The sequence below is a fragment of the Janthinobacterium sp. BJB401 genome, from assembly GCF_013372745.1.
Classification (GTDB): Bacteria; Pseudomonadota; Gammaproteobacteria; order Burkholderiales; family Burkholderiaceae_D; genus Janthinobacterium; species Janthinobacterium rivuli.
Genome location: NZ_JABXFH010000045.1, coordinates 1 through 50,650, shown reverse-complemented (window position 1 = coordinate 50,650; position 50,650 = coordinate 1). Strand labels below are relative to the sequence as shown.

At 63.5% G+C, this 50,650-nt stretch carries 47 protein-coding genes and 2 pseudogenes; 31 read left to right on the top strand and 18 right to left on the bottom strand.

The genetic code is table 11. From position 1 onward, the window contains the following. Positions 1–315: glutathione S-transferase N-terminal domain-containing protein (locus HWE17_RS22995; RefSeq protein WP_176390368.1), on the bottom strand; the 315-nt coding region annotated here is incomplete at its 3' end. A 113-nt stretch (positions 316–428) separates the two neighbouring features. On the opposite strand from HWE17_RS22995, the gene HWE17_RS22990 reads away from it, so the two are divergent. From HWE17_RS22990 to HWE17_RS22975, 4 genes are all read left to right on the top strand, one after another. Then, positions 429–794: a helix-turn-helix domain-containing protein gene (locus tag HWE17_RS22990; RefSeq protein ID WP_051959517.1), complete on the top strand. Its 366-nt coding sequence runs from the start codon at positions 429–431 to the stop codon at positions 792–794. A gap of 61 nt (positions 795–855) precedes the next feature. Further along, entirely contained in the window at positions 856–1,452 is a 597-nt protein-coding gene (locus tag HWE17_RS22985) for a hypothetical protein (RefSeq protein ID WP_176390367.1), read from the top strand. A 377-nt stretch (positions 1,453–1,829) separates the two neighbouring features. Next, positions 1,830–3,056, top strand: coding sequence for an HD-GYP domain-containing protein (locus tag HWE17_RS22980; RefSeq protein WP_176390366.1), 1,227 nt, complete (start codon positions 1,830–1,832; stop codon positions 3,054–3,056). Between the two features lie 145 nt (positions 3,057–3,201). Beyond that, on the top strand, positions 3,202–4,845 hold the full coding sequence (locus HWE17_RS22975; RefSeq protein ID WP_176390365.1) for a methyl-accepting chemotaxis protein: 1,644 nt from the start codon (positions 3,202–3,204) through the stop codon (positions 4,843–4,845). Here the strand turns inward: HWE17_RS22975 and HWE17_RS22970 are convergent. The 3 genes from HWE17_RS22970 to HWE17_RS22960 all read right to left on the bottom strand — a co-directional run bounded on the left by HWE17_RS22970 (position 4,817) and on the right by HWE17_RS22960 (position 7,663). Next, the gene (locus tag HWE17_RS22970; protein ID WP_176390364.1) at positions 4,817–5,665 is read right to left on the bottom strand and encodes a DUF2071 domain-containing protein; all 849 of its coding nucleotides are present in this window, start codon (positions 5,663–5,665) and stop codon (positions 4,817–4,819) included. The genes HWE17_RS22975 and HWE17_RS22970 overlap by 29 nt on opposite strands. A gap of 61 nt (positions 5,666–5,726) precedes the next feature. Next, positions 5,727–6,509, bottom strand: a complete 783-nt coding sequence (locus tag HWE17_RS22965) for a 3-hydroxybutyrate dehydrogenase (RefSeq protein ID WP_099402688.1) — start codon at positions 6,507–6,509, stop codon at positions 5,727–5,729. Positions 6,510–6,601: 92 nt separating this feature from the next. After that, the gene (locus HWE17_RS22960; protein ID WP_176390363.1) at positions 6,602–7,663 is read right to left on the bottom strand and encodes an AraC family transcriptional regulator; all 1,062 of its coding nucleotides are present in this window, start codon (positions 7,661–7,663) and stop codon (positions 6,602–6,604) included. Positions 7,664–7,828: 165 nt separating this feature from the next. On the opposite strand from HWE17_RS22960, the gene HWE17_RS22955 reads away from it, so the two are divergent. The 5 genes from HWE17_RS22955 (at position 7,829) to HWE17_RS22935 (ending at position 15,457) form a co-directional block, all read left to right on the top strand. After that, entirely contained in the window at positions 7,829–9,439 is a 1,611-nt protein-coding gene (locus HWE17_RS22955) for an FAD-binding oxidoreductase (protein WP_176390362.1), read from the top strand. Beyond that, positions 9,436–11,004, top strand: a complete 1,569-nt coding sequence (locus tag HWE17_RS22950) for a glycerol-3-phosphate dehydrogenase/oxidase (protein ID WP_176390361.1) — start codon at positions 9,436–9,438, stop codon at positions 11,002–11,004. The genes HWE17_RS22955 and HWE17_RS22950 overlap by 4 nt, the downstream gene beginning before the upstream one ends. Positions 11,005–11,112: 108 nt before the next feature. After that, entirely contained in the window at positions 11,113–11,352 is a 240-nt protein-coding gene (locus HWE17_RS22945) for a hypothetical protein (protein ID WP_176390360.1), read from the top strand. Between the two features lie 4 nt (positions 11,353–11,356). Further along, positions 11,357–12,934, top strand: coding sequence for an FGGY-family carbohydrate kinase (locus HWE17_RS22940; protein WP_176390359.1), 1,578 nt, complete (start codon positions 11,357–11,359; stop codon positions 12,932–12,934). Between the two features lie 249 nt (positions 12,935–13,183). Beyond that, the gene (locus HWE17_RS22935; RefSeq protein ID WP_176390358.1) at positions 13,184–15,457 is read left to right on the top strand and encodes a TonB-dependent hemoglobin/transferrin/lactoferrin family receptor; all 2,274 of its coding nucleotides are present in this window, start codon (positions 13,184–13,186) and stop codon (positions 15,455–15,457) included. A gap of 209 nt (positions 15,458–15,666) precedes the next feature. Here HWE17_RS22935 and HWE17_RS22930 read toward each other — a convergent pair whose 3' ends face one another. The 3 genes from HWE17_RS22930 to HWE17_RS22920 form a co-directional block, all read right to left on the bottom strand. Continuing rightward, entirely contained in the window at positions 15,667–17,025 is a 1,359-nt protein-coding gene (locus HWE17_RS22930) for a diguanylate cyclase (RefSeq protein WP_035826545.1), read from the bottom strand. A 287-nt stretch (positions 17,026–17,312) separates the two neighbouring features. Further along, positions 17,313–18,506 carry a PLP-dependent aminotransferase family protein gene (locus HWE17_RS22925; protein ID WP_099402695.1) on the bottom strand — a complete coding sequence of 398 codons (1,194 nt, stop codon included), beginning with the start codon at positions 18,504–18,506 and terminating at the stop codon, positions 17,313–17,315. A gap of 176 nt (positions 18,507–18,682) precedes the next feature. Further along, positions 18,683–19,594, bottom strand: coding sequence for a DMT family transporter (locus HWE17_RS22920; RefSeq protein WP_176390357.1), 912 nt, complete (start codon positions 19,592–19,594; stop codon positions 18,683–18,685). Between the two features lie 136 nt (positions 19,595–19,730). Between HWE17_RS22920 and HWE17_RS22915 the strand changes: the two genes are divergently transcribed. The 3 genes from HWE17_RS22915 to HWE17_RS22905 all read left to right on the top strand — a co-directional run bounded on the left by HWE17_RS22915 (position 19,731) and on the right by HWE17_RS22905 (position 23,937). Continuing rightward, positions 19,731–21,164: a PLP-dependent aminotransferase family protein gene (locus HWE17_RS22915; protein ID WP_255206362.1), complete on the top strand. Its 1,434-nt coding sequence runs from the start codon at positions 19,731–19,733 to the stop codon at positions 21,162–21,164. Between the two features lie 88 nt (positions 21,165–21,252). Next, positions 21,253–23,172 carry a molecular chaperone HtpG gene (htpG, locus tag HWE17_RS22910; protein ID WP_035826554.1) on the top strand — a complete coding sequence of 640 codons (1,920 nt, stop codon included), beginning with the start codon at positions 21,253–21,255 and terminating at the stop codon, positions 23,170–23,172. A 201-nt stretch (positions 23,173–23,373) separates the two neighbouring features. Next, complete coding sequence (locus HWE17_RS22905; protein ID WP_099402699.1) at positions 23,374–23,937, top strand: TetR/AcrR family transcriptional regulator; 564 nt, start codon at positions 23,374–23,376, stop codon at positions 23,935–23,937. Positions 23,938–23,952: 15 nt separating this feature from the next. Here the strand turns inward: HWE17_RS22905 and HWE17_RS22900 are convergent, their stop codons facing one another. Further along, positions 23,953–24,369, bottom strand: coding sequence for a hypothetical protein (locus HWE17_RS22900; protein ID WP_176390356.1), 417 nt, complete (start codon positions 24,367–24,369; stop codon positions 23,953–23,955). An 80-nt stretch (positions 24,370–24,449) separates the two neighbouring features. On the opposite strand from HWE17_RS22900, the gene HWE17_RS22895 reads away from it, so the two are divergent. After that, positions 24,450–25,079, top strand: coding sequence for a TetR/AcrR family transcriptional regulator (locus HWE17_RS22895; RefSeq protein WP_176390355.1), 630 nt, complete (start codon positions 24,450–24,452; stop codon positions 25,077–25,079). Here HWE17_RS22895 and HWE17_RS22890 read toward each other — a convergent pair. The 4 genes and pseudogenes from HWE17_RS22890 to HWE17_RS22875 form a co-directional block, all read right to left on the bottom strand. Further along, positions 25,076–25,777, bottom strand: coding sequence for a DsbA family oxidoreductase (locus HWE17_RS22890; protein WP_176390354.1), 702 nt, complete (start codon positions 25,775–25,777; stop codon positions 25,076–25,078). The genes HWE17_RS22895 and HWE17_RS22890 overlap by 4 nt on opposite strands. 37 nt (positions 25,778–25,814) lie before the next feature. After that, positions 25,815–26,147 carry a carboxymuconolactone decarboxylase family protein gene (locus HWE17_RS22885; protein ID WP_176390353.1) on the bottom strand — a complete coding sequence of 111 codons (333 nt, stop codon included), beginning with the start codon at positions 26,145–26,147 and terminating at the stop codon, positions 25,815–25,817. A 63-nt stretch (positions 26,148–26,210) separates the two neighbouring features. Next, positions 26,211–26,756 carry an OsmC family protein gene (locus HWE17_RS28775; protein WP_176390370.1) on the bottom strand — a complete coding sequence of 182 codons (546 nt, stop codon included), beginning with the start codon at positions 26,754–26,756 and terminating at the stop codon, positions 26,211–26,213. Positions 26,757–26,777: 21 nt separating this feature from the next. Beyond that, positions 26,778–27,872 (bottom strand): annotated as a pseudogene (locus HWE17_RS22875) (alkene reductase); the annotation flags it as partial. 165 nt (positions 27,873–28,037) lie between these two features. Between HWE17_RS22875 and HWE17_RS22870 the strand changes: the two are divergent. Next, positions 28,038–28,403: a hypothetical protein gene (locus tag HWE17_RS22870; RefSeq protein ID WP_176390352.1), complete on the top strand. Its 366-nt coding sequence runs from the start codon at positions 28,038–28,040 to the stop codon at positions 28,401–28,403. Here HWE17_RS22870 and HWE17_RS22865 read toward each other — a convergent pair. Then, positions 28,380–29,111, bottom strand: coding sequence for an alpha/beta fold hydrolase (locus tag HWE17_RS22865; protein ID WP_176390351.1), 732 nt, complete (start codon positions 29,109–29,111; stop codon positions 28,380–28,382). The genes HWE17_RS22870 and HWE17_RS22865 overlap by 24 nt on opposite strands. 134 nt (positions 29,112–29,245) lie before the next feature. Between HWE17_RS22865 and HWE17_RS22860 the strand changes: the two genes are divergently transcribed. After that, positions 29,246–30,283, top strand: a complete 1,038-nt coding sequence (locus tag HWE17_RS22860; protein ID WP_176390350.1) for a hypothetical protein — start codon at positions 29,246–29,248, stop codon at positions 30,281–30,283. Positions 30,284–30,285: 2 nt separating this feature from the next. Here the strand turns inward: HWE17_RS22860 and HWE17_RS22855 are convergent, their stop codons facing one another. The 5 genes from HWE17_RS22855 to kynU form a co-directional block, all read right to left on the bottom strand. Next, on the bottom strand, positions 30,286–31,311 hold the full coding sequence (locus HWE17_RS22855) for a hypothetical protein (protein WP_176390349.1): 1,026 nt from the start codon (positions 31,309–31,311) through the stop codon (positions 30,286–30,288). 2 nt (positions 31,312–31,313) lie between these two features. Further along, the gene (locus HWE17_RS22850; protein WP_176390348.1) at positions 31,314–33,368 is read right to left on the bottom strand and encodes a toxin-antitoxin system YwqK family antitoxin; all 2,055 of its coding nucleotides are present in this window, start codon (positions 33,366–33,368) and stop codon (positions 31,314–31,316) included. Between the two features lie 102 nt (positions 33,369–33,470). After that, positions 33,471–34,016, bottom strand: coding sequence for an alpha/beta hydrolase (locus HWE17_RS22845; protein WP_176390347.1), 546 nt, complete (start codon positions 34,014–34,016; stop codon positions 33,471–33,473). 15 nt (positions 34,017–34,031) lie between these two features. Then, positions 34,032–34,919: a tryptophan 2,3-dioxygenase gene (gene kynA / locus HWE17_RS22840; protein ID WP_176390346.1), complete on the bottom strand. Its 888-nt coding sequence runs from the start codon at positions 34,917–34,919 to the stop codon at positions 34,032–34,034. Positions 34,920–34,927: 8 nt separating this feature from the next. Then, complete coding sequence (kynU, locus tag HWE17_RS22835; protein WP_176390345.1) at positions 34,928–36,178, bottom strand: kynureninase; 1,251 nt, start codon at positions 36,176–36,178, stop codon at positions 34,928–34,930. A gap of 606 nt (positions 36,179–36,784) precedes the next feature. Between kynU and flhD the strand changes: the two genes are divergently transcribed. The 16 genes and pseudogenes from flhD to HWE17_RS22755 all read left to right on the top strand — a co-directional run. Next, on the top strand, positions 36,785–37,102 hold the full coding sequence (flhD, locus tag HWE17_RS22830) for a flagellar transcriptional regulator FlhD (protein ID WP_034758381.1): 318 nt from the start codon (positions 36,785–36,787) through the stop codon (positions 37,100–37,102). Between the two features lie 59 nt (positions 37,103–37,161). Next, positions 37,162–37,725, top strand: coding sequence for a flagellar transcriptional regulator FlhC (gene flhC, locus HWE17_RS22825; protein ID WP_035826585.1), 564 nt, complete (start codon positions 37,162–37,164; stop codon positions 37,723–37,725). A 76-nt stretch (positions 37,726–37,801) separates the two neighbouring features. After that, a complete protein-coding gene (locus HWE17_RS22820) occupies positions 37,802–38,608 on the top strand; it encodes a class I SAM-dependent methyltransferase (protein ID WP_255206361.1) in 807 nt (268 codons plus the stop codon). 218 nt (positions 38,609–38,826) lie between these two features. Further along, positions 38,827–39,687: a flagellar motor stator protein MotA gene (motA, locus tag HWE17_RS22815; RefSeq protein ID WP_034758373.1), complete on the top strand. Its 861-nt coding sequence runs from the start codon at positions 38,827–38,829 to the stop codon at positions 39,685–39,687. Between the two features lie 58 nt (positions 39,688–39,745). Then, a complete protein-coding gene (gene motB, locus HWE17_RS22810; protein ID WP_034778017.1) occupies positions 39,746–40,723 on the top strand; it encodes a flagellar motor protein MotB in 978 nt (325 codons plus the stop codon). 46 nt (positions 40,724–40,769) lie between these two features. Further along, positions 40,770–41,318, top strand: coding sequence for a hypothetical protein (locus HWE17_RS22805; RefSeq protein WP_034758366.1), 549 nt, complete (start codon positions 40,770–40,772; stop codon positions 41,316–41,318). A gap of 83 nt (positions 41,319–41,401) precedes the next feature. Then, positions 41,402–41,767 carry a response regulator gene (locus tag HWE17_RS22800; RefSeq protein ID WP_034758362.1) on the top strand — a complete coding sequence of 122 codons (366 nt, stop codon included), beginning with the start codon at positions 41,402–41,404 and terminating at the stop codon, positions 41,765–41,767. A 43-nt stretch (positions 41,768–41,810) separates the two neighbouring features. Then, positions 41,811–44,003 (top strand): chemotaxis protein CheA, encoded by a 2,193-nt coding sequence (cheA, locus tag HWE17_RS22795; RefSeq protein WP_035826595.1) that lies wholly within the window; start codon positions 41,811–41,813, stop codon positions 44,001–44,003. 30 nt (positions 44,004–44,033) lie between these two features. Beyond that, positions 44,034–44,540, top strand: coding sequence for a chemotaxis protein CheW (locus tag HWE17_RS22790; protein ID WP_034758356.1), 507 nt, complete (start codon positions 44,034–44,036; stop codon positions 44,538–44,540). 188 nt (positions 44,541–44,728) lie between these two features. After that, complete coding sequence (locus HWE17_RS22785) at positions 44,729–46,450, top strand: methyl-accepting chemotaxis protein (protein WP_176390344.1); 1,722 nt, start codon at positions 44,729–44,731, stop codon at positions 46,448–46,450. Between the two features lie 71 nt (positions 46,451–46,521). Beyond that, the gene (locus HWE17_RS22780; protein WP_035826600.1) at positions 46,522–47,394 is read left to right on the top strand and encodes a CheR family methyltransferase; all 873 of its coding nucleotides are present in this window, start codon (positions 46,522–46,524) and stop codon (positions 47,392–47,394) included. 9 nt (positions 47,395–47,403) lie between these two features. Continuing rightward, positions 47,404–48,012, top strand: a complete 609-nt coding sequence (gene cheD / locus HWE17_RS22775; RefSeq protein WP_034758343.1) for a chemoreceptor glutamine deamidase CheD — start codon at positions 47,404–47,406, stop codon at positions 48,010–48,012. 171 nt (positions 48,013–48,183) lie between these two features. Next, complete coding sequence (locus HWE17_RS22770) at positions 48,184–49,254, top strand: chemotaxis response regulator protein-glutamate methylesterase (RefSeq protein WP_035826603.1); 1,071 nt, start codon at positions 48,184–48,186, stop codon at positions 49,252–49,254. Between the two features lie 147 nt (positions 49,255–49,401). Next, positions 49,402–49,800, top strand: a complete 399-nt coding sequence (gene cheY, locus HWE17_RS22765; RefSeq protein WP_026132837.1) for a chemotaxis response regulator CheY — start codon at positions 49,402–49,404, stop codon at positions 49,798–49,800. A gap of 257 nt (positions 49,801–50,057) precedes the next feature. Then, entirely contained in the window at positions 50,058–50,450 is a 393-nt protein-coding gene (locus HWE17_RS22760) for a hypothetical protein (protein WP_176390343.1), read from the top strand. A gap of 98 nt (positions 50,451–50,548) precedes the next feature. Next, positions 50,549–50,650: pseudogene (locus tag HWE17_RS22755) on the top strand (IS1595 family transposase); the annotation flags it as partial.

Below are 50,650 nucleotides of genomic sequence, written 5' to 3'. Positions count from 1 at the left end.
GTGCAAAAAGGACAGCACGCTGTTCAGGCGGTCGTATTGCGGCGTGCCTTGCGCAAAACCCAGCTTGCTGTTTGGTGCGCGGGCGGCCAGGTGCAGCAGGATCGCCATGCTTTCCAGCAGCGGCGCACCCGTGTGCGTGAGCAGGGCCGGCGTCTGGCCCAGCGGATTGATGGCGAGAAAGGCCGGATGCTGCTTGCTGGCCGGATCGCGCGCTTCCACGCGGGCCAAACGATACGGCAAGCCGCTCCATTCGAGGGCGGCAATGGCGGCAAACGAGCAGCCGAACGGGACGCTGTAGATCAGGGTGGTTTCCAAGTCGAACTCCAAGTTGGGTGGGGAAGGGCAGTCTAAGGGCAATGGTTACTATTTGGAAGAAGGCAGAATAATGTGGTATAGGTACATTTTTTATACCAGGAAGGAAGCAAACCATGAAAGACAATGTCTCCGGCTGCGCCGTGGAAGAAGCCATGCGCTTGCTGGGCGGGCGCTGGAGAACCGTGCTGCTCAGCTATCTGATGGCGGGGCCGAAGCGCTTCAGTGAAATCCGCCGCGCCGTGCCGAATATCTCGCAGCGCATGCTGACCCTGGACTTGCGCGCGCTGGAAGAGGCCGGTTTGCTGACGCGCACGATTTATGCGGAAGTGCCCGTCAAGGTGGAATACCGGCTGACGGACGAAGGTTTGCGCTTGCGCGAGCTGGTCGAGATGCTGCGCGCCATCGGCTTGCGCCTGCGCGGGCAGGCGGATGCGGGCGGCGCCTTTCTCGCCCCCGATGGCGAGGATCATTCTCAATAGAAACAGCTGTTGTTATGCAAAGTGCTAGACTGCCGGCCTTAGCTCACTACTCCCGATACCCATGCGCCTGACTTCCCTCGCCCTGACCGCCGCCGCCCTGTTCGCCACCCTGCCGGCCCATGCCGCCACCATGCCGACACTCGAACAAATCCACGCCGCCGTGCAGGCGGGCGTGGCCAAGACCCAAGCCAAGATGCAATCGGCTATGCCGGTACCGATCGCCGTCAAGGTCACCAGCCTGGTCGGCTGCCAGGAGTCGCAGGAAGTGCGGGGCGAAGTGGTGTGCCTGGTGGGCATGAGCGCCGGCATGCGCGATGCTTTTAATGTACTGCCCCTGCGTAACGAGGGCGGCACCTGGGTTGGCGTCGAACGCAAGAACGCCAAGTTCACGGGGCCGTCGCCGGCCGAGGCGCAAGCGATGATACGCGCGTGGGCCAAGGAAGAAGTGGCGCGCAATCCGGAAGCGGCCAAGGACGTGCAGATGCAGGAAGCGCAAAGCACCATGCAGGTCAAGGCCGTCAACGAGTGCGACGTCAAGCGCAAGACGGGCTACCTGGTATGCGAGACGGAATTGAGCGTGCCGAGCCGTCCGGAAGCCATCAAGACGGAACTGACCTTTATGCTGGAAAACGCCAGCTGGCGCTACGTGCCGCGCTAAGCCGCGCCGGCCGCGACGCCGTTCGCGCGTCCGCCTGATACTTCTTTCGCCATAGCGCCAGCCCCACGTCGGGGCGCCGGCGCTGGCGCACTTCCCTTCCGCACAGTATGCCCAAGCGGCGGCCCATGAGGCCGCTGGCAGGCATGCGCCGCCATCATCGGCAGAATGCATACAAAACTGTAAATTCCGCATGGCTTAATTGATATATTTATTGATTTAATATTTATTTCAACGAAAGCGATAGAATTGGTGATAATTGTTGTATTTATTGAGATTTTGCCATATAAAATAAATATTCGTTTTAATCATTATTTTTCAGCGTATGATATTGATAATGCGCAAGTAAATGCCGCGATCTGACTGTGTGGAGAACCGTCGTGCTGAAAAAAATAAGGAGTAGTGAACTGGTGCTGGGAATGTATGTAGAGCGCCTGGGCCGTTCCTGGCTCGATAACCCGTTCTGGGCGCGTTCCTTCCTGCTCGAGTTGCCGGCTGACCTGGACCGTATTCGTGCGGCACGCCTCTGCGAGGTATGGATCGATACGGCGCGGGGGCTGGCGCCGCCGGTTGCCGTGCCGCCTTCCGCGCCGCTGGCTGCAGCCGCGCCGGCAACAGGTAGCGGCCCCGTCCCGAATGCGGCGCCAGCCAGGTCGCGCGACGAGGAACTGGCGCACGCCCGGCGCCTGATCGAACACTCGCGCCAGGCCGTGCAGACCATGTTTGACGAGGTGCGCATGGGCAAGGCCTTGTCTGCGGCGCAGGCCTATACACTGGTCGACGATATCGCCGCGTCGGTGCTGCGCGGCGGTAACGTGCTGCTAGGCCTGGCGCGTCTGAAAACCGCCGACAATTACACGTATATGCATTCGGTGGCCGTGTGCGCGCTGATGACGGCGCTGGCCAGGGAGCTGGGCCTGGCGCCCGAGCAGGTGCGCTCGGTCGGCCTGGCGGGCTTGCTGCACGATATCGGCAAGATGGCCGTGCCGTCCGCCATCCTCAACAAGCCTGGCAGCCTCAGCGAAGCGGAATTTTCTTCCGTGCGCGCCCATCCGGCCGCCGGGCACCGCATGCTGCGGGAAGTGGGCGAGATCGATCCGGTGGCGCTCGACGTGTGCCTGCACCACCATGAAAAGCTCGATGGGAGCGGTTACCCGGAGGGATTGCGCGGCGAGGAAGTCAGCCTGTTTGCGCGCATGGGCGCCATTTGCGACGTGTACGATGCGATCACCTCGAACCGGCCGTACAAGCAGGGCTGGTGCCCGGCCGATTCGCTGCGCCGCATGGCCGCCTGGCGCGGCGGGCATCTCGACGCGCAACTGTTCGCCGCCTTCGTCAAATGCCTGGGCATCTATCCGCTGGGCACCCTGGTACGGCTGCAGTCGGAACGTCTGGCCGTCGTGGTGGGACAGGCGCCGGGCAAGCCGCTGACCGCGCCCACCGTGCGCGTCTTTTTTTCCATCCGCGCTGGCACGTGCATCGCGCCGGCCGTCGTCGACCTGGCCGCGCCGGGTTGCCAGGAGCGTATTGTTTCCACGGAAAGCGCAACCGATTGGCGCTTGCAGGACGTCGACCGTTACTGGGCCGGCGAAGCGGCCATGGCATGACCGCTGGCACAGCCGTAATAAAGTGCATTTTGTTAATAATAAAATATTAAAATAATGGTGCCAGTGCCGTGTCCGCTTTCCTGGCTGGCGACCGTTCCTTGTACGCATACCCGTCACCGTACGGGCTACTTCTGAGGATGTGACCATGCGACTCAATCTTCCCGTCAGCGATACCGAAATCAATCTGAGCGATACCGAGACCATCGTCTCGACTACCGACTTGCAAGGCAATATCACGTATGCCAACCCGTATTTCATCGCCGTCAGCGGTTACAGCGCGGAAGAATTGATCGGTGCGCCGCAAAACATCCTCCGGCATCCGGACATGCCGGTCGAAGCGTTCGCCGATTTCTGGGCCACCATCCGCTCGGGCCGTTCGTGGAGCGGCATGGTGAAAAACCGCTGCAAAAACGGCGATTGCTACTGGGTGCTGGCGAACGTGACGCCCGTGGTGGAAGACGGCGTGGCTGTCGGCTACATGTCCGTGCGCACCAAGCCCACGCGCCAGCAGGTGGCGCAGGCGTCCGCCCTGTACGCGCGCATCAAGGCGGGGCAGGCCGATGGCCTTGTCATCAGCCAGGGCGCGGCCGTGCGCACGGGCTGGCTGGCCAGGCTGGCGAGCTTGCGCGACCTGCCGCTGGGCAAGCGCATCGGCTGGAATCTGGGTTTGCTGAGCCTGGTGTTGCTGCTGCAGCTGGCGTGGAATGCGGGCGTGTTGCCCGATGCAAGCCACGGCTGGCTGACGGGCCTGTCCGTGCTGGCCGTGTGCGCCACCCTGTATTTCTGGCACAGCTTGCACCGCGCCGTGCTGCAACCGCTGCAGCAGGCGCGCCAGGCCTGCGACGTGATGGCGGGCGGCGACCTGACGGGCGAGCTCGACACGACACGGCGCGACGAGATGGGGCAGCTGCTGCGTTCCTTGCGCCAGCTGCGCGTGAATTTGCACTCCATCGTTGGCGACGTGCGCGGCAATTTCTTGCGCATCAGCATGGCCAGCCAGGAAATTGCCGCCGGCAATATGGATTTGTCGGGCCGCACGGAGGCGCAGGCGTCGGCCCTGCAGCAGACGGCGTCGAGCATGGAGCAACTGGCGGCCACGGTGCAGCAAAACAGCGGCAACGCCGTGCAGGCCAGCGACATGGCGGGCAAGGTCCATGGCCTGGCCGGGCGCGGCGGCGAACTCGTCGGCCAGATGGTGGCGATGATGGCGGACATTAACGCTTCATCGAAGAAGATCGGCGACATTACGGGCATTATCGAAGGCATTGCCTTCCAGACGAATATCCTCGCCCTGAACGCGGCCGTGGAAGCGGCGCGCGCGGGCGACCAGGGGCGGGGATTCGCCGTCGTGGCGGGCGAAGTGCGCAGCCTGGCCCATCGCAGCGCGTCGGCCGCCACGGAAATCAAGCAATTGATCACGGCATCGCTGGCGCAGGTGCAGGCGGGCGCGAAGCTGGCGCAGCAGGCGGGTGCCAGCAGCGCGGAAATGCTGGGCGCCGTGCAGGGCGTGCACGGCATCATGGAAGAGATCGCCTCGGCGTCGCGCGAGCAAAGCCACGGCATCGGTCAAGTCAACATGGCCGTCACGCAAATGGATGAAGTGACGCAGCAGAACGCGGCGCTGGTCGAGGAATCGGCGGCGGCGTCCGCGTCGCTGCAGGATCAGACCTTGCAGCTGGAGCAGGCGATGGCCCTGTTCAAGCTGGAACGGCGCAGGGGCGGCCAAGCTGTTCCCCTGCGCGCGCCCGAGCGACGCCGCGCTACAGCAGGCGCTCTGACAGCGCCTTGAAGGCAACCTCGGGCACGACAAAGGCAAACGGTGCTGACACGGGCGGCAGTTGTCCCAGCAAGCCGCAGTCGGCGCGCAAGGCCGTCAGCGCTTGCACCTGATCCACATCAACGGGCAAGTCGATTTCGCCAAAGACCAGCTTGCCGTTGCGCGGCACATGCGCGATGGCCGCATCCTGGCAGGCGAGGAAGGCGACGGCATCGCGCCAGTTGCCGAACAACTGCTGCCAGCCGGCATCGAGGCCATGCTCCGCAACGATGTCCGCCTGCACGTCGAGCAGCGGCGCGCTGCCGGCGCCGCTGGCTATGCTGCAGCGCGCTTGCGTGGCCGTGACTTCCAGCGTCATGTTGCCGGCCAGGTGGGTTGGCAGGATGTCGCTGAACAACCGCGTGCCCAACGCATGGGGCAGGCTGTCCATGATGTTTTTCAAGAAATACACACAGGGCACGTCCGGCGCGCCCGCTGGCGTGTGATCCAGGTACAAGCGCCAGTTGCTTTGCAGCGGAGACGGCAGCAGACGGCGCAAGGGACCGAGCAGTGCCGGGCCGAAATGCCCGTGGCGGTAGGTCAGCACGGTGAACGGCGTCTTGCCGTCGCGTTGCCACAGGGTCACGCCGGCGGGCAGCAGCCGCTGCGCGGCAGCGGCATCGACCAGCCAGCTCACGTAGACGACGTCGCGCACGTCGCTGTGCAGTGTCAGGAAGGGCAGGCGCGACATGACGGCTTGGCGCACACTGGCAAAACGCGTGCAATTGGCGAGCGCGGCAAACAATCGCCCCGGCCAGCCCGCGCGCGGGTGGCGGTAAGTGTTGTCTTGCAATTGGGAACTTTCAGATGCGGTGATGCAGGCGGACGGCGCCGCCTGCCGGAGACGCCATGTGTTATTGCATGTGCCAGCCGTGGCTGACTACGATGGACTGGCCGCTCAGTGCCGTCGACGGGAAGGCCGCCAGGAAAACGGCCGTTTGCGCCACGTCTTGCGTGGTGGTGAATTCGCCGTCGATGGTGTCTTTCAGCATGACTTTCTTGATCACGTCCTCTTCGCTGATGTTCAGCTGGGCCGCCTGTTCGGGGATTTGCTTGTCGACCAGTGGCGTGCGCACGAAGCCGGGGCAAATGACGTTGGCGCGGATGCCGTCTTTCGCACCTTCCTTGGCCACGACTTTGGCCAGGCCCAGCAAACCGTGCTTGGCGGCCACGTAGGCGCTCTTGAACGGCGAGCCTTCGTGCGAGTGCACGGAGCCCATGTAGATGATGGCGCCGCCGCGGCCCGCCTTGATCATTTCGCGCATGCAGGCGCGCGTGGTGAGGAAGGCGCCGTCCATGTGAATGGCCAGCATCTTTTTCCATTGCTCGAACGGGTAGTCGACGACGGGGCTGATGATCTGGATGCCCGCGTTGCTGATCAGGATATCGATGCCGCCGAAGTGGGCCGCGGCATCGGCCACGCCCTTGTCGACTTGCTCTTCGCTCGAGACATCCATGGCGACGGCAAACGCCTGGCCGCCCGACTGCTTGATTTCCTCGGCCGTCTTGCTGGCCGCTTCCAGGGCCAGGTCGGCGATGACGACCTTGGCGCCCTGTTTTGCGTATTCGATGGCCATTTCCTTGCCGATACCACTGGCGGCGCCGGTAATCAGTGCGACTTTGTCTTTGAGTTGCATATTAATCCTTTGCATTGCGGGTTGGAGTGATCGTGGAAAATCTGACTATGCCAGTATAGCGAGAAAACGGACTGCGCATGCCGCGCGCACGGCTAAACGGCTTGCTGCCTGTCAAGGATTTCCTGTAGCCGCCAGGCGCCGGGATTGGTGCCCGCCCAGGTGCGAAACGCGTGATTGAACGCGCTTTGTTCCTGGTAGCCGAGCAGGAAGGCGATGTCGACCAGTGACAAATGCGGCTCGCGCAGATAGTCGCGCGCCAGGCCGTACCTGGCCTGATCCAGCAGGGCCTGGAAACTGGTACCCGCGTCGGCCAGCTTGCGTTGCAAGGTGCGCGGCGTCACGGCCAGGCTGGCGGCAACGGTGGCCAGCCGCGCGGAACCGTGGCGCAAGCCCGCCACGATGGCCGCGTGCACTTGCGCGTCGATGGCGCCGCCGGTGTCTGTTTCAGCTTGACGCTGTGCCAGCAATTGTTCCGCATGCTGGCACAGCACGGGGTACAGGCTGACGTCGGCGTTCGGCACGGGCCAGTCCAGCAATTGCGCATCGAAGGTGGCCGTGTTGGCGGCGGCGTTGAAATCGGGCAGGCTGCCCAGCACGCGCACGTATTCGTCGCGGTGGGCCGCGTGGCGCAGCAGGTCGCCGCCGCCATCGTGGCTGAACGCCAGCCGGGCCGGCGGCAGCGGCATGCCGGCCAGCCAGTCGCCGCTGACTTTGACGCCGGCAAAGACGCTGTCGACCAAATGCCGGCTGGCGCCCGGGTAGTTGCTGGTCCAGCCGTAATGCGCGACCGCGCCATCGCGCTGCAGGGTCGAGCGGCCCAGGTCGTGCGCCAGCCGTTCATAGCGGGCCGTCTGTTCCAGCACCTGGCCCACGTTGCTGCAACTGAGCAGTATCAAGCCGTAGGCGCTGTATGTACCCATGCGCACCCGCTGGCCCACGTGCAGGCCGAAATGCGCATCGCCCGCCAGCTGCGCGCCCGCATCGAGCAGGCGCACGTAGTCGCGCGCGGCCAGGCCTGGCGCGGACGCTTCCAGATTGTGCGGCGCCACGCCGGCCGCTTGCGCCAGGGTGGCTGCCGCGATACCGTGTGCGCCGGCCGCTTCCAGCAGCGGCAGCAGATAGGCGCCGGCGACCCGGCCGTCAGTATTTGTCATGATGGAACAATGCGATTGTCATGAAAAACCAATACCCTTCGTCTGTGGCGGCATATGCTATCGATCAAGCAAGAAAATCAAGCAAGAAAATCAAGCAAGAAAATCAGGCAGGAACAGTATAGCAAGCCGCCGTGGCGCGCAACTGGCCGAACACAGGGGATGTCGATGCAACGCTGGAATGGCTGGGGAGATGAAAGCATCACGTATGCGCTGAGCGAGGACGCGCTGGCGTTTTTGCGCGAGCGCCTGGGGCCGGGCAGCGCCATTGCCGACGCCACCTTCGACGACGCTTGCGCCCAGGTGCCCGCCTCGCGCCTGGCGCCGCATCCGCTGATCGACACTAAGCCTGCCACGCGCGTGCGCCATGCGCTCGGTCAAAGCCTGCCCGACTGGTTCAAGCTGCGCCATGGCCGCATCGGCGCGGTGCCCGACGGCGTGGCCTTTCCCGACAGCGCGCTGCAGGTGCGCCAGCTGCTCGCGTACGCGCGCCAGGCGTGCGTGGCCGTCATTCCGCACGGTGGCGGCACTAGCGTGGCCGGGCATTTGACGGTAGCGGCAGGGCCGCGTCCCGTGCTGTCGCTCAGCCTCGCGCGCCTGTGCGCGCTGGGCCACCTCGACCGCGAAGCGCAACTGGCCACGTTCGGCGCGGGCGTGTATGGCCCCGACCTGGAAGCGCAGCTGCGCGCGCAGGGCTACACCCTCGGTCATTATCCGCAGTCGTTCGAATATTCGACACTGGGCGGCTGGATCGCCACGCGCTCGTCGGGCCAGCAATCGTTGCGCTATGGCCGCATCGAGCAGCTGTTCGCGGGCGGCGAAGTGGAAACGCCGGCCGGCACCTTGCGCATCCCCACGTTTCCCGCTTCGGCGGCCGGCATCGACCTGCGCGAAATGGTGCTCGGTTCCGAAGGGCGGCTGGGCATCCTGACGCAGGCGACGGTGCGCGTCTCGCCATTGCCGCCTTATGAGGCGTTCCACGCCGTGTTTTTCGCCGAATGGGGCCAGGCGCAGGCTGCCGTGCGGGCGCTGGCCCAGTCGCGCCTGCCCCTGTGCATGCTGCGTCTGTCGAACGCGGTTGAAACGCAAACCATGCTGACCCTGGCCGGGCACAAGAAACTGGTGGGACTGCTGGAACGTTATCTGTCGTTGCGCGGCTGCGGCGAAGGCAAGTGCATGCTGATGCTGGGTGTCAGCGGAGAGGCCGCGCTGGCGCGCGCGGCCCTGCGCGGCGCCCTGGCGCTGGCGCGGCGGCACAAGGGCGTGCACGTGGGACGCCACATGGGCGACAAATGGAAGCAGGGACGCTTTCGCAATGTGTATTTGCGCAACGGGGCCTGGGAACACGGCTATGTGATCGACACGGTGGAAACGGCCGTCGACTGGCCGCGCGTGGCCCCGATGATGGCGGCGCTGGAGCAGGCGGGTGTCAATGCTTTGGCGGCGCACGGCGAACAGGTGCACGCCTACACGCACTTGTCGCATGTGTACGCGCAGGGCGCCAGCGTCTACACCACGTATGTGTACCGGCTGGCGCCCACCTTTGAAGACAACATGGCGCGCTGGCGTGCCCTGAAAGACGCGGCCGGCGCCGCCATCGTCGCCAACGGCGGCACCATCAGCCACCAGCATGGCGTGGGCACGGATCACGCGCCATGGCTGGCGGCCGAAAAAGGTGAACTGGGCATCGCCGCCATGCGCGCGCTGCTGCGCCAGTTCGACCCGCAGGGCATGATGAACCCCGGCAAACTGCTGCCCGAAGCGGGAGGCGGCTTGTGAACAGGGTGCAGTTGCCTGGCATCCTGGCGCGCGAGTGGGACGTGCTGATCGTCGGCGGCGGCATCACGGGCGCCGGCATCTTGCTGGAAGCATCGCGGCGCGGTTTGAAGGCCTTGCTGGTGGAGCAGCGCGATTTCTCCTGGGGCACGTCGAGCCGCTCCTCGAAGCTGGTGCACGGCGGCTTGCGCTACCTGAAGCAGGGGCAGTTCGGCATGACGCGCGAATCGGTGCACGAGCGGGTAGCCTTGCTGACGGATGCGGCGGGGCTGGTCGAGCCGCAGGGCTTTGCCTTTGGCGATTACACGGGCAGGAAACCGGGGCGGCGCCAGTTCATGCTGGGACTGGCGATTTATGACGTGATGGCGGGCCGGCGTGCGCGCCGCTATGTCGACGCGGCGGACTTTGCCATGCTGGCGCCGCACATCCGGCGCGAAGATCTGCAGGGCGGCATGCTGTACCAGGACGCGAAGACGGACGATGCGCGCCTGGTGCTGCGCGTGCTGCAGGAGGCGCGCCGCCATGGCGGCGTGGCCGTCAATTACCTGGGCGTGGCGTCCTTGCTGCGCGACGGTGGCAAGGTCGCCGGCGCCACCTTGAACGATGCGCTCGATGGCGCGGTATTCACCGTGCGCGCGCGCCTGGTGATCAGCGCCACGGGCGCCTGGGCCGATGGCTTGCGCGGCCAGGTGGGAGAAAAGCCGAAACTGCGGCCCCTGCGCGGCAGCCATCTGCTGCTGCCGGCATGGCGTTTGCCGCTGGCGCAAGCCGTCAGCCTGATGCACCCGCACGATGGCCGCCCCGTGTTTGCGTATCCATGGGAGGGCGTGACCCTGGTGGGCACCACCGATGTCGACCATGGCGCCAGCCTGGACCTGGAGCCGGCCATCACCCGCGCGGAACTCGCATACCTGCTGGCCGCCTTGCGCTGGCAGTTCCCGCAGCTGGCGCTGGGCGAGGACGATGTGCTGGCCACGTTTGCCGGCGTGCGTCCCGTGATCGGCAGCGGCCAGCTTGACCCGTCGAAGGAAGCGCGCGAACATGCGCTATGGCTGGAAAACGGCTTGCTGACGGTGGCGGGCGGCAAGCTGACGACGTTTCGCGTGATCGCCCTCGACGCCTTGCGCCGCGCCGCGCCCCTTCTGCCGGGCTGGCAGGCGGATTTGCGCCCCTTGCCGATTTTCGACGCCACGCCACCGTTGTCGGGCAAGGCCCTGGTGCTCGACGGCGAGCAGCGCGAACGGCTGCTGGGCCGTCATGGCGCGGGGGCGCAAGCGCTGTGTGAGGCGGCGCAGGATGGCGAACTGGCGCCGATTCCCGGCACGCAGACCCTGTGGGCGCAGCTGCGCTGGGGCGCGCGCATGGAAGACGCGCAGCACCTGGACGACCTGCTGCTGCGGCGCACGCGCCTCGGTTTGCAGCTGGCCGGCGGTGGGCTTGCTATCATGCCGCGCCTGCGCGCCATCTGCCAGGCGGAGCTGGGCTGGGACGACGCGCGCTGGGAAGAAGAACAGCAGCGTTACCTGGCCCTGTGGCGCCGCCATTACAGCGTGCCGCAGGGCGATTGAAAAAGCATAAAAAAGAATAAGGAGAGCATCATCGAGACTACCCTGTTTGGCCAGCCCCTGGAACTGGGCGACGCGCGCATCACCTACGACAGCCTGTCGCCGCTGGACTTGCGCCAGAGTGTGGACGTCCTCGTCGACGACCTGGGCGAAGACCTGCTGCAAATCACGTGCGCGAATGGCGACATCGTCGACGTGGGCTGGTATCCGGCCTGGAATGCACAGGGACGCTTGCGCGTGGTGGCCGTGCGGGGACAGGACTGGGAAGCGCCTGTCTTCAGCGCGCTGCCGGAAAAAGATCCGCAGGCGCTGCTGGCCGCGCTGCGCGCCGCGCTGGCCAGCCTGGGCTGAGGCCATGGCCAGCGCAGCCGGCCAGGGGCCGTACATTCTCGCCATCGACAATGGCACGCAAAGCGTGCGCGCGCTGCTGTTCGACCGCGATGGCAATTTGGCGGCGAAGGCGCAAGTGTTCCTCGAAGCGTATTACTCGGAGCACCCCGGCTGGGCCGAGCACGACGCCGACGGCTACTGGCAAGCCGTGTGCGCAGCGTGCCAGCAGCTGTGGCGCGGCACGGACATCGCCAAATCGTCGGTGGCCGGCGTGGCCGTCACGACGCAGCGCGGCACGGTGGTCAACGTGGATGAAGAGGGACAGCCCTTGCGGCCCGCGATCACCTGGCTGGACCAGCGCAGCACGCGCGACATCCCCCAGTTGGCGCCATGGTGGCGCGCGCTGTTTCGCGCCACGCGCCTCGATGGCACGATCGCGTACTTCCGCCGCGAGGCCGAGATCAACTGGATCAGCGCGCACCAGCCCGACATCTGGCGCCGCACGCATAAATTCCTGCTGCTGTCGGGCTTTCTGAACCACCGCCTCTGCGGACGCTACGTCGACTCGACCGGCTCGCAGGTGGCGTATATTCCCTTCGACTACAAACGCCACGCCTGGGCCGGGCGCTTCGACTGGAAATGGCAGGCACTTGCCGTTAAACCATCGATGCTGCCGGAACTGGTGACGCCGGGCACGCGCATGGGCGCCATCACGGCAACCGCCGCTGCGGCGACGGGCATTTTGGAAGGCACGCCCCTGCTGGCGGCGGCCGCCGACAAGGCGTGCGAAGTGCTGGGCGCCGGCTGCGTCGAACCGCAGGTGGCGTGCCTGAGCTACGGTACCACGGCCACCATCAACACGACCAACCGCAAATACGTGGAAGTGACGCGCTTCATTCCGCCGTATCCGGCCGCCATGCCGGGCGCCTACAGCACGGAAGTGCAGATCTTCCGCGGCTACTGGATGGTCAACTGGTTCAAGGAGCAGTTCGGCGACCGCGAACGGGCGGCGGCCGCCGAGGATGGCACGGGCTTGTCCGCCGAAGCGCTGTTCGACCGCCTGGTCGACGCCGTGCCTCCCGGCTCCATGGGCCTGATGCTGCAGCCGTACTGGAGTCCCGGCATCAAGGTGCCGGGGCCGGAAGCGAAGGGCGCCATGATCGGCTTTGGCGACGTGCACACGCGCGCGCACATCTACCGCGCCATCCTCGAAGGTCTCGCGTATGCGCTGCGCGAAGGCAAGGAGCGCATCGAGCGGCGCAGCGGCATCGCCATCACGGAGCTGCGCATCGCGGGCGGCGGTTCGCAAAGCGACGCCGCCATGCAGCTGACGGCCGACATTTTCGGCTTGCCGGCCGCGCGCGCCCACGTGTATGAAAGTTCGGGTCTGGGCGCGGCCATCGCCGCCAGCGTGGGCCTGGGCTGGCATGCGGATTTCCCTGCCGCCGTGCAGGCGATGACGCGCAAGGGCAAGGTATTTCAGCCGCATCCCGAGCACCGCAAGATCTACGAGCAGCTGTACCGGCGCGTGTACCAGAAAATGTATGCGCGGCTGCAACCGCTGTACCGCGAGATAGCCGACATCACCGGCTATCCGGAATAGCTAGTCATTAAATCGTATTGCGAATCATTCGCATCCGATATATGATGTGTTCCGCATTTCACTAAGGCAACTTATCCCGGTGATTGCAGTGCGCCGCCCGCCATGCGCCGGCGGCGTGTCCGCGCGGGCAGAGTTCCGCCGCAACGCTTCCTTCAACGCCACCGCTTGATCGTGCACCGCTGTCCTCTGCCCCTGCATTTTTTCATTCCACAAGCATCGAGCAGCAAGCAAACCCAGGCAAGGATAGCGATGAAGAGCAGCAGCAAACATGGATTGACCCCGCTGGCCGCCGCGCTGGCGCTGGCATTGGGTGGCGCGCACGGCCACGTGTGGGCGGCGGCGATGGCCGACAAGACCGAGAAGGCCGACGCCGTGCAGATGCCCGCCATCAGCGTGTTCGGCGACGCCATCAGCGCCGGCACGGCCGGACGCTCGTACATCAACAGCGCCGACATCGAACGCCAGCAGGCCGACAATGTCGCGTCCCTGCTCGACACCTTGCCCGGCGTGGACCTGGCCGGTACGGCCCGTCCCAGCGGCCAGAGCCTCAATATATGGGGCTTCAATAAAGTGCAGGACGTGAAAGTCATCCTCGATGGCGTGCCGAAGGGCTTTGAAAAATACCGCCAGGGTTCCATCTTCATCGAGCCGGAACTGATCAAGCAGATCGAAGTGAACAAGGGCGCGCATACGAGTTTGTATGGCAATGGCGGCTTCGGCGGCGTCATCACGGTCGAGACCAAGGATGCGCAAGACTTGCTGGAAGGTGGCGAAAAGGCGGGCGCCATGCTCAAGTACTCGCGCCACTCGAACAATGCGGAAAACGACGCCACCGTGGCCGTCTACGGCCGTACGGGAGATGGCCGTTTCGATGCGATGGCCTTCACTACGCAGCGCAAGTCCGATGACCTGCGCAAACCCGATGGCAAGCCATTCCGCTTTTCCGCCATCGATGCGCCATCGAGCCTGGCCAAGCTCAATATCCGGCTGACGCCGGAGCAGCTCTTGACCCTGACGGCGATGAAGAGCGGCAGTTCGGGCTGGGGCCCGTTCGCCGCCATGGGCGAGGACGTGCCCACGCCGACCGAGGCGGAAATCAAAAAATACGGACTGGAAGAGGCGTGGCAGCGCAAGGCCGTGTACCGCGACCAGGACGACGACACCTATTCCGTGAAGTGGCAGTACGCGCCGCAGAACAATCCATGGATCAAGCTGACGGCCAGCGCCGGCTATTCGCACACGGACCAGCATGACAAGCGCCTGCCCTCCGCGTCGCTCGGTTCCTACCTGGGGTCACTGGGCAATGAGAGCTGGGCTTCGTATGTGGACCGTATCGCGGAGGTGCGCAACGAAAGCGTGTTTAGTACGGGCGCCGTGTCGCACGTGCTGCTGACGGGACTGCAATGGCACAAGAACGTGCGCGACACCTTGATGTACTACCCGTCGTCGACGGCGCTGAAGGACCCCAGCTACAACTATGGCTACTTCCAGCCCTACTACATGCCGGCCGGGCGCCAGGAAACCACGGGCCTGTATCTGCAGGATGCGATGACGTATGGCGACGTGACGGTAACGGCGGCACTGCGCCACGACAGAGTCGTTTCGGAGGGCGTGCCGAACAAGGCGCCGCGCTACAACAGCCCGCTGGCGGCAGCCGGCCACGACTTCAGCGAAAAGGCACACGAGGACTTGTCGCCGCGCCTGGGCCTGTTCTGGAAGGCATCCAGCACGCTGGCCTTGTTCGGCGACTTGAGCCGCACCTGGCGCGCGCCGACCATCGACGAGATGTATTCGAATGAATATTATGTGTCGCCGCGGCTCGGTTCATCGACGCCGGGCACCAGCCGCAACCTGGCCGTCGAGCGCGTGACGGCCGTGCGCGCGGGCGTCATGCTGCACCGCCAGAACGTCTTCATGGAGAGCGACGACGTGCAGCTGCGCCTGACCGCGTACCAGAACCGCGTCAGCGACAATATCGGCCCGCGCCTGGGCATCCTGATCGAAGGCTATGTGCCGGGATCGGGCAAGGTGCCGCCGGCGCTGTCCGACTACCGCAACCTGGCAGGTTTCCGCACGCAGGGCGTGGAGGTCGAATCCTACTACAGCGCGCCGCGCCTGTTTGCCAGCGCCTCGCTGTCAAGGCAGCGAGGCACGCGCAGCGGTTCCCAGCGCGACCCGTGGGGCCAGGACGAACCCGTGTCGACGATTGCGCCGGACAAACTGATGGCGGGCCTGGGCTGGCGCTTGCCTGACCTTGGGGCCAGCATGGGCTGGCAGGGCCGCTTCGTGGCAAAGCAGGAGCGCGTGCTGCCGGTGGGCAGCGTGTACCGCCTGCCGCCGTCGAAAGGCTATGCGCTGCATACCCTGTTCGCGTCGTGGAATGGCAAACAGGGCGTGTGGCGCGGCACGGAAGTGCGGTTGACGGTTGATAATGTCTTTAACCGCAATTACATGCCGTATCTGAGCGAAGCGGTTACCGGCGTGGGGCGCAATGCGAAGCTGAGTGTGTCGCGTAAGTTTTGATTAGTTTTAAGAATGGCGGGCCGGAGACGCGGGACTGAGAAAATGCCGATGGCAGCGTTGCAGCTTCCTTGCCGTACATGCGTACTGTCTGCGTCGCTGCGCCTTGCCCTCGACATTTTTCAGGCCCGCTTGGCCCGGGGTGCCTTTTTTTGTGACTTGGGCCTACTCCGGGTCCGATGCATTTTCCGTTGAACTCCCAACTTCAAACGTCAACGTAACACCAACGCCTTGACCGTTTCCCAGGCCGCGCTGCCCGACTGCGTGACGCGCACCTGGTTGCGGCCCCCTTCCTTGGCCACGTACAGGGCGCGGTCGGCGGCGACGAACAGCGCTTCGCGGTCGTCCAGCTGGTGCGGGCGAATGGTCGCCACGCCGATGCTGACGGTGATCCACGGCGAGGTGATCGATCTCGGGTGCGGCAGTTGCAGCGCCTCGATGTGCGTGCGAATGGTTTCGGCCAGGTGCAGGGCGCCTTCGGCATCCGTGTCGGCAAACAGCAGCACGAATTCCTCGCCGCCGTAGCGGGCCGCCAGGTCACCCGGGCGGGCGGCGTGCGAGGCGATCGCTTGCGCCACCTGCTGCAGGCAGCTGTCGCCGGCCGGGTGGCCCAGGCTGTCGTTGTATAGCTTGAAGTGGTCGACGTCGAGCACCACCAGCGACACGGCGCCGCCGCCGCGCACGGCGCGTTGCCACTCTTTTTCCAGGAAGCTGTCGAAATGCCGGCGGTTGGCGATCTGCGTCAGCGGATCAAGGTAGGCGGCGCGCTGCAAGGCGTCTTCCGACTGCTTGTGGTGCGTGATGTCGTGCAGCAGGCCGATATACAGGGGCTGGCGCAGGTACATCGGCGTGAGGGTCAGGTCCATGCTCAGCGCCTCGCCATTGCGGTGGCGGATCGCCACTTCGCGCGTGCCGTGGTTGTGCGCCTTTTCCGGATTGGCCGCGTGCATGGCGAAGTAATCGAGGTATTCCTGCGTCACCAGGGGGCTGAGCAGCTCGCCGATGAAGCGCCCGGACAGTTCATTTTCGCGGTAGCCCAGGTACTGGTCGCAGGCTGGATTGGTGTACTGGATGCGGCCGTCCGCCTCGATGATCAGCAAGCCCTCGGCCATGTTGTTGACGATGGTGCGCAGGCGCTCGGCCTGTTCCTGCTGGGTTTCATTGTTGCTGCGGATTTGCAGCTGCGCGCGCACGCGAGCGCACACTTCGGCCATGCGCAGCGGCTTGCTGATGTAATCGACGGCGCCGCAGTCGAAGCCGGCCACCACATCTTCCGTTTCCGTCCTGGCGCTCATGAAGATGACGGGGATGCCCTGCGTCAGCGGGTGCTGCTTGAGGCGGCGGCACGTTTCGATGCCGTCCATGTCCGGCATCAGCACATCGAGCAGGATCAGGTCGGGACGGGCGCGCTGGGCGATCGCCAGCGCCCGTTCGCCGGACGTGGCGACATAGGTTTGATAGCCTTGTTCGCTCATCAGTTTGCGCAGCACCTCAAGGCTGGCCGGCGCATCGTCGACAATCAAAATGGCGGCGTCGCGCCGCTGGTAATGTTCCACACTGCCTGAACTCATTGCTTCCGGCCTTCTCGATGTACTTTGCGCTGCCAGCGTTTGCCGCACTGTCGGTGATGCTGACCGGATTCAAATCGGATACAGCGGTCAAATCATACCGCCTTGCCAATTTTTTGGGTAAAAAATCGACGTTGCGCAAGGTGGAAAGTATTATTTTTATACTATTTTTAAAAATATATACACGCAGTTGCTGTCGTGAAGGCGGTTTTTAGGCGGAAAAGGCGCGTGCCCCCGGCGCCGGGGGCAGCTGGGACACGCCCCGCAGCTGCGGGGCGTGAAGAGGCGAGTTACATTTTTGCGGCGATCAGCTTGCCCAGGATGGCGATGCCTTCGCGGATGCGTTCCGGCGGCACCGTCACGAACGACAGGCGCAGGGTGTGCGTTTCCGGCGTGTTCGCGTAGAACGGCGCGCCCGGCACGAATGCCACTTTATTGGCGATGGCTTCATCGAGCAGTTTCATCGCGTCGATGTGCTTCGGCAGGGTGACCCAGATGAACATGCCGCCTTCCGGCTTGGTCCACGTGACGCCGGCCGGGAAGTGCTCTTCCAGCGCCGACAGCATGGCCTGGCACTGGTTGCCGTACAGGCTGCGGATGCTGGGGATATGGCGGTCCAGGAAGCCATCCTTGATCACTTCATGCACGACCATCTGCGTCAGCTGCGAGGTGTGCAGGTCGGCCGCCTGCTTGGCCAGTTCCAGGCGGCGTACCAGCGGCATCGGCGCCACCACGTAGCCGAGGCGGATGCCGGGCGTGAGCACTTTCGAGAACGAGCCCATATAGATCACGCCATCGGGATTCATGTTGATCATCTTCGGATACGGCTCGCCGCTGTAGCTCAGGGCGCCGTACGGATCATCCTCGATCAGCGGCAGGCCGTGGCGGGCGCAGGTTTCCACCAGTTCCACGCGGCGCGCCACGGACAGGCTGCGGCCCGTCGGGTTCTGGAAGTTCGGCAGCGCGTACAAGAGGCGCGCGCCATCGGCGACGGGGTTGATCGACGACGGCACCAGGCCTTCGTCATCGGTGTCGACGGAAACGAATTCGGGACGGTAGACGGAAAACGCCTGCAGGGCGCCCAGGTAGCTGGGGGTTTCCACCAATACCTTGCTGCCTTCGTCGATCAGAACCTTGCCCAGCAAGTCCAGCGCCTGTTGCGAGCCGGACGTCATCAGCACTTGTTCCGGCATGATGGTGCCGCCATTGCCCGAGAGCGAGTCGGCGATCCACTGGCGCAGCGGCAGGTAGCCGTCGGTCGGGCCGTATTGCAGGGCGACCTTGCCATTGTTCGACAGGACTTTGTCGAAGGCGGTCTTCATTTCTTCCACGGGGAAGGTGGCGGGCGAGGGCAGGCCGCCGGCAAACGAGATGATCTCGGGACGCTGCGTGATCTTCAGGATTTCGCGGATGAACGAGCTTTGCAGCTGTTCCGCGCGTTCGGCAAAGCGCCATTGGATCGGATTCGGATTTTCAATTTTCATACGAGTCTCACAGAAGATGCCGAGCTGCGCCGGCTGGATTTGTTGGCCCGCTTGTGGCGGTGCTTGCGCAAGCGGCGCCGGATAGGCGTCGCCATGGTGCTGCGGTATTGTACGGCCTGTACGCCGCCGTGCCCATCCGCACGCGCAAGGGCGTTGCAAATGGGCGTCAGGGAGCGTTACTTCAGCTTGCGCCCGATCCCCACCACGGCGATCACGGCGCCGGCAAACAGCAGGCTTTCACCCGTCAGTGGCTCATTCAGCAGCAGCGCCGCGCCCACCAGGGTGAGGAAGGGCTGCAGCAGCTGCGTCTGTCCCACGCGGGCCACGCCGCCCAGCGCCATGCCCCGGTACCAGAAAAAGAAAGCGATAAACATGGAAAACACGGAGATGTAGGCAAAGCCCAGCCAGGCCGCGCCGCTGGCCTGCGCCATCAGCGCGCGCTGCGGCCAGGCGTTCCACAGCACCACGGGCAGCACGAAAGGTACGGCCAGCAGCAGCGCCCAGGAAATCACATGCTGGCCTGGCATGGCTTGCGCCAGGCGTCCGCCTTCCGCATAGCCGAGTGCGGCCAGTAGCACGGCGGCAAAGATCAGCCAGTCGGCCAGGTGAAAACTGCCGCCGCCCTGGCGCAGCGCGAACGCCACCACCAGCGCCGTGCCGAGCAGGGCCATCAGCCAGAATCCCAGCGAGGGGCGTTCCTTGCCGCGCAGCACGGCAAACACGGCCGTGGCCAGCGGCAAAATGCCCACCAGTACGGCGCCGTGCGAAGCGGGCAGGCTGCGCATGGCGATCGACGTCAGCCACGGAAAGCCCAGTACGCAGCCCAGCGACACGAACGCCAGCGGCAGCCATTGTTCGCGCCGCGGCAGGGGCGCGCGCTGCTGCCACAGCCACAGGCCGGCCAGGCAGGCGGCCACCAGGGCGCGGCCCAGCGCGACAAAAGTGGGGTCGAGTTCGGCCACGGCCAGCCGCGTAAAGGGCAGGGTCAGGCTGAAGAGGGCGACGGCGATGAGGCCCAGCAACAGGCCTGTGCGGTCTGCGCCCAGGCGCAAAGGGTGACTGGAGGTGGTGGTGGTGTGCGATGGCATGGCTGTCCTGGTGCGGGTGTGTGAGATAAAGGCGGGCAGATGTGGATGAATGTGCCCGGTACTGCTATCCTAGGGCGCAATAGCAATACAGTACAAATACACTTCTACGCATAATTTCACATACTGTGATGGTCATATGAGCAATACACTCGCCTCTCCGTCTCTGCCCTTGCTGTCGCGCGCCTCGGGCGAAACCCTGATCGACCAGATCACGCGCTCGCTGGCGGCGCGCATCGACGACAAGCTGCTGCGCGGTGGCGCGCGCATGCCGTCGATCCGCCAGTGCGCCGCCAGCCTGAGCGTGTCGTGCGCCACGGTGGTGGCCAGCTACGACAAGCTGGTGGCGCGCGGCTACCTGGAATCGCGGCGCGGCGCCGGCTTTTTCGTGCGCGAGCGCTCGCCCCTGAACACGCTGGCGCCGCCCGCTGGCGCGCAGGACGCGGTGGCGCAGCCGATGGACGTGGTGTGGCTGATCCGTAACATGTTTCGCCAGACACCGTCCATCCCCGCGCCCGGCTCCGGCATGCTGCCCGCCGAGTGGCTCGATGGCGAGCTGGTGGCGCGCGCCTTGCGCGACGTCAGCCGCCAGCCCGGCAGTTTGCTGCTCGGTTACGGCGCGCCGCAGGGTTTTTTGCCGTTGCGCCAGCAGTTGCAGCTGAAGCTGGCGGAGCTGGAAATCGCCTGCCCGCCCGAGCAGATCGTCACCACGGTGGGCGTGATGCAGGCGCTGGACCTGGTGGCGCGCGAGTTTGCCCGCCCCGGCGAGACCATTTTCGTCGACGATCCCGCGTACTGGCTGATGTTCGGCGCCTTTGCCGCCATGGGCATGACCGTCATCGGCATCCCGCGCCTGGGTGATGGCCCCGATATCGCCGTGCTGGCCGAGCTGGCGGCCCTGCACCGTCCCAGGCTGTACGTGATCAACTCGGTGCTGCACAACCCCAGTTCGACGTCGCTGTCAGCGGCCAAGGCGTTTCAGGTGCTGCGTCTGGCCGAACAGCACGATTTCCTCATCGTCGAAGACGATATCTATTGCGACATGCATCCCGGTGGCGCGGTGCAGCCGGCCACGCGCCTGGCCGCGCTGGACCAGCTGCGCCGCGTGATTTACCTGGGCGGCTTTTCCAAGAGCCTGGCGGCGAACCTGCGCGTGGGCTTCATCGCCACATCAAATGAGCGGGCGCAGCGCCTGGCCGACCGCAAGATGCTGGCCACCCTGACCACCAGCGACATTGGCGAGCGCGTCGTCTATAAAATCCTCTCGCAGGGGCTGTACCGCAAGCATGCGGAGCGCCTGCGCGCGCGGCTCGACAAGGTGCGCGACGGTACCTACCGCAAGGTCGAGCGGGCGGGTTTACGTTTCGAGCCGGCATCGGCCGGCATGTTCGTGTGGGCCGATGCGGGCTGCGACACGAATGTCCTGGCCGAAAAGGCGCTGGCCGAGGGGCTGGTGCTGGCGCCGGGCAGCCTGTTTTCGCCGCGCCAGCTGCCGTCGACGCGCATGCGCCTGAACCTGGCCACGGTGCAGGACGAGCGCATCTGGGCGTTTTTCGACCGCGCACTGGGCTGAAACAGCACATTTTTCGGGAGCTCTTGAAATCGCTTGTACCATCCCCAACTCCGTAGAATCCGTCCATCCACAAGACTATGAGGTAAAAATGGCTGTCTCCGAAAAGCAAACCCTGGGTTTTCAGACCGAAGTGAAGCAAATGCTGCACCTGATGATCCATTCCCTGTACTCGAACAAGGAAATCTTCCTGCGCGAATTGATCTCGAACGCGTCCGACGCGGCCGACAAATTGCGCTTTGAAGCGATCGATAACGACGCCCTGTACGGCAACGATCACGAATTGAAGATCAAGGTCAGCTTCGACAAGGATGCGCGCACCATCACCATTTCCGACAACGGTATCGGCATGACCCGTGACGAGGCGATCTCGCACCTGGGCACCATCGCCAAGTCGGGCACCAAGGAATTCTTCGGCAAGCTGTCGGGCGACCAGCAGCAGGATGCGGCCCTGATCGGCCAGTTCGGCGTGGGCTTCTATTCGGGCTTCATCGTCGCCGACAAGATCACCGTCGAAACGCGCCGCGCCGGCGCGGACGCCTCCGAAGGCGTGCGCTGGGAATCGGCCGGCGAAGGCGATTACAGCATCGAGACCATCGAAAAGACGGGCCGTGGCACGGACATCATCCTGCACCTGCGCGAAGGCGAGGACGAATTGCTGTCGAGCTGGAAGATCAAGTCCATCATCCGCAAATACTCGGACCATATCTCGCTGCCGATCGTGATGCAGAAGGAAGAGTGGGACGAAGAGAAAAAAGAAACCGTCGTCAAAGACGAATTCGAAACCGTCAACCAGGCCAGCGCCCTGTGGGCCCGCAACAAGGCCGACATCACGCCGGAACAGTACGACGAATTCTACAAGCACGTGTCGCACGACTTCCAGTCGCCGCTCACGCATACGCACAACCGCGTGGAAGGCCGCAGCGAATACACGCAGCTGCTGTACATTCCGGCCAAGGCGCCGTTCGACATGTGGGACCGCAACAAGCGCGGCGGCATCAAGCTGTACGTCAAGCGCGTCTTCATCATGGACGATGCCGAGCAGCTGATGCCAACGTATCTGCGCTTCGTGCGCGGGGTGATCGACTCGGCCGACCTGCCGCTGAACGTGTCGCGTGAAATCCTGCAGGAATCGCGCGACGTCAAGGTGATCCGCGAAGGCTCGACCAAGCGCGTGCTGGGCATGCTGGAAGAACTGGCGAACGCGGACGAGCAGGACAAGAAGGACAAGTACGCCGTCTTCTGGAAGGAATTCGGCCAGGTGCTGAAAGAAGGCATCGGCGAAGACGCGGCCAACAAGGAACGTCTGGCCAAGCTGCTGCGCTTTGCGTCGACCGCCAACGACAGCGACGAACAAATCACCTCGTTCGCCGATTACGTGGCGCGCATGAAGGAAGGCCAGGACAAGATCTATTACGTCACGGCCGACAACTACGCCGCCGCGAAAAACAGTCCGCACCTGGAAATCTTCCGCAAGAAGGGCGTCGAAGTGCTGCTGCTGACGGACCGTGTCGATGAATGGATGCTGTCGTTTATCCAGGACTTCGAAGGCAAGGAACTGGTCTCCGTCGCCAAGGGCGGCCTGGATCTGGGCGCGCTGGAAGACGAAGCGGAAAAGAAAGAGCACGAAGAAACGGAAACCTCGTACGCCGACCTGGTGGGCAAGATGAAGACCGTGCTGGCCGACAAGGCCAAGGACGTGCGCGTCACGTTCCGTCTGACCGATTCGCCAGCCTGCCTGGTGGCCGATGAAAACGAACTGTCGGGCAACCTGCTGCGCATGCTGAAAGCGGCAGGCCAGAGCGCGCCGGAATCGAAGCCGATTTTGGAAATCAACCCGAACCACCCGCTGGTGACGCGTCTGAAATACGAAGACGCGGAAGGCGGCAAGTTCGGCGACTGGGCCAACATCCTGTTCGACCAGGCCATGCTGGCCGAAGGCGGCTCGCTGGCCGACCCGGCCAGCTTCGTGAAACGCCTCAACGAATTGCTGCTCAATACGGCGAAGTAATTCCTTTGCCGTAATCCGACACGGCGGCTGATGCATCAAGGCCGGCCCTTTTCTCGCGAAAGGGCCGGCTTTTTTCATGCGCGATGTGCAGCGCCGCATGCGCATGCCCCCAGCCCTGGCCGCGGCGACTTCAGGCATAATTGCCCCTTGTTGAATTTAATCCGTCAATGGCCGGCATGGCCGTTGGTGCAGGAGCCTGTCATGTCAGTGAGTACCCGCGACGCCCTTTTGAAAAGCGCAGAGATCCACCTGCGTTCGAAAGGCTACGCCGCTTTCAGCTATGCCGATTTGTCCGAAGAAATCGGCATACGCAAGGCCAGTATCCACCATCATTTCCCCACCAAGGAAAACCTCGGCGTGGCCTTGATCACGCAATATATCGAGGTGTTTACCGCGAAGCTGCAAGCGATCGATGCGGCGCATGCCGATCCGGTCGAACGCCTGCGCGAGTTCGGCGGGCTGTTCCTGGCCAGCGCCAATGATCATTTGCTGCCGCTGTGCGGCGCGCTCGCGGCCGAAATGGCGGCGCTGCCCGAATCGCTGCAGGCCCTGGGCCGGCAACTGATGGCGCAGCAGCTGGACTGGATGGAAAACAATCTCGTGCAGGCGGCGCAGCTGCACGGCTGGACCTTGCGGAAAGCGCCGAAGGATTACGCCTTCATGCTGCTCAGCGCTCTGGAAGGCGCCAGCTTTATCGGCTGGGCCCTGGGGCCGTCGACCGATCCGCTGGCCGCTTTCCACTACATGCTCGACAATCTGGCGTAGCGCTGGCAAGCCCGCTCAGGCCAACAGGGCGGGTTTGGCGATCATCAGCGCGCAGATGGTCAAAAATACGGCTAGCTTTATACATAGCCAGGTTTTCAGCCTGGCGCCCGCCTGCGCGTATCCCTGTTCCATTTTCTCTTCCACCTTGTCCGCCCAGAAATGGTCGATGGCTTGCGCGCCGATAAACAGCGCGAGGGACAGCTGCATCCAGCCCATGTGCAGCCAGGCCCATTCTTGCTGGTACAGCAGGACCAGCCCGCCGATCAGCAGTATCGAGCCTGCGACGGCGATCTGCTGATGGAGTTTATGTAATGTATCGCGGCCGGCAGGCTCGCGCATCAGATGCAGCAGGCGCGGCGTCAGCATCATCGGACCGATGAAGGCGATGGCGGCGACGATGTGCAATATCAGCAGGAATGTATAGGTGTGCATGGCGTTCTCGTATCGGCAAGGACGGTTGTTTGCGGAACGTTTAGAATAAGTTTTACTACCCACTTCCGCTACTCGCATTCATGGCAAAAACTGCAGCGCATGGAGAACCCCGCAAGCGGCCGTCCCAGGCCAGATCGGCTGCCACCGTCGCGGCGATGGTGGAGGCGGCTGCTCGCATTATTGAAGTGCGGGGATGGGCCGCGCTGACGACGAATCACGTTGCCGAGCTCTCTGGCGTCAGCATCGGCTCGCTGTACCAGTACTTCCCGTCGAAAGAGGCGCTGCTGGCCGAACTGGTACGCCGCGAACGCGCGATGCTGCTGCGCGACGTGGGGCTGGCCATGGCGCTGGAGGGCGAATTGCCGTCCGCGATAGAGCAAGGTGTGATGGCCGGCCTGGCGCACCAGTTCAGGCGCCCTGCGCTTGCGCTCGCGCTGGAATCGGCGCCATCGTCGCCATCGTTGCAGCGCGAGGACGAAGCCTTGCGGCAGGCGCTTGCCGGCCAGCTCGCGGGTCTGCTGGTGCGTCATGGCGTCGCCGATCCTGATATGGCCGCCGCCGACGTGATTGCGCTATGCCGCGGCATCATCGACGCCGCGGCGCTGCGGGGAGAAACGGATATGGCGTCGCTTGCGCGGCGCCTGGGACGCGCGGTCCACGGCTATCTGGACACGGCGGCGCCTGCGAGGGACGCCGCCGCCAGCGCTTAGGGGAGGATGCAGCCGTCCAGGCCACACATCTCGCCGGCCGATGCGGCCAGGTCCTGCCGTGATTGCGCATGGAGATTTTCCAGCGCCTGGCTGAACACTTCTGGCGGCTGCGCACCGGAAATGTGCGCTCCATTGCCAAAGACGAACAGCGGCACGCCGGACGCGATGCGCGAGGCCTGGTACTCATCGTCCTGCACCTGCTGGCGCCATTGCGGTGTCGCCCACGCGCGCTGCACCGCCTCGGCAGGCACGCCCGCCTGGGCCGCGAGCAGGGCGAGGGAATCGCGGTCGAACAGCGACTTGCCGTGCGAAATACTCTGCGCATACAGCACTTCGACGAGGCGCTGTTGCGATGCCGCGTCGCCGGCGGCCTTGACGAGTATGTGCGCGTCCATGGTGTCGCCAAACAGCATGCTGTCGAAGCGGTAGTCCAGGCCTTCCGCCGCCCCATGCGACTGCACCGAGTACAACATGCCCTCGGCGGCCAGCGGATCGCGAAACTTTTTCAGCAAGGCTGCCTTGATCGGTTCGGCCTGATGGTTCGGCGCGATGCGGTAGGCGCGCAGCCTGACCTGCACGGCGTCCCTGTGCTCGAAAGCGGCAAGGGCCTTGTCGAAGCGCCGCTTGGCGATCCAGCACCAGGGGCAGACGAAATCGGACCAGATGTCGACGACCAGCGTTTGTGGGATGTGTTTCATGGTTGCTCCTTGAATGGCGGCGGTATCACGCCTTGTATCAAGCCTTGTCAAATGCGTCCAGCACGTGGGTGCTGTACACAAGGGCGGCGCCCGCATTGAGGTTGATCGCCACGCCGAGCGCTTCGGCGATTTCCTCGGTGGTGATGCCGAGTTTCTTGGCGGCGGCCGCGTGGAAGGCGATGCAGCCGTCGCAGCGCGTCGTGACGGCCACGGCCAGCGCGATCAGTTCCCGCGTTTTCGCGTCGAGATGGTTGGTCTTGTCGCCGGCGCCGCCCAGTGCGGCGATGCCTTTCATGGTGTCGGGCGTCAATGCGTTCAGTTGCAACGCACGTGTGTTGATATCTTGCCGAGCTTGTTTCCAGTCTTCCATGATTTCCTCGCTATGCAGGCGCTTGCGCGCGGGTTGGTGGTTCGATGATTCCCGGAAGGAGAATCAGGCCTCGATTATTTCCAGGGTGGGCAGCATGCGGATGGCCTTCGAGAAATTGGCCAGGTTGACCGACGTTTTGGTGACGGCCTGGTGCAGCGCCTCGACGCGTTCGCGCGAAGCATCCGTGCGCAGCCGCACGACGTAGCTGACTTCGTCGTAGCCGGGATTGACGCTCTCGTCCAGGCCAAGGAAGCCGCGCAGATCCAGCTTGCCATCCGTTTCGATCTCCAGGCTGTGCACGGTGATGCCCATGGCCGCCGCATTGGCCGCGTAACCGACCGACAGGCAGGCGTTGAGGGCGGCCATCAGCAGCTCTTGCGGATTGGGCGCCGTGTTTTGGCCCAGCAACTCATGCGGTTCGTCCGAGGCGATCTCGAAATGGCGCGCATGCTTTTCGCCGCCCAGCACATAGTGGCTGACGGTGGCCACGCTGCGCGTCTGGTGTTGCCAGCGGGTCTTGACGTTGAAACGCGCTTCGCCTTTGGCGGGATGGCCTGCCACGCCCTGGGCGAATTGCTGCAATGCTTCCACGTTGATGCCATTGAGCATGTTGGCGCCGGCCGCCGCGCCATACGCCGGATAGTCGGTATAGCCCTGGGACGGGGCGCCGCTGGCGCCGTAATAGGTCGAGCGGTCGCTGTCGGCCAGCGGCCAGTTGTTTTGCATGCGTTCCACCAGATCCGGGTTGGAAATGAACGGCATGCCGAAGGCGATCAGATCGAGGTCGCCTTTTTCCAGCTCGCTGCGCGCCAGGTCCTGCGTGAAGCCGCCCGCGCCGATCAGGGTGCCGTGGTAGGCCTGGCGGAATTGCGCGCCAAAGCCGGCTGGCACTTCCGCCGCCGTGATGGTGGGCTGGTAGTTCAGGTGCACATAGGCCAGCTGCCTCGTATCGAGCGCCTGCGCCACGCTGCTCCACACCTGCGCTTCGTCGGCATAGGCGCGCATGTCGTACAGGCGGCCGAACGGCGAGATGCGCACGCCGACCTTGCCGCCGCCGATGGCGGCCGACAGGGCGTCTACCGTTTCGAGCAAAAAGCGCTGGCGGTTGGCGATGCTGCCGCCGTATTGGTCCGTGCGCGTATTGACGGCGCTGCTGAGGAACTGGTCGAACAGGAAGCCGTTGGCCGCCATGATTTCGATCCCGTCAAAGCCAGCGTCGATAGCGACTTTTGCCGCATGCACGAAGTCGGCGGTGACCCGCGCGATCTCGCCGGCGGTCAGCGCGCGCGGCACGCTGGGCAGCACCGGTCCCGCCTTGCCCGCTTCGGTCCAGGCGTAGACGGTGGTGTTTTCCGCCGCCACGTCGCTGGGGCCGACGGGCGCCGCGTTGCCCGGCTGGATCGATACGTGCGACATGCGGCCCACGTGCCACAGCTGGGCGAAGATCTTGCCGCCCTTGGCGTGCACGGCATCGGTCACCTGGCGCCAGCCCTGGCCCTGTATGTCGCTATGGATGCCCGGCGTGTACAGGTAGCCGCGGCCTTCATCGGAGACGGGCAAGCCTTCGGTGACGATCAGGCCGGCCGAGGCGCGCTGCGCGTAATACAGGGCGGTGAGCGCGTCGGGATTGTTTTCCAGGGTGCGTGTGCGCGTCATCGGCGCCATGACGACGCGGTTGGCCAGTGAAATGCCGGACAGGTCATAAGGGGTGAACAGTTGATGCATGTAATGCCTCGCAAAGAGTCGAATGCGCCGTGGCGCGAAAGGATAGCCGGGTAAATACCGGGTTCGAGATAAGTCTACCATCTAGTAGGTAGGTTCGTCAATCGATGGTAGCGCCAGCAAAATCGCTATGATGCGGCTTTGCACGGGACGATACGGATGATTGCCATGAAAAACCGCCTGATGGTGGGCCTGGGCGCGCACGCGCTGGGCTGCCTGCTGTTTATTGTGTTGAGCTGGCTGGGATTTTTCCTGTACACGCAGCTGTTCGGCAGCCTCGGCTCGCGCGGCGTGGCCGGCGGCTTGGCCTTGCTGCTCGTGTTTTATGTGTATGCGGGCACGAATCTGCTGCTGGCGCTGTTGCCGCCCGGCAGGTGGAAACCGGTGCTATGCGGTTTGCTGGGCGCGGCCGTGCTCGCGTATCTGCTGCCCCAGCATCCGCTGCGGGCGATCTACTTCAGCGTGCTGGCGGGCGGTTTGAGCTGGCTGGCCGTGCTGGCCAGCGCGCGTTTAAGCGGATACCTGCGCGGCTGACAGCCCCGCAATAAAAGCGGCGACGGCGACGGCGGCCGCTTCCGGCGCCGTCTGCAGCAGCATGTGCGGCGCGGCGATGTCAACCAGTTGCGCGCCCGCTGCCTGCCGCAGTATCTGCACGGCGTTCGCCGGCGGCACCAGGCGGTCGTGGCGGGCGCGCAGATACAGCACGGGCAGGCTGCCGCGCGCGAAGCTGCGCGAGGCGTCGGTTTCCAGCACGGCGCGCAGGCGCTGGCGCAGCACGCTGGGCGGCACTTGCGCCAGCGCCGCTGCCAGTTCCGCCTGCAGTTGCGGCGTGGAGTGGGGCGCCAGCAGCGCCTGGCGCAGCGCGAAGCCGGGCATGGCGCCAAAGGGTACAAGGCCGAGCAGGTGGCGCAGCGGCGCCAGCATCGGGCGCGGATTGCGCACGAACGAACAGCACAGGATCAGCCCGCGCATGCCGGGCGGCGGATCGGTGCGCAACGCTGCCCCCAGCGGCCCGGAAAACGATTCGGCCAGCACGACGAACGGACGGCCCTGCGGCAGGCGCTCGCGCACGAAGGCTTCCAGCGCCGCGTAATCGAGCGGCGCGGCCGGATAGGCGATGGCCAGGGTGTCGATGGCGCTGTGCGCGCGCAAGGCGGCGTCAAAACGGTGGAACAGACTGGCCGTGCCATCCATGCCGGGCAGGAGGACGAGCAGTGTCGAAGCGGGAGGAGAGGTCGTCATTGTGGCCATCATAGCAGCCGTGCCGGCATATGCACCGTCCGCCAGCCGCACCGCATGGGCGCTGGCGCCATGCTAGAATCGCCGGCGCGCCATGCGTGGCCGTAATCGCGGTCTAATCCCCGACAGACAGAATCATGCATATCATTTTTTCGAATTACCGCACCCTGGGCGGCGCCTTGCTGGCAGCGGCCTGCGTCCTTTCCCAGCCTGCCCGCGCCACGGCGGCGCCCTCGGCACCGGCCGGGAAAAGCCTGTCGTCCTTGCTGGCCGGCGGACCCTTGCCGCGATTGAGCGAAGACCCGCAAGTGCGCGCGGCCCTGTTCGATTTCTTCGGTTACGCGCGCGGCAGCTACACGGAAGACGATGAATTGCTGCTGGCGCAGGCGCTCGAAGCGATCAGCGAAAAGCGCGACGCCACGCGCACCGTGCTGGCCGATGGCCGCCAGTTGCTGGCGTCGATGAATGACCGCAAGCAGGGCCGTGAACGCGGCGCCATGCTGCTCGACAAGCGCGGCGCCATCATCGCCTTTGGCCTCGTCAACGGCCATTGCCGCCTGGAGGGACAACCGCTGGCGAAGGTCTGCAATCCCGATCCGAATGCCGTGCTGACGGTGTTCCACCGCAAGGGCATGCTGGTCGGAGATGCGGCGCCCTTGCTGGCCTGGGCCCGGCAATTGCCGCCCATGCTGGCGCTGATCGCGGGCGACAAGGAAGCGGGCGCCGATGGGCAAAAGATCGCCAGCGTTGAATATGTGCTGGCGCAGCCTGCCCTGCCGGGCTGGAATCGCGCCCAGCTGCCGCCCGCGTATCCGCCGGCGCTGCTGCCGCTGCTGCTCGATAAATCGACGGTGCTGACGTCGGCTGGCGCCGGCGTGTTTGCCTATCCGCTGACCCTCAAGGGCAAGAAACAGAACAATGTGCTCGACCATGCGGAAGGCCGCCCGCCGCGCGACCTGGAAGTGGCGCTGCGCAGCTATGCCAGTTTCGACACGGTGGTCGAGCGTTACCGCCAGCTGGCCAAGGGCGCCAGGCTGCAGCGCAACGAGCGCACGGCCTACCTCGATGGCAACATGGGGCAGGGCAGCTACCGCGTCTATATCCGCAACACGGGCGCCGATGGCGTGATGATCGACGTGGCCCTGTGGCAGCGCAAGCTGGCGGCCAGCCGCTGAATTCAATCAGGGCGCGCTTCTTCGTAGCCCAGTTGCGCCAGCTGCGCGGTGATGGCGTCGTCGCGGGTTTTCTTGCCGGTGCGCAGGCGCGCATGCGTGAGCGACGCGGGCAAGCCATGCGCCAGCAAGGCGTCGATGTCGAGCATGGTTTCGGAGGCCGACAGCTGGCGCAGGGCGGGTAGGGCGGCAAGGCCGGGCAGGCTGTCGAGCGTCTTGCAGGTGTGCAGGCTAAGGCGTTCGAGCACGGGATTGGGCCCCAGCGCGATCTGCCGCAGCTTGATCTGGTCTTCCACCCATAGCGCCTGCAGCAGCGGGAAGCGGCCGATATCGCCCAGCGTTTCCAGGCCGCGCACGCGTATCACTTCCAGTTTCCGCAACAACGGCGCCTCGATGTGCGCGAGCGATTCGCGCCCGCCCAGCTGCAACAGCAGCCGGTCCAGGCGGGCCATCTCCGAAATGAAATCCAATGGCACCTTGTTCTTGATGCGGTACAGCGACAGCTCGTGCAGCGCCGGCAGGCTGGTCACAGTGTCGATGTGCTGGTGGTGGCCCTCGATGACCAGGCTGTCCAGCTGCGCATAGTGGCGCAGCGGCGCCAGGTCGATATTGTTTTTGGCCGACTCGCCCAGGTTCAGGTATTCGAGGCCGCGCAAATTATCGAGCTGCAGGATGTCGGCCTGCGCCAGCTGGTACACGCCCAGGCTCAGGCGCTTCAGGTGGCGCAGCTCGCCCAGGGTTTCCAGATGGATGGCTTGCCAGTGGCAGTCGATGGACAGGCTGGCCACATGCGGCAGCGCGCGCAGGATGCGGGCGTCGAACACCCTCGGGTCGTAACCGTAGATGCGGATGGTCAGCGCCGTGCCGCAGGTGGCGGCCAGGGCGTCGAGGTCGGCCAGCAGCGGCTCCGGCTCGCCCAGGGTATCGAACTGCACCAGCACCTGCTGGCCGCCCGCGATGGCGGCGCGGATCGCCGCAGCGTCGATGCGCCCGGGGTTCTGGATGCGTAGCGGCTGTGTTGTTTGCGTCATGGTCATAGTCCTATCGGATAGTCGACTTTCCTGGGGGGAGGGCAGCCTTCCGGTCCCGGAAACGTCTGCTTGCCCGTGTCGTCGTAGCGCTTGCCGCACTCCACGAGCACGCGCTTGCGGAAGGTGTAGATGCTGGCCACCTTGCCGTTCGGGTGGTAGCAGATATTGTCGCCGTCGCGGTCGGTCGAAGCGTAGCTGATCATGGTCTCGCCATTGACCGTGCGCGTGCTGTGGCCGCTGCGCGGCTCCGTGCATTTGAGCTGGCCGCTTTCGTAATAGACGTTGAGGACGGAGGTGTCGGCGGCGCGGTCGACCAGCAGTTCGTCCTTGCGCTTGCCGTTCGGGTAGTTCGAATAGCCTTCCTGGCGCTGGCCGTACTGGAAGGCGTAGTAATACTGCGGCTTGCCGTCCGGGTAGTACATGTGGTGGTACTCGCATACGTCGTCGCGCGTGCTGCCGTACTCCTTGAAGGTGCAGCGGTGGATGTCGTTGAACAGCTGGCCGTCCTCATAGTACTCGCGCAGGTGCGTGAGCAGGCGGCCCTGGTCGATGACGGCCAGGCGCTCCGGCTTGCCGTTCGGGTAGTAGCGCGCGTCCAGGCCCTGCTTCTTGCCCATGTCCCACAAGGTGTCGAGACGCAGGATCTTGCCACTGTCGTCGAACGCCTGTTCGCGCCCATCGAGCTGGCCGCTGCGGTAGGAGGCCGTGTAGACCGCGTATTCCTTGCCGGCCGGGCCCAGATAGCGCGTGCGGCTGCCTTCGAGCACGCCGGCCTGGTAATGGTCGCGCTGGCGCAGCGCGCCTTGCGCATCCGTGTCGATCGCTTCACCCTGCTTTTTGCCTTGCACGAAAGTGACGCTTTGCGTGGCCTTGTCCTTGAGCTTGAGCTTCCACGGCCCGTCGCGCAAGCCTTCGATGAAGCTGCCGTCGCCGTCTTCCGTGATCCACGCGCCATGGCGCGCGCCGTTGACGTAGTTGCCGCGCGTTTGCAGCTTGCCGCCCATGCTGCGTTCGTGCGGGCCGTTCAGCTGGCCGCCCGCGTAGGTGTCGAAGCCCGTCACTTCCTCTGCATCGGCATAGTTGACGACCGTCCAGCGGCCTTCGCGCTTGCCGGCCCGGTACATGCCGCTCTCGCTCTGCTTGGGATAGTTGAAGGACCACAGGCCTTCCTGCAGGCCGTTGACGAAGTGGCCTTTTTCGCTGCCTTCGTGCATGCCGTCGCGCACCCACAGGCCCTGGCGCTTGCCCTTCGCGTACTGGCCCCGCTCGACCACCGAGCCGTCGTCCCAGGCCAGGCTGTAGATGACGGAAGGGCCTTCCTGGCTGCCCGTGAACTGCTTCGGCGCCGTTTCCCACGTCACTTGCCACAGGCGGTAATTGCGCAGGATGCCGGCGCCGACATCGCTGTACAGGGTGTAGCTGGCGGTGAGAAAACGCTCGCCTTTTTTCTCGAAGGTTTTCTTGTAGATGATGGCGTCCTGGCTGCCGGCCGCCACGGGCTTGCCCTCATCGCTGTAGTAGCCGACGATGGTGCCCTGCGTATGGTCGATGGCGTCGAAGTCCGCATTGCCGCTCTTGCCGCGCGCGACGCTGTAGTCCATCGGCGCCAGTTTCGCCAGCGCCGCCTTGACCTGGCCCGCGTTGGGCGCGGCGCTTTGCGCCACGATGCGGTTCAACGCCGGCTGCAAGCCGTCCAGGCGCCTGTATTTGCCGGAACTGCGGTCGTAGCGGTAGGCGCGCAGTCCGTTCTTGCCGTCCTGGCGGAACAGCACCAGCATGGTTTGCACGCTGTCGTCCGAATCCTTGTCCAGCGAGGCGTAGAAGACGGAACGGATGACGGCGTTGCCGAACTGGTCGAGCAAAATGGGTTTCGAGCTGCTGCTCTTGCACTCGCAGTAATAGCCGTTGACGCCTTCTTTTTCCTTGAGAAAGGCGACGTCAAGCCCGCTGTCCTGCGCGGCGCTGATGGCGGGATGGGCGAGGGTCTTGCCTTCGTAGAAGGGCGCGCCGTGGGCGAGGGCGGAGCAAAGCAGCAAGGGCAGAAGCAGACGTTTCATCGTGAGGCTGGCGCCGGGGCGCCGCAATGGAAAGGCCACGATTCTGCCTGCGTTCTTACTTGCGGGCAAATGGGCGCGCGTCTATCGTGTGCGCGCCCCCGTTCAGGGCTGGTGCGCGGCGCAGAAGTCCAGCAGCAGCTGTTCGCCGTCCGGCCACGGGCCGTAGCCGGCGTCGCCGTTGATATGGCCGGCGTCGCCGATCATGGTGAAATCGCTGCCCCAGGCGGCGGCAAACGCGCGTGCCCGCGCGAAGCTGACGTAGGGATCATCGCCGCTGGCGACCACCAGGCTGGGAAACGGCAAGGCTTGCAGCGGCATCGGCGCAAAGCCCGTCGTGCCGGCGGGGTAGGAGGGCGCTTCCACATCGCTGGGGGCGACGAGGAAGGCGCCGGCGATCTTGTGCGGCGAACCGCTGGCCGCCCAGTGGGCCACCAGCGTGCAGGCCAGGCTGTGCGCCGCCAGCACGGGCGGGCGCTCGCAGGCGGCGATGGCGCGGTCGAGCTCCGCCACCCATTCGTCCTTGTCCGGCGTCTGCCATTCCCCGTGCGGCACGCGCGACCATTGCGGGTGGCGCGCTTCCCAATGGGTTTGCCAGTGCTGCGGCCCGGAATTCCACAGGCCGGCCAGGGTCAGGACGAGAGACGACATCGATGCTCCTTAAAGTTATAACTCCGTGCGAAGGGCAAACAGCTCGGGGAACAATACCACGTCGAGCATCTTGCGCAAATAGCTCACGCCCGCCGTGCCGCCCGTACCCGTCTTGAAGCCGATGATGCGTTCGACCGTCGTCACGTGGCGGAAGCGCCAGAAGCGGAAGGCCGTTTCCAGGTCGACCAGCTTTTCGGCCAGCTCGTACAGGGCCCAGTGTTTCGACGGGTCGCGGTAGACTTCCAGCCACGCCGCCTTGACGGAGGCGTCGGTGCTGGTCGGCAGGGTCCAGTCGGCGTTCAGGCGCTCGGGGGAGATGGGCAGGCCGCTGCGCGCCAGCAGCTTGATCGACTCGTCGTAGACGGAGGGCGCGCGCAGGGCGGCGTCGAGCACCTTGTAGGTTTCCGGCGCCGTCGTATGCACGTTGAGCAGGGCCGCGTTCTTGTTCCCCAAAATGAATTCGATCTCGCGGTACTGGTAAGACTGGAAGCCGGACGAGGCGCCCAGGTAAGGGCGGATGGCCGTGTATTCGGGCGGCGTCATGGTGGCCAGCACGTCCCAGGCGTGCACCAGCTGGTCCATGATGCGCGCCACGCGGGCCAGCATTTTAAAGGCGGGCGCCAGGTCGCCGCTTTGCAGGTTGGCGCGCACGGCGTGCATTTCGTGCAGCATCAGTTTCATCCACAATTCGCTCGTCTGGTGCTGCACGATGAACAGCATTTCGTTGTGGTTCGGCGACAGCGGATGCTGGGCCGTCAGAATGCGGTCCAGCGCCAGGTAATTGCCGTAGCTCATAGATTCGCTGAAATCCATCTGCGCGCCATGCCACTGCGCATCCTGGCCGCCCGCATGCATGGGGCAGCCGCTGGTGTTTTCCTTGTTCATATTCTTGTCGTCGCTCATGGGATGCTTCAGGTGACGGCATCGCGCTTGGCGGCGATGTCGTAGGCTAGTGTGTCGAGGATGTCGCGCAGAATTTCCACGGCATCCCACACGTCGGCAAAGCTCGTGTACAGGGGCGTGAAGCCGAAGCGCATGATGGCCGGTTCGCGGTAGTCGCCGATCACGCCGCGCGCGATCAGTGCCTGCATCACGGCATAGCCGTGCGGGTGCGTGAAGCTGACCTGGCTGCCGCGGCGCGCATGCTCGCGCGGCGTGACGAGGCCCAGCGGATGGCTGGCGCAGCGCTGCTCCACCAGCGCGATGAACAGATCGGTCAGGGCCAGCGACTTGCGGCGGATGGCTTCCATGCTGGTTTGCGCAAAGATATCGAGGCCGCATTCGACCAGGGCCAGCGAGAGTATCGGCTGCGTGCCGCACAGGGCGCGGGCGATGCCGTCGGCGGGCGCGAAGCCCGGCTCCATGGCGAACGGCGTGGCGTGGCCCCACCAGCCGGACAAAGGCTGGCGGAAGCGCGCCTGGTGTTTTTCAGGCACCCAGATGAAGGCGGGCGAGCCGGGGCCGCCGTTCAGGTATTTATAGGTGCAGCCGACGGCCAGGTCGGCGCCGGCGCCGTTCAGGTCCAGCGGCACGGCGCCGGCCGAATGGGCCAGGTCCCACAGCGCCAACGCGCCTTGCGCGTGGCAATGGCTGCTGATGGCGGCCATGTCATGCTGGTAGCCGGTGCGGTAGTTGACGTGCGTGAGCATGGCGACGGCGCAATCGGCAGCGATGGCATGCGCCAGTTCGTCGGGGTTGTCGACCAGGCGCAATTGGTAGCCGCGGTCGAGCCAGGCGGCCAGGCCTTGCGCCATGTACAGGTCGGTGGGGAAGTTGCTGCGTTCGCTGACGATGATGCGCCGCGCCGCATGCGCGGGATCGCTGGCCTGCATCTGCAGGGCGGCGGCCAGGGCCTTGAACAGGTTGACGGAAGTGGTGTCGGTGATCACCACTTCGCCCGTGCCGGCGCCCAGCAGCGGGGCCAGGCGGTCGCCCAGGCGCTTGGGCAGGTCGAACCAGCCGGCCGTATTCCAGCTGCGGATCAGGTCCGTGCCCCATTCGGCCGTGATGACGTGCTGGGCGCGGGCCAGGGCGGCTTTCGGCCGTGCGCCCAGGGAATTGCCGTCGAGGTAAATCACGCCTTGCGGCAAGTCGAATTGCTGGCGCAGGGGCGCCAGGGGATCGTCGAGGTCGCGCGCGCTGCAGTCATGTCGAGAAATCATGGTGGCTTTCATATTGATACTTGTCTCAGTGGCACGATATTGCTTGAAGCTTAAAGTATTGTGCGGAAGCAGGCAGTGTAGCAAATTCACGCTGGAAAGCGGAATTTCCGCTCGGGTTGAAGCGCGGAATGTACCTGCCTGCGGGGCGTCAACGAAAAAAATCACGATTTTTAAAAATATTTTCAAATAGCCCTAAAGTTCTGCGATTCGCCGCCGTCAACGATTACATGAACGGTGTCAAACCGACGGAAAAAGAATGCGGGTTTTTGAAATATTTTTCAAAAAAGCCCTAAAGTTCCCGCCAGGACAGCCGTTATCTAGGTAGACAGGCTTGATTCCAATCAAGTTGTTGTAAAAAAGTGATATTTTTTACAGGCCAAAAATTGGCTAAATCCGGCCCAGAGCCAACCCTCCATACCCGCGCCGTTGCTGGTGCGCGACCATGATCGAGTAGTGTTTGTCAGACAAACACCTACGATCCCATCCGCTATTGCCCGACCAAAAATACAGCGCTACGCCTCTGTTGCATTTAATGTTGCTCCTGCAGAATGTATCTCACTGGCAACACACAACGCCAGCTGAATTCAACGGATTGAGGAGATGGAAATGACTGCTAACGATATGATGGCTGAGATTCGCGACGCTAACCTGAGCTACCTGATGCTGGCCCAGCAAATGATTCGTGCGGACAAGGTAACGGCCATCTTCCGTTTGGGCATTGCCGCCGAAATCGCCGAACTGATCGAAGGCATGAGCAATGCGCAGATCCTGAAGCTCGCTGGCGGCAACATGATGCTGGCCCGCTTCCGCTTCGACGACAGCGCCATCCTGGGCATGTTGACGAACTACAATAAAGACCGCTCGCTGGCGCAATCGCACGCAGCTATCCTGATGGCAGGCCAGGGCGTCGAAGAAATCGCTTGATTCAGTAATCTTCAGTCAGTAGTAGTTAGTTAGTATCAGTCAGTCGCGGAGTACACAGCATGGCCAAGAAAAGTGTCGTATCGGAAGCGCAGGAAATCCAGCTGGCCATCGAACTGATACAGCTGGGCGCCCGTTTGCAACTGCTGGAGACCGAAGTCTCGCTGTCGCGCGAACGCCTGCTCAATCTGTACAAGGAATTGAAGGGCGTCTCGCCGCCCAAGGGCATGCTGCCGTTTTCCACCGACTGGTTCATTACCTGGCAGCCGAATATCCATTCCTCGCTGTTCATCAACATCCACAAATTCCTCGTCGACCACGCCGGCGCCACGGGCATCGAAGCCGTGATGAAGGCGTATAAACTGTATCTGGAACAGATGCCGCCCGAAGCGGGCGAAGAGCCGCTGCTGTCGCTGACGCGGGCCTGGACCCTGGTGCGCTTTTTCAGCAGCAAGATGCTGGACATGGCCCCCTGCGGCAAGTGCGGCGGCAAGTTCGTCGTCAACTGCCTCGACCTGAACGCCGATTATGTGTGCGGCCTGTGCCACATGCCTTCGCGTGCCGGCAAAACCAAGAAGGCGCGCGATGAAGCGGCCGCTGTCGCGCCACCGAGTGTCGCCGCCTGATATTGCCCGAATTACTGTCCCAATAATAGCCTCAGTGAAAACCGGAGCGGTCGCCAGACCGGACTCCGGTTTTTTCATGGCGCTTTCGCTTACACTGGCGTTTTCCTCCTTTAACTTGCCCATGCTGCAGCAAATCCTGCGCGCGCCCGCGCTCAAGGCCATCCTGATCCAGGTGCTGGCCTTTCCCTTGATGTTGCTATTGGTATATGGTCTGGCGCGCGCCGGCGTGGCCATGTCGCTGCCGGCCGTGGCGCTGGTGCAGGGCGTGCTGGCGGCGCTCATCACGTGGCGCGCGGGACTGGCGCGCTGGTGGTGCGCCATCGGCCTGCTGTTCGCCCCCGCCTTGCTGGCCGCCAGCCTGCTCGATCTGCCGCCGGCCGTGTTCCTGGCGGCCTTTGTTTTCCTGCTGAGCTTGTACTGGTCGACGTTCCGCACGCAAGTGCCGTTTTACCCGTCGGGGCCGAAGGTGTGGCAGGCGGTGGCGCAGCTGATCGCGGACCGTCCCGGCGTGCGCCTAGTCGATATCGGCAGCGGCCTCGGCGGCCTGGTGCTGGACCTGGCGCGGCGCCGGCCCGATGGGCAGTTTTCCGGCATCGAGCTGGCGCCGCTGCCGTGGCTGGCAAGCCGCTTGCGCGCACGGCTGGCGGGCAGCCGCGCGCGCTTCCTGCGCGGCGACTACGAGGCGCTCGACTTCGGCCGCTACGATGCCGTCTTTGCCTACCTGTCGCCGGCGGCGATGGCGGCCTTGTGGCGCAAGGCGGAAAAGGAAATGTTGCCCGGTAGCATGCTTCTTAGTTACGAATTCCAGATCGCGGCACGCGCGCCCGATAAGACCATCGCCGCCACAGAGGGTGGCCCTTTACTTTACATATGGTGCTTTTAAGCAATTGTCTGCGTTATTTGCTTGCCCGTGGGGCAATCTCACGTTATTGTAGTTCCACACGGCATTTTCTCGGAATTGCATTGAAAAGCAGCACCTTTCAATTAACTTCCGGTTGCTTTTTTTGCCGCTGTCTTTGCCGGCGGCGCAGCCGCCAGAAGGCAGAACAGGTTTGAACATGCCGGGCATACAGTCCCGGCCATTATTGGGAGTCAGGGCACTTGTTAGTCATAATCGGATACATCATCGTCTGCGCCTCGGTCTTTGGCGGCTTCGCAATGGCCGGCGGCCATCTGGCGGCGCTGTTCCAGCCGCTGGAGTTGCTGATGATCGGCGGCGCCGCCCTGGGCGCCTTCCTTGTTGGTAACAATAACAAGGCCATCAAGGCGACGATCGCCGCCTTGCCCAGCTTGTTCAAGGGTTCGCGCTATACCAAAGAGCTGTACATGGAACTGATGTCGCTGTTGTTTGAAGTGCTCAGCAAGGTGCGCAAGGAAGGCTTGATGTCGATCGAAGGCGATATCGACAAGCCCGAGGAAAGCCCGCTGTTTTCCAAGTACCCGGCCGTGCTGGCCGACCACCACATCGTCGAATTCATGACCGATTACCTGCGCCTGATGGTATCGGGCAATATGGATGCGTTCCAGATCGAAAACCTGATGGACAACGAAATCGAGACGCACCATCACGAAGGTGCCGTGCCGGCCCACGTGATCGCCAAGGTGGGCGATGGCTTGCCCGCGTTCGGTATCGTCGCCGCCGTCATGGGCGTGGTGCACACGATGGAATCGGTGGGCATCCCGCCGGCCGAGCTGGGCATGCTGATCGCGCACGCGCTGGTCGGCACCTTCCTCGGCATCTTGCTGGCGTATGGCTTCGTCGGCCCGCTGGCCAGCCTGCTCGAGCAGAAGCTGGAAGAGTCGAGCAAGATGTTCCAGTGCGTGAAAGTGACCCTGCTGGCCAGCCTGAACGGCTATGCGCCGGCGCTGGCCGTGGAGTTCGGCCGCAAGGTGCTGTTCTCGACCGAGCGTCCGACGTTCAACGAGCTGGAAGACCACATCAAGAAATCGAAAACGAAGTAAGCAGTGAATATACGCCTGGACACCATGAGTCATTTGCAGCACACGGAAGGGGGACGCCATGGCCGATGAAGGCATGCGCCCGATTATCGTCAAGCGTATCAAGAAGACGGCTGGCGGACACCATGGCGGGGCGTGGAAAATCGCCTACGCCGACTTTGTCACGGCCATGATGGCCTTTTTCCTGCTGATGTGGCTGCTGGGCTCCACCTCGAAGGGCGACTTGAACGGCATTTCCGAATTCTTCAAGACGCCGCTGAAAGTGGCGATGGCGGGCGGTTCCGGCAGCGGCGAGAGCAATTCCGTGATCCAGGGCGGCGGCCAGGACTTGTCGCGCCAGGATGGGCAAGTGCGCAAGGCGCAGGAAGAGCAGCAGCGCAAATCGTTCGACCTCAATTCCGCCAAGGCCGCGCTCGAACGCGAGGAAGGCAAGCGCCTGCAGGCGCTCAAGGCGCGCATCGAAGCGACCATCGACGCCAATCCGCTGCTTAAAAAATACAAGAACCAGTTGTTGCTCGATATCACCAGCGAAGGCTTGCGCATCCAGATCGTTGATGAGCAGAACCGTCCGATGTTTGCGCTGGCCAATGCGAACCTGCAACCTTACACCAAGGAAATCCTGCACGCCATTGGCTTCGTGCTCAATGAAGTGCCGAACCGCATCGGCCTGTCCGGGCATACGGATTCGACGCCCTACATGAGCGATGCTGGCTACAGCAACTGGGAACTCTCGGCCGACCGCGCGAATGCGTCGCGGCGCGAACTGGTGATTGGCGGCATGAAGGAAGAGAAAGTATTGCGCGTGGTGGGACTGGGCTCGGCCGCCCACCTGGACAAGCTCGATCCCTTCAATCCGATCAACCGGCGCATCAGCATCATCGTCATGAACAAGCGCACGGAAGAAAATGTCCTGCGCGATGGTTCGGCGATCGAGCTGCCGGTGACCGATGCCGCTTCCGCCGCTGTCGCTTCAGGGCTGGCGGCGGGGGCGCCGCCCGCGGCGGCGCCAGCCCCCAGCCCGGTAGCGGCGAAAAAATAACACGCAAGGCTGTCGACGCGTGATGTATTGAAACAATGAGACCTTTATGACAAGAAAGAAAATACTTGGCTCGCATGTAAAGCGCCTGCTGTCTGGCGTGTCGGACCATGGCCGCAAGCACTTGACGGAGGTGGAAACCGACCTGGTGCAGACCGGCATCTTGCTGGAAGAGGCGATCGAGAAGCTGTCCTTCAATTTCATGGCGATACATGCAGCCGTCGCTGCGCAGCAAGACACCATCGCGCTGCTGCTCGACGGCGGTATTCCGGCCGAGCAGCAGCGCGAAAAACTGCTGGCGTTGCAGGATGAGGTGGGGGGCTACGTGAATGCCGCCATCACCAGCCTGCAGTTCCAGGACATGACCAGCCAGCTGATCGAGCGCACCTTGAAGCGCGTGACGGGCTTGCGCGAGTTCCTCGGGACCCTGGGCGAGCATGGCGCGGAGATGTTGCCGGAGAGCGACAATGAAGAAATTGTCGCCTTGCTGGGGCGGGTCAGCATGGCGCTGGCGATTCAAAGCCTGGAGTTGCGCAGCGTGCTGCGCAAGGCTGTCAGTCAACAGCATTTGGAAAGTGGCGACATCGAGCTGTTCTAGCATGCCAGTGCTGAACGCTTGTGGTTGCATGGATTGATTAATCAAATACTCGGGCAGGATGCCCGGAATAAGTGGGAGCAAAGATGGCCAAAACGATACTTGCAGTGGACGATTCCAGCTCATTGCGCCAGATGGTGGCGTTCAGCCTGAAAGCCGCCGGTTACCAGGTGGTGGAGGCCGTCGACGGCCAGGACGGACTGGAAAAAGCCAAGCTGCAAACCGTGGACCTGGTCTTGACGGACCAGAACATGCCGCGCATGGATGGCCTGGAGCTGATCAAGCTGCTGCGCGAACTGCCGACCTACCAGAAGGTGCCCATCCTGATGCTGACGACGGAGTCGTCGGACGAGATGAAATCGAAGGGACGTGCCGCCGGCGCCAATGGCTGGCTGGTCAAGCCATTCGATCCGCAACGCCTGATCGAAGTGGTCAAGAAGGTGATCGGCTGATGCCAGCCGCGCAGCACAACGATGCAATTGACGGAGTCACCCTATGACCATCGATATTAGCCAGTTTTTTCAGGTCTTTTTCGATGAGGCCGAAGAACTGCTGGCTGAAAAAGAACGGCTGCTGCTGGCCGTTGATATTGCGGCGCCCGACGCCGAAGACCTGAATGCCATTTTCCGCACCGCCCATTCGATCAAGGGCGGCGCATCGACGTTCGGCCTTTCCGACATGAGCGAGGTGACGCACATCCTCGAGTCGCTGCTCGACCGCATCCGCCAGGGCCAGATGGCCCTGACGGCGGAACACGTCGACGCCTTTTTGGCGGCCAAGGATATCCTCAAGATGCAGCTCGATGGCCATCGCCTGGGCAGCGCCGTCGACCAGGATGCCGTGGCCAATGTGCGCATGATGCTGCAGTCGTTCTCGCAGGACGTGCCCGTGGCCGCGCTCACGCCCGTCGCGCCGGCCTTCCATACGGCGGAAAAGGCCGCCGTCAGCCATGCCGGCGGCCATCGCATCCGCCTGGAACTGCCGCAGATGGAAGGGCGCGAAGTCGATGCGCTGGCGGCCGAACTGGGCTTGCTGGGCGACGTCGCCGTGTCCAGCTTGCCCGACGCGCGCAAGGTGCTGGAAGTGACGACGCATGAAAGCCTGGACGATATCCTGGCCATCTGCTCGTTCGTGCTCAATCCGGACGACATGGTGATCACGCAGGCGCCGCCACTGGCGCCAGGCGAAGCCGAAGCGGCCCGCGCGGCGCAGGAAAAGGCGCAAGGTTACGGTTTCTTCGACCCGCTGCCAGGTGCGCCTGGCGCGGCCGATCCCGGCTATGGCTTCTTCCAGCCGCTCGAGGATATCCGCGCCGCCGCCGGCGTGCAGAGCGACGCCGAACAGGGCTACGGTTTCTTCCAGCCGCTCGAACAGATACGCGCCGACGCGGCCAGGGCGGGCAACGCCAGCGCCGCCGCCGCGCCGGTCGTGGCCAGCGCCGTGGCCGAAGCGGAGCAGGAAAAGAAACCGGCCAAGAAAGAAGGCGACAAGGCCGGCGCCGAATCGTCGTCGATCCGCGTCTCGATCGAGAAAGTCGACCAGCTGATCAACCTGGTGGGCGAACTGGTGATCACGCAGGCGATGATCGAGCAGCGCGCCAGCGCGCTCGATCCGATGCTGCATGAAAAACTGCTCGACAGCGTCAGCCACCTGACGCGCAACACGCGCGACTTGCAGGAAGCGGTGATGTCGATCCGCATGATGCCGATGGATTTCGTCTTTTCGCGCTTCCCGCGCATGGTGCGCGACCTGGCGACGAAACTGGGCAAGAAGGTCGATTTCATCACGAATGGCGCCGCCACGGAACTGGACAAGGGCCTCATCGAGCGCATCGTCGATCCGCTCACGCACCTGGTGCGCAACAGTATCGACCATGGCGTGGAAATGCCGGCCGCCCGCGTGGCCGCCGGCAAGACCGAGGCTGGCCGCTTGTTCCTCTCGGCCAGCCACCAGGGTGGCAACATCATCATCGAAGTATCCGATGACGGCGCTGGGTTGAACCGCGAGCGCATCCTGGCCAAGGCCGCGCAGCAGGGCCTGGACGTGTCCGAGACGATGAGCGACGCCGACGTGTGGCAGCTGATTTTCGCGCCCGGTTTTTCCACCGCCGAAGCCGTCACCGACGTGTCGGGCCGCGGCGTGGGCATGGATGTCGTCAAGCGCAATATCAGCGCCATGGGCGGCGTCGTCGACATCCGTTCGGCCAAGGGTTTCGGCACGACGATTTCGATCTCGCTGCCGCTGACCCTGGCCATCCTGGACGGCATGTCGATCCGGGTCGGCGACGAAGTGTATATTTTACCGCTGGGCTTTGTCATCGAATCGCTGCAGCCAGCCGTTGAGGATATCAAGGACATCAGTGGCAAGGGGCAGGTGGTGAAAGTGCGCGGCGAATACCTGCCATTGATCCCGCTGTACCAGATGTTCGACATCGCGCCGCGCTTTACCAGCCCCTCGGAAGGCATCTGCGTGATCCTCGAGACGGAAGGGCGCAAGGCGGCCCTGTTTGTCGACGACCTGGTGGGGCAGCAGCAAGTCGTGGTGAAAAACCTCGAATCGAATTACCGCAAGGTGGTGGGCATTTCCGGCGCCACCATCCTGGGCGATGGCGGCGTGTCGCTGATTCTCGATGTCGCCGCCCTGATCCGTTCCTCTCGCCAGCTGGCCGACGAGTCCATTTTTTCGTAATACCGATAGATAAAGATAGGAAAACGCACCATGTCAGATACTCAACAAACATCCGGAAGCAATGCGGGCGACGGCAAGGACATCGCCGGCCGTGAATTCCTGGCCTTCACCCTGGGCTCCGAAGAGTACGGCATCGATATCCTGAAGGTCCAGGAGATCCGTGGTTACGAAGCGGTCACCCGCATCGCCAACGCGCCTGAATTCATCAAGGGCGTGATCAACCTGCGCGGCATCATCATTCCCGTGGTCGACATGCGCATCAAGTTCAACCTGGGCACGCCCGTGTACGACCAGTTCACGGTGGTGATCATCCTGAACATCGGCGGGCGCATCGTCGGCATGGTGGTCGACAGCGTTTCCGACGTCACCACCCTGACGCCGGAGCAGGTGAAACCGGCGCCGGAAATGGGCACCGCCTTCTCGACCGACTACATGATCGGCCTGGGCACCATCGACGAGCGCATGCTGATCCTGGTCGACATCGACAAGCTGATGTCGAGCAGCGAGATGGGCCTGATCGACAAGCTGGCGGCGTAAGCCTCCGCATGGCAGCAAGGCGGCGCCCGGTGCGCCGCCGTTTTGGCACGCAAAGAATCACTACAGATATGCATGTACCGGCGCGGCCAGAGGCGCGCCGGCAGGCTGCAAGGTCCGTCAGAGACCAGGCCACAACACGGCGCCGTCCGGTTGAACGGGCGCCGTTCACATAAATATTGGAGACTGTAATGAGTTTGCGCGATTTCAAGATAGGCACCCGGCTGGGGATAGGTTTTGGCAGCATTCTCGCCATCCTGGTGGTGGTGATCGTTTCGGCGAATGCACTGAATTACCGTAACAAGGCCCAGTTGCTCACGGGCCTGGCGCTGGCAAGCGAAAAGAATACGCAGGCGTCGCTGATGAAAAGCGCGATGCTGGAAACCGGTATCGCCATGCGCAATATCGGTTTGCAGGGCGATGTGGCCCTGATGCAGGCGGAAGAGGGCAAGGTGCGCGAGCAGCGCAAGCTGTACGACGGCGCGCGCGGCAAGCTGGCCACCCTGGGCCTGTCCGATGGCGAGAAGGCGCTGCTGGCCAATATCGCCAAGGTCGACGGCGATGTCGATGCCGCCTTCAAGGAGGCGATGGGGCAGGTGCTGGCGTTTAACAGCGAGGGCGCGGCGAAGGTGATCGCCACCCGCATCGACCCATTGAACAAGACGACCCTGGCCGATATCAACAAGCTGCTCGACTTGCAGCACGTGGCGCAGCAAAGTTTCATGGATGATTCGCTGGCGGCCGATGCGCGCCTGATGACGGTATTGTTCATCCTGGGCGGCGCGGCGGTGGCGATCGGCGCCTGGTGCGCCATCTTCATCACACGCTCGATCACGGTGCCATTGTCCGGCGCCCTGGCCGTGGCGCAGAAGGTGGCGGCCGGCGAGCTGACGTCGCGCGTGGTGGTCGAAGGCAAGGATGAAACGAGCGCCTTGCAGCAGGCGCTCAAGGACATGAACGAGAGCCTGGTGCAGACGGTCAGCGACGTGCGCAATGGAACGGACACGATCACCGTGGCGTCGCGCGAGATCGCCAGCGGCAATGCGGACCTGTCGGCGCGCACGGAAACGCAGGCCAGTTCGCTCGAAGAGACGGCATCGTCGATGGAAGAACTGACGTCGACCGTGAAGCAGAACGCGGACAACGCGCGCCAGGCCAACCAGCTGGCCGTGTCGGCGTCGTCGGTGGCGGAGCAGGGCGGCAAGGTGGTGGCGCAAGTGGTCGATACCATGGGCTCCATCAAGGACAGTTCGCGCAAGATCGTCGACATCATCGGCGTCATCGACGGCATCGCGTTTCAGACGAATATCCTGGCATTGAATGCGGCCGTCGAAGCGGCGCGCGCAGGCGAGCAGGGACGTGGATTTGCGGTGGTGGCGTCGGAAGTGCGCAATCTGGCACAACGATCGGCCGGCGCGGCGAAAGAGATCAAGGGCCTGATCGGCGACTCGGTCGACAAGGTTGATGCGGGCAGCCGCCTGGTGGACGAGGCGGGGCAGACCATGGGCCTGATCGTCACGTCGATCCGGCAGGTGGCCGACATCATGGGCGAGATCACGGCGGCGACGCAGGAACAGAGTCATGGCATCGAAGAAGTGAACCAGGCCATCGCGCAGATGGACCAGATGACGCAGCAAAACGCGGCGCTGGTCGAGGAAGCGGCGGCGGCGGCCGAAAGCATGCAGGACCAGGCGCAGAAACTGGCCGACGCCGTCAGCATCTTCAAGCTCGATGGCGAGAGCGCGGCGCAGGTGGCCATGTCCGTACCCGCGCCAGCAGTCAAGGCGGCGGCACGGCCGGCACCGAGCGTGGCGGCAAATACACGGCGGTTGGCAAAGACGGCGCAAGCCGGCACGCCAGCGCCCGCGAAAAAGCTGGCGGCAGCCGGCGGCGACGATTGGGAAGAGTTCTGACGCCAACCCGGTCCCGCTAGTTATACTTGCAAAGGCATTGGTCAGAGTAGTCATAGAGAGGTAAAAATAAAATGCCGCAAACTAAAACGGATTCGGTCAAGGAATTTGATTTCACTGGCAAGGACTTCGAGCGGGTCCGCGCCATGATTTACAAGCGGGCCGGCATCGCGCTGGCCGACAGCAAGCAGGAGATGGTCTACAGCCGTCTGGCCAGGCGCTTGCGCGCGACCGGCATCTCCTCGTTCGTCCGCTACCTGGACGACCTGGAAGCTGGCCGCATGGGCGATGAGTGGGAAGCGTTCACGAATGCGCTGACGACCAACCTGACGTCGTTCTTCCGCGAGGCGCATCATTTCCCGCTGCTGGCCGAGCACGTGAAAAAACTGAGTGGGCCGATCACCATCTGGTGTTCGGCCAGTTCCACCGGCGAGGAGCCGTATTCGATCGCCATGACGGTGTGCGAGGCGTTCAATACGCTCACGCCGCCCGTCACCATCATCGCCACGGACATCGACACGAACGTGCTGGCCACGGCCGCCAATGGCGTCTACAACCTGGACCGGCTCGACAAGATGCCGGCCGACCGTGCGCGGCGCTTTTTCTTGCGCGGCAAGGGCGATCGCGAGGGGCAGGTGCGGGTGCGCCCGGAACTGCGCCAGATGATCACCTTCAAGCCGCTCAACCTGCTGGCCGACGGCTGGCCATTGACGGGCCAGTTCGACGTCATCTTTTGCCGTAACGTGATGATTTATTTTGACAAGGCGACGCAGCGCAAGATCCTGTCGCGCTTTGTGCCCTTGATGAAGCCGGATGCCCTGCTGTTTGCGGGCCATTCGGAGAATTTTCTGTACGTGTCGGATTCATTGAAGCTGCGCGGTAAAACAGTCTATGAGCTCGATCAGCCTCGGGGCGCCGCGCCCAAGGCATCGTCGCATCGTACATGAGAGTGAAATATGAGCCTGGAATCCAAAGAGCAATTCGCCACTAACGTCTATTACGACAGGACGTTCAATTGTGACGCCGCCAAGATCTTGCCTGGTGAGTACTACTTTACCAACAAGGACATGCTGATCGTCACCGTGCTCGGCTCCTGCGTCTCGGCCTGCATCCGCGACCGCGTCACGGGCCTGGGCGGCATGAACCACTTCATGCTGCCCGATGGCGGCAGCGACCCGAACAGTCCGATTTCCGCGTCGATGCGCTATGGCACCTACGCCATGGAGATCCTGATCAACGATCTGCTGAAGGCGGGCGCGCGGCGCGAGAACATGGAAGCGAAAGTGTTCGGCGGCGGCGCCGTGCTGCGCGGCTTCACGGCGATCAACGTCGGCGAACGCAATGCGGCCTTCGTCATCAATTACCTGAAGGCGGAAAAAATGCGCGTGGTGGCGGAAGACCTGAACGACATCCACCCGCGCAAAGTGTATTTTTTCCCCCGCAGCGGCAAGGTGCTGGTGAAAAAGCTGATGCAGACGCATAACGATACGCTGGTGCGCCGCGAACTCGATTACGCCAGCCGCTTGAAAGTCGCGCCGGTGGGCGGCGAAGTCGAACTGTTTTAATAGTGTGATATACAGATAACAACACCTGATCACACCGTAGCGAGCGGATGGGAGTTGTGGCCGAGACGCGCAGCTGTGCTTTAGCACAGTGAGCATCGGAGGCCGCAAATCGCGACGCGCAGTAGGTGGGATCAGGTGCTTTAATGGGCCGGTAGGCCCAAAGGAAAATATATGAAGATCAAAGTATTGATCGTGGATGATTCGGCGCTGATCCGCAGCGTCATGACGGAAATCGTAAACAGCCAGCCCGACATGGAAGTGGTGGGCGCGGCGCCCGATCCGCTGGTGGCGCGCGAGATGATCAAGCAGACCAACCCCGACGTGCTGACCCTCGACGTCGAGATGCCGAAGATGGATGGCCTCGACTTCCTGGAAAAACTGATGCGCTTGCGCCCGATGCCGGTCTTGATGGTGTCGTCGCTGACCGAGCGCGGTTCGGAAATCACCATGCGCGCGCTGGAACTGGGCGCCGTCGATTTCGTCACCAAGCCGAAAATTTCCATCCAGAGCGGCATGCGCGAGTACACCGACATGATCGCCGACAAGATCCGCGCCGCCTCGAAGGCGCGCATCCGTGCGCGCACCCTGCCGTCGGCCGGCGACAAGGTGGCCGCGCCGCTGCCTGCCCTGCGCAGCCCATTGACGTCGAGCGAAAAGCTGATCATCGTGGGCGCCTCGACGGGCGGCACGGAAGCGATCCGCGAATTTCTCATGCAGATGCCGTCCGATTGCCCCGGCATCCTGATCACGCAGCACATGCCGGAAGGCTTTACGCGCTCGTTCGCGCGCCGCCTCGATTCGCTGTGCAAGATATCGGTGCAGGAAGCGGCAGGCGGCGAACGGGTGCTGCCCGGCCACGCCTACATCGCGCCCGGCCATTCGCACCTGACCCTGACGCGCAGCGGCGCCAACTACATGACCAAGATCGACCAGGGCGAACCGGTGAATCGCCACCGCCCGTCCGTCGACGTGCTGTTCCGTTCGGCCGCGCAATCGGCCGGTAAAAATGCCGTCGGCGTGATCCTCACCGGCATGGGCAAGGATGGCGCACAAGGCATGTTGGAGATGAAGGCCGCAGGAGCGTATAATTTTGCGCAGGATGAAGCCAGTTGCGTGGTGTTCGGCATGCCGCGCGAGGCGATCGCCGTTGGTGCTACGCATGAGGTCGGCGCTCTGACGGCCTTGCCTGGCATGGTGCTGGGACACCTGGCGGCGCATGGCATGCGTGCTTTGCGCGTGTAAGCCACGTTTTATATGATCTGAGGCAAGTTTGTTCGCCTAAAAGCAACGAAAATGCTATCCTACAACTTGCTGCCGTAGTGTCGACCATAATGTCGGCATTCATGTCGATATTATTAACAAACCGCTACAGAAACAACGGAGTTATTCATGGCTGATCCAAAGATGAAATTTTTAGTCGTTGACGATTTTTCGACGATGCGCCGCATTGTCCGGAATCTGTTGAAGGAACTGGGTTATGCCAACGTCGATGAGGCGGAAGACGGCGTGATGGGCCTGGCCAAGCTGCGCGCGGAATCGTTCGATTTCGTCGTGTCGGACTGGAACATGCCCAACATGGATGGCCTGACGATGCTGCAGCATATCCGCGCCGATCCCGCACTGGCCAAGCTGCCCGTGCTGATGGTCACCGCCGAAGCGAAAAAAGAAAACATCATCGCCGCCGCCCAGGCTGGCGCCAGCGGTTATGTCGTCAAGCCGTTCACGGCCGCGACCCTCGATGAAAAGCTGAACAAGATTTTCGAGAAGCTGGAAAAAGCCGGCGCCTGATCCAGGCTTGACCGTTATCAAGAAAACGCTGCCCGTGCAAACCGGCAGCGTTTTTTTTCGTCCGCCTGCGCCGATCACATGAGATTGCGCAAAGGAATTAAATATTTCCTAAAGTTAACTTTACACGTCAAATAATTTGGCCCATGATCGCTGCAGTATTTCCCTTTGTCCCCGACCCCGACAAGAAGGAGCGCGCGATGCGCCGAGCACCCATATTATTTTTCGCCCTGAGCACAGCCATGTTGGCGGGCTGTGGCGTGAGCCTTGAACAAACCACCGCTGCGCCTGTCGCGTCGGTCGAGATGCAGGAGCTGGCCGCGCAGCCGCCTGCCGAAGCCGATGGGCGGCATGCTTATCTGCACCGCGTGGGCGGCCATGACTATGTCAGCCTGAGCCAGAACGGCCCGGAAGGCGGCTTGCCGATCCTTACGGGCACACAGCGCCATGCGCACGCCATTCGCCTGCTGGCAGCCGATCCGGCCCAGGCAAGGGCCATCCTGCGCAGCCTGAGGCTGCCTGCAAACCAGCGCAAGCTGTGGGTGGGAGAAGAAATCGTGCTTGATGCGGCCAGCTATGACATGTTGCAAGCGGCACGCGGCAGCAACAAGCCGCTGTTTGCCGAACTCAAGCTGGTGGGGATGGAGAAGTAAAAAAAGAAAGGCTCTGTCATCGATAAATAGGGGATCTGCCTGAATCTTTCCTTGGCTGTACTGTCTGACTCTGCATACCCACCATGCAGGAGCCGATCATGCAGCCAGCCGAATGGATGCGCTTTATCGCGCAGTTTGCGCAGTTGAACCGACGCCAGCGGCAGGCAGGAATAGCCTTGCTGTGTGGCAATGGGCCACAC

Bases quoted from the DNA above. Each gene is read 5' to 3' on its own strand.
- kynA (WP_176390346.1), bottom strand. From the start codon at position 34,919: ATGAGCGACGACAAGAATATGAACAAGGAAAACACCAGCGGCTGCCCC.
- HWE17_RS22860 (WP_176390350.1), top strand. From the start codon at position 29,246: ATGCATATCATTTTTTCGAATTACCGCACCCTGGGCGGCGCCTTGCTG.
- HWE17_RS22895 (WP_176390355.1), top strand. From the start codon at position 24,450: ATGGCAAAAACTGCAGCGCATGGAGAACCCCGCAAGCGGCCGTCCCAG.
- motB (WP_034778017.1), top strand. From the start codon at position 39,746: ATGGCCGATGAAGGCATGCGCCCGATTATCGTCAAGCGTATCAAGAAG.
- cheD (WP_034758343.1), top strand. From the start codon at position 47,404: ATGAGCCTGGAATCCAAAGAGCAATTCGCCACTAACGTCTATTACGAC.
- HWE17_RS22780 (WP_035826600.1), top strand. From the start codon at position 46,522: ATGCCGCAAACTAAAACGGATTCGGTCAAGGAATTTGATTTCACTGGC.
- HWE17_RS22940 (WP_176390359.1), top strand. From the start codon at position 11,357: ATGGCCAGCGCAGCCGGCCAGGGGCCGTACATTCTCGCCATCGACAAT.
- HWE17_RS22790 (WP_034758356.1), top strand. From the start codon at position 44,034: ATGTCAGATACTCAACAAACATCCGGAAGCAATGCGGGCGACGGCAAG.
- HWE17_RS22770 (WP_035826603.1), top strand. From the start codon at position 48,184: ATGAAGATCAAAGTATTGATCGTGGATGATTCGGCGCTGATCCGCAGC.
- HWE17_RS22955 (WP_176390362.1), top strand. From the start codon at position 7,829: ATGCAACGCTGGAATGGCTGGGGAGATGAAAGCATCACGTATGCGCTG.
- HWE17_RS22785 (WP_176390344.1), top strand. From the start codon at position 44,729: ATGAGTTTGCGCGATTTCAAGATAGGCACCCGGCTGGGGATAGGTTTT.
- HWE17_RS22990 (WP_051959517.1), top strand. From the start codon at position 429: ATGAAAGACAATGTCTCCGGCTGCGCCGTGGAAGAAGCCATGCGCTTG.
- HWE17_RS22800 (WP_034758362.1), top strand. From the start codon at position 41,402: ATGGCCAAAACGATACTTGCAGTGGACGATTCCAGCTCATTGCGCCAG.
- HWE17_RS22870 (WP_176390352.1), top strand. From the start codon at position 28,038: ATGAAAAACCGCCTGATGGTGGGCCTGGGCGCGCACGCGCTGGGCTGC.
- HWE17_RS22845 (WP_176390347.1), bottom strand. From the start codon at position 34,016: ATGTCGTCTCTCGTCCTGACCCTGGCCGGCCTGTGGAATTCCGGGCCG.
- HWE17_RS22890 (WP_176390354.1), bottom strand. From the start codon at position 25,777: ATGAAACACATCCCACAAACGCTGGTCGTCGACATCTGGTCCGATTTC.
- HWE17_RS22935 (WP_176390358.1), top strand. From the start codon at position 13,184: ATGAAGAGCAGCAGCAAACATGGATTGACCCCGCTGGCCGCCGCGCTG.
- flhC (WP_035826585.1), top strand. From the start codon at position 37,162: ATGGCCAAGAAAAGTGTCGTATCGGAAGCGCAGGAAATCCAGCTGGCC.
- cheA (WP_035826595.1), top strand. From the start codon at position 41,811: ATGACCATCGATATTAGCCAGTTTTTTCAGGTCTTTTTCGATGAGGCC.
- HWE17_RS22965 (WP_099402688.1), bottom strand. From the start codon at position 6,509: ATGCAACTCAAAGACAAAGTCGCACTGATTACCGGCGCCGCCAGTGGT.
- cheY (WP_026132837.1), top strand. From the start codon at position 49,402: ATGGCTGATCCAAAGATGAAATTTTTAGTCGTTGACGATTTTTCGACG.
- HWE17_RS22855 (WP_176390349.1), bottom strand. From the start codon at position 31,311: ATGACGCAAACAACACAGCCGCTACGCATCCAGAACCCCGGGCGCATC.
- HWE17_RS22850 (WP_176390348.1), bottom strand. From the start codon at position 33,368: ATGAAACGTCTGCTTCTGCCCTTGCTGCTTTGCTCCGCCCTCGCCCAC.
- flhD (WP_034758381.1), top strand. From the start codon at position 36,785: ATGACTGCTAACGATATGATGGCTGAGATTCGCGACGCTAACCTGAGC.
- HWE17_RS22920 (WP_176390357.1), bottom strand. From the start codon at position 19,594: ATGCCATCGCACACCACCACCACCTCCAGTCACCCTTTGCGCCTGGGC.
- HWE17_RS22930 (WP_035826545.1), bottom strand. From the start codon at position 17,025: ATGAGTTCAGGCAGTGTGGAACATTACCAGCGGCGCGACGCCGCCATT.
- HWE17_RS22820 (WP_255206361.1), top strand. From the start codon at position 37,802: ATGGCGCTTTCGCTTACACTGGCGTTTTCCTCCTTTAACTTGCCCATG.
- HWE17_RS22805 (WP_034758366.1), top strand. From the start codon at position 40,770: ATGACAAGAAAGAAAATACTTGGCTCGCATGTAAAGCGCCTGCTGTCT.
- HWE17_RS22960 (WP_176390363.1), bottom strand. From the start codon at position 7,663: ATGACAAATACTGACGGCCGGGTCGCCGGCGCCTATCTGCTGCCGCTG.
- HWE17_RS22900 (WP_176390356.1), bottom strand. From the start codon at position 24,369: ATGCACACCTATACATTCCTGCTGATATTGCACATCGTCGCCGCCATC.
- HWE17_RS22885 (WP_176390353.1), bottom strand. From the start codon at position 26,147: ATGGAAGACTGGAAACAAGCTCGGCAAGATATCAACACACGTGCGTTG.
- HWE17_RS22915 (WP_255206362.1), top strand. From the start codon at position 19,731: ATGAGCAATACACTCGCCTCTCCGTCTCTGCCCTTGCTGTCGCGCGCC.
- htpG (WP_035826554.1), top strand. From the start codon at position 21,253: ATGGCTGTCTCCGAAAAGCAAACCCTGGGTTTTCAGACCGAAGTGAAG.
- HWE17_RS22865 (WP_176390351.1), bottom strand. From the start codon at position 29,111: ATGACGACCTCTCCTCCCGCTTCGACACTGCTCGTCCTCCTGCCCGGC.
- kynU (WP_176390345.1), bottom strand. From the start codon at position 36,178: ATGATTTCTCGACATGACTGCAGCGCGCGCGACCTCGACGATCCCCTG.
- HWE17_RS22985 (WP_176390367.1), top strand. From the start codon at position 856: ATGCGCCTGACTTCCCTCGCCCTGACCGCCGCCGCCCTGTTCGCCACC.
- HWE17_RS22905 (WP_099402699.1), top strand. From the start codon at position 23,374: ATGTCAGTGAGTACCCGCGACGCCCTTTTGAAAAGCGCAGAGATCCAC.
- HWE17_RS28775 (WP_176390370.1), bottom strand. From the start codon at position 26,756: ATGCTCAATGGCATCAACGTGGAAGCATTGCAGCAATTCGCCCAGGGC.
- HWE17_RS22975 (WP_176390365.1), top strand. From the start codon at position 3,202: ATGCGACTCAATCTTCCCGTCAGCGATACCGAAATCAATCTGAGCGAT.
- HWE17_RS22925 (WP_099402695.1), bottom strand. From the start codon at position 18,506: ATGAAAATTGAAAATCCGAATCCGATCCAATGGCGCTTTGCCGAACGC.